The following is a 56,935-nucleotide window of genomic DNA, read 5'->3' on the forward strand; positions in this document are numbered from 1 at the left end:
TCCATAAAATACGAAGTCACTATCAGCACGCCAGGCACGGAGAAAGATGCTTTCTCTACAGAAGGAGCATTAGCGGGCATTCCCACCAATATTCCGACCCAGGAAGCTAAACTGAGCCTTTCAGCTCCGCCAGGATTCGCGTTTACATTTCTGGATCCGATTATCGTTGTTGATGGCAGCGGACATCGGGATGTGCAGGCGGAACAACAGACCAAAGGGCCCGGACTAAACCCGCAGCGAACCTTAGTGACCTGGGAACTTCACTCGCCAAAAACGGGAAAGCGGTATTTATTCCGCTATCGCTTGGAACGCATTTAAGGAAGCTACCGTGAATCCTCCAGAATTCATCTGCAACGGCTGTGGGAAATGTTGCACGGGCGGCACCGACGATCTTGGCGTCCTTCTGCTACCCGACGATATTAGTCGAATTGCTGATTATTTGAGTTTGAATCCCGATGAATTCGTCGAGAAGTGCTGCGATGGTCGACCCTTTCCCGTATCGTCAAAGCTGGAGATGCGGCAGCTGCGCACGGAAGGCGGCCGCTGTATCTTTTTGCGAACAGATAATCTTTGTGCGATACATGATGTAAAGCCGCTTCAGTGTGAGACCGGCCCCTTCGGCATGTTCTGGGACGGTGAGCTTCGATACGAATGCATGCGCCAGCTTCCAAAAGAGTCTATTCAGCGAGCAAAGGCAGAAACAGTCCGAGAGTTTTCTATTCACTTCTCCCGATTCCGGGTCAATCAGAAGCCATCCTAGGAGGGCGCCATGTCCTATAACTCCATCAGTGCGACGCTGCGCAAGCTGAACGAGTTGATCGAAAATAGCCATGAGGCTAGCCAGCACGAGGCCAACTGGCGCAAAGACGAAGAGGCGATCGACGCCAGGGCAGCACAAGACGCGGCTGAAATGTCGCGTGCCGATACTGTCCGCCGCAACCGCGGTCCTGTCGATAACCGGTCGACGAAGGCGACAACCTGAAGAGCGTGCCGCGTAACGTCAGGCTGCAGTGTTCCGGTCGCGAGATACAGAGTAATCAGGTGTCGAGGCGCGTGTACCGCGATTCGAGATTGATGGAATGTAGCCGCCGATCGCGTTGAAGGGATGCAAAGTGGGCGGGTCCGGTCGACACGTCGTTAGAGCGAACTGGAGAGTCCAACTGAGCCCTTCACCGCCCCGCGTGCGGCTTGCACGTCCGAATTGCATTTGCATATTGCGCCGACCATACTCGTCAAGTCGGGCACTTTCCGGGGCAACTCTCATGAATGGTAACGATCCCCATGGCCACGAGCCGCAGCATCCGCATGCTGACGATCACGATCACGCGGGCAGCGCACTGTCCGAGATGGACTTGCGCGTCCGTGCGCTGGAATCCCTGCTGGTCGAGAAGGGGTACGTCGATCCCGACGCGCTGGACGTACTGATCGAGACCTACGAGCACAAGGTCGGTCCGCGCAACGGCGCCCGCGTGATCGCGAAAGCGTGGCACGATCCCACTTTCAAACGATGGTTGCTCGACGACGCGACCGCGGCGATCGCCTCGCTCGGCTATCAAGGCAGGCAAGGCGAGCATATGATCGTGTTGGAGAACACGCCCGCCGTGCACAACATGGTGGTCTGCACATTGTGTTCATGCTATCCGTGGCCGGTACTTGGGCTTCCGCCGGTCTGGTACAAGTCGGCGCCATACCGGTCCCGTGCGATTATCGATCCGCGAGGTGTACTGAAGGAATTCGGCTTTGAATTGGACGCCGAAGTCGAGTTTCGCGTGTGGGACTCGACCTCCGAGGTCCGTTATCTGGTGTTGCCGATGCAGCCTCCCGGAACCGCTGGTTTCTCCGAGGAAGCGTTGGCTGAACTGGTGACACGTGACTCGATGATCGGCACGGGTCTGCCGAAGACACCGGAACCTGCCCGGGAGTCCACATGAACGGTGCGCAAGATCTCGGTGGCATGCAGTCGTTCGGCCCGATACGGCCGGAAGCCGATGCGTTGATTTTTCACGCGGACTGGGAGCGCCACGCGCTGGCGATTACGTTGGCGATGGGCGCGGCGGGCAAGTGGAACATCGACATGTCTCGTGCCGCGCGGGAGAGCTTGCCGCCTGCGCAATATCTCGCCAGCAGCTACTTCGAGATCTGGTTCGAAGGTCTGAAAAAGCTGCTGCTGGACACGGGGTTGGTGACGGCCGAGGAAATCGCTAGCGGCGTGTCGCGCAGTGCAGGGATGCCGGTGCCTCGCGTATTGATGGCTAGCGAGGTGGCTGCGGCGCTACGCCGGGGCAGCCCTGTCGATCGTCCTGCGCTCACGGAAGCACGCTTCAAGGTTGACGACGAGGTCTTGACCCGTCAGTTGAACCCCTCCACGCATACGCGGTTGCCACGCTATTGCCGAGGCCGACGGGGTCGCGTCATCGCCGTGCACGGTCCGCACGTATTTCCCGACACCAACGCAATCGGGCTCGGTGAACAGCCGCAATGGCTGTATACCGTTCGCTTCGATGCGTCCGAACTCTGGGGGAAGGATACGACCGCGGCATCCGTATGCGTCGATTGCTGGGAACCCTATCTGGACTATCCGGATGTCACGCCTGCCTGATATGACGCACACCCGGTCGAACTTTCCCGAACTGCGCGCCGCCTTGCCGGCATTGCCTTGTGACGACGCAGGGCCCGTTTTCAGTGCGCCATGGGAAGCCCGGGCGTTTGCCATGACGTTGAGTTTGCATGAGCATGGCCTGTTCACCTGGACCGAATGGGCGGAGGGTCTGAATCAGGCGATCGGCGATGCGCAGGCCGGTGGCGACTCAGACTATGGCGACACCTACTACAGCCACTGGTTGACGGCATTGGAGCGCATCAGCGCCCGCAAGGGATTGCTGACCATCGGCATCCTCGAACAACGCCGGAACGAATGGGACATCGCCGCACGACATACGCCCCATGGGCAGCCGATTGAGCTGAAGTGACAGTGCGCGCCCTATGCGCATCCAACGGGCCTATATCTGGGCTTATTCTCTACACGCATTCATCTCATGAAAATTTTTCCCGGACAGGAGGGGCCTTCGGCGGCATGACGTCCATATAAAGGCGAACATCAGCTTCTCGTCCGCAGACCGGCACGCCGATAGTCATCTTGTACCGGAGACTTTGTCTTGGCCTGCCGGGCGGCTCTTCACATGATCGATGAAGGCGCGTAGCTTCGGCATGATCTGCCGGCGGCTTGGATAATAGAGAAACACTCCCGGTATCACCGGCGCGAACGGCTCCAGCACGTGCACCAGTTTTCCCGCCCTCAACCCTTCAGCGACCATCGGCTCGGGTAGCTGGGCAAGGCCTATACCTTCGACTGCCGCACCCAGCATGGTGGGAAAATCATGGGCGATGAAAGGGCCGCTTACGGCGATCTCGATCGCGTTGCCGTCGTTGTTGAATGACCATAGCGCGAGCGCGCCGCTGGATCTCCGCCATCGCAAACATGCGTGTTGGCGCAGATCGTCCGTGTGCTCAGGCCGGCTGCGCCCTGCGAAGTAGGCCGGGCTGCCTACGACGACGAGACGAAACGGTCGCGTCAACGGTACCGCGACCATGTCGGCGGCGACGAACTGACCCAGCCGGATACCGGCGTCGAACCCTTCCGCCGCGAGATCGATCAGCTCCTTGCTTGCGGCGATCTCCACTTCGACCTCGGGATAAGCCTTGCAGAAGGACGCAATCAGTGGTTCCAGCAGGATTGGCACCACCGCGCGCGGCACGGAAAGACGCAGCAATCCGGCGGGCCGCTGGCCAAGTCCGCGCGCCACCTCACTAGCGGCGACAAGCTCCTCGAAGGCAGGCTTCGCGCGCGAAAGAAACCGTTCGCCAGCTTCGGTCAGACCGACGCTACGCGTGGTGCGTATGAAGAGCGCTGCGCCGATGCGCTCTTCAAGTACACGCACCGCCTGGCTCACGGCCGACGGCGTCACCCCGAGTTCGGCGGCTGCCCGGCGAAAACTGTGATGCTGGGCAACGCTCAGGAACACCTCCACGCCATCGAGCGCGCCCTGCCTCACTGTGAAGTTCTGCTTCATAGCCCGTCAACATTGCGATGAATAGTCGCTCGCGAGAGGCCATGGTACACCTACGCCTACGGATGAAGAGTTACGCCAATGTCGACTCGCAAGCCCTGGACAATCCCTAAGACTGTGGAGGAACTTTGCAATGACTGATGCACTTGATGGTGTGCGTGATCACTATCGCGCGACCGGCCTGACCGAGCGGCTGAAGATCGCGCTCGCGGTCTTTGGGCCGGAGGATCAGCGTCTCACGCCGCAGCAACTGGGCGCCCTCGACCAGTTTCACACCCGTGGACTTGCTGCCACCGCCGAGCTTGCCAAACTGGCTGGGATCACCGCCGACATGTCGGTGCTGGACGTCGGTTCGGGCGTTGGCGGGCCGGCCCGTTTTCTGGCTGCAAGCTATGGCTGCCGGGTGACGGGTGTCGACCTCAGCGAGCCATTCGTCGATGCCGCACGCTACCTCACGCAGCGCACAGGGCAGAGCAAACAGGTGTCGTTCCATACCGCCAGCGCGCTGGAACTTCCCTTCGACCACAGTTGTTTTGACGTCGTCTTGCTGCAGCATGTGGCGATGAACGTCGCCGATCGCGCACGACTTTACGGAGAGATCCGACGTGTACTGAAGCCAGGCGGCAAGTTTGCGACGTTCGACGTCGTCGCAAACGGCAGCGAACCGCACTATCCCGTTCCCTGGGCGCGAACCCCGGCCACCAGCTTTCTCCTGACCTCCGACGCAACACACGAGGCAATCGAAAAAGCAGGTTTCCGCACACTGGCATGGCAAGACGACACCGAGGCCGCAAAGGCCTGGATCACGCAACTGCGTGCGTCGGGGGCGCCGTCCTCGCCAAATCTTAGCGTGGTGATGGGCCCGGACTTCGCACAGCTTTCGACCAACCTGGGGCGAAATCTGCTGGAAGGCCGACTCGGTATTTTCAGTGCGGTGTTCGAGACCGCGCCCGCCAAGACCGGAATTCATACGGAGAACCGCTGATGACCGCCGCCTCCATTCCTGCCGGTATCGTCCCGCCGCGTCCCGCTTGGCGCAGCCTGCTTTGGCTCATCCCGTTGGCGGCGCTGTGGATTGCGTTGATCTACTGGAAGCCGATTATCCCGACCAGCGGCGTTCCGACCACGGCTCATCAGCTGATGGCTCATGGGTTTATCGCGGTCGGTTTGTGGCTCGGCCTCGAAAGCACGGACCTGACGCCGAGCCAACGCCGCACCACCTGGCTGGCGGTCATGATTCCAGACACGCTTTGGTTTGCTGTCGCGTGGAGCGCAGCGATCAATGGCGTATTCCGTACGGACGCTATACCTTTGCCGCTGTTGCCGTTGGCGATCTTCTTGCCGGTGATGATCGGCGCGCCACTGCTGCTGTTGTCGAAACGGGTGGGGCAGGTGCTCGATGCGATGCCGGCGACCTGGCTTGTCGCTCTTCAGCTCTATCGGGTATTCGGCGGCTGGGCACTCGCGGCCTGGCTGCATGGGGTGCTGCCCGGCGTGTTCGCGTTCCCGGCGGGAACTGGCGATGTATTGACCGGCCTGTTCGCCGTGCCGGCGGCAATTGCCGTGGCGAGCGGTACGGTTCAAGGACGGAAGGCGGCGATCGCCTGGAACATTTTCGGCCTCGCCGACTTCGCCGTCGCGATTACCTTGGGGATGATCACCTCGCCCGGGCGCTTCCAGTTGATCGCTCCGAGCATACCGAGCATCGGCGCCGGCTCTTACCCGGATGTGCTGACGCCTGCTTTCGTGGTGCCAAGCTCGATCCTGTTACACGCGCTGTCGCTGCGCCAGCTGATCCGACGACGCGCCGGCTGATCTCTTCCCTATCCTTCGATGCGTCAGACAACGCCTTACAGGAGGTAGCATGTCGACGGAACGTCTCTTCCAATTGCATCTCGTTCTGGGGTATGTCGCCTGGCTGCTTTGCTTCCGCGCATACGTCTGGCCCAGGCTCAAGTCGATGGACCCATTCGACGCGCAACGCGCCATCGCCACCCTGCACAGCTTCCGCTTCTTCGGACTGGTCTTCATCCTGCCGGGCATCGTCAGCCCTGATCTGCCAGCCAGCTTCGCTGTGTTCGCCGCATACGGTGATTTGGCAACGGGAGTTCTGGCGATGCTGGCTCTACTGACAGCACCAATACGCCCACTCTTCTGGTTGTTCGTCGTAGTCTTCAATCTCGTGGGCGCGACCGACCTCATTGTCGATTACTACCACGCTATCCAGTCCGATCTTCCCGCGCGCGCGGGAGAGCTGGGCGCTATGTACGCGATTCCGATCATCTACGTGCCCGTGCTGATGATTACGCATGTTGCGGCCTTCTATCTGCTGCTGCGCCCTCAGCAAAAGGCGGCCCGGAGCTATTTGTCCTTCCGTAAGTCATGACAGCCGTGACCATCCAGCGGCAGCGGTGATACTAGGTCCGGCTACCGATATGACCGACTAGCGGAAGGTGTAGGGCGTGAACGAATGGCGGATGGACTTTGATGCTGTTGCAAAAGTCGGTGATTAGACATGGGCGCCCATTGGTAGCCGCGAGCCCTCGCGCGGCTAGATCTGAGCTATGCAGTCCGATATCGAACCCGCAGATTATTTTCTATTTCGATGTCGATCCCGCGGCTTGTCGATCGTCGTTGCTTTGAAAATAACCGGTCATGAGCCTCGGATTTGCTGTTCGCCCCAGGCTCTAGCCGCCGTCGCAATCCGATTGAGGAGGAAACCCAGTGGACAAACTCGACAATCCGATCCTGCAGGTCCTGGATGACTACAAAGCTGCGGTATTCGCAAAAGACGTCGACTCGTTCGTCGCGCTGTACGACGCGGACGTATTGGTCTTCGACATGTGGCGCGTATGGTCGTACAAAGGCATTGCGGTCTGGCGGGAAATGGCGGCGGGCTGGTTCGGTTCGCTGGGTACGGAACGCGTTATCGTGGATTTCAGCGACGTGCAAAGGATCGTGGCCCAAGACCTCGCGGTTGTTCACGCCTTCGTGACATACAAAGCTGTTACTGCCGATGGCGTGGATCTGCGCTCGCTGGACAATCGCCTGACCGCGACGCTCAGGCAGAAGAGCGACGGGTGGAAGATCATCCACCAGCACACATCCTTGCCGATCGACCTCGAAACAGCGAAGGGTATTTTCAAGCGTTGATAAAGCGCGGTCGAGGGGCAGCGCCGGGATGAAACCGTGACGTCGGCATTTCTCCGGCGAGTTTCAAGATCACGCGGGTCAACGCCGCGACAATTGCGCAACAGCCGGCTCGAGCGAGTTAGGCTGTTCCTCGATTACTTCTAGCGCCCGTGAGCGGGTTTCGATACCGAAACCGAAAATGATCGGCGCCTGCAGCACAAGCAGCATCGCGACGCTGAATGCCACATAACGTATGCCGCCTGCCTGATGGACAACCAGCGTACTGGTCAGCACAGTGAAGCTGAAATAGACAAAATCATAGAATGAGATCGGCGTTCGACTCCCAAAGAGGGCGAACGATCCAGAATAGAAATGGGCAATCAGCGCGTACAGGAATGCCCAGAAGAAGCCGATGAGCAGATATGCGGACGCGGCGCCGAACAGCTTGTCGGCCGTCATGACCTCGCGCCGAAATACATAGCGCAGCAGGTAGGCAACTGTTGTGGCATACAGCAAGGCGCCGAATCCCCATGACACGGCGATGGCGTGCGGGTCAGAGCCGGTCACTGAGATCCACTGATACGTGAGCGCCGGGCCGGCGAGCAGTATTGCGACGGCAAATGAGACCGTCGTGCGGCCCACCGACGCCACAGCGGCAACGATAATGAATGTGTTGACGCAATTGGTCGCGAAACGGCCGAATGGGGTGGCCTCAATGAACGGTACCGCACCGAGAAAAAGCATCAGTACCAGGAAGAGGTAGAAACAGCGTTGAAAAAATATTTTTCCAACAAGCCTGCCCGCATTCCTGATCAGCATAGCCCAACCCACTGAGAGTAGATTTGCTCGTTCAGCACGCACGACGCAACCGCAATCGATTTGATCGACGGTGTAGTCAGGTTGTGCGCGCATGCTTCGAACAGGCGATGACTCTTACGCGCAATCTGACGATGCCGGCTTCACCGTCGTTCACAGCCTACCGTGCCATGCAGCATCATCAACGCGCCTGGAGATTTCATCGATCAGCTATATCGAGCAATACCTGCGATCCAACGTGAAGCCTATTTTTCCATGACTCGGACGAGGCGGGTCTCGCATTTTTCTCCAACAGTGTTTCGAGTTTCGTTCTGCGCGGCCCACGCCTGCCGAATGTGAGTTCAATTATTTGAACCAGCGTAACACGGCCGCCCGCTGCAAGCGGCCGGGGACCGCTCGCATATTGAAAGAGAAGTCAATTGAAAGCACGTCCCAAAGTTCGTAGAGGCGAGTCCACTCGTGCGCATGATTGCCGTGAGTGCGGCGGTGAGCGTAACCATGATGTCGATCGCGGCGACGGCTTTCGCGCGAGCCACTTCACCCACGAATAGCAGCGTGATCATTTACCGGTCTTCGATATCGGCAATAGCGCGGTTAATGAAAACTTTCAATACATCGCGCATCCGCCGATGCGGCCGGTGACGGCGAGCGAGCCCACTTCGGTACGCAGTTCGCCCGGAGGCCGTCGAGGGGAAACGGGAGCATCGGCAGCGGCAAGAACGACGCAGCAGGAGTTCCGCCGCCGCAGATGCCCTCGACGCGTCATTCAACGCGCCGGTTTTGCCATAACGCTCCTTCTCAGATTGGGCCAGGCGCCGTGGCCGGCCATCGACCGCGGGCTCGGGGTTGCGAGGCACCTGACAGGTTGGGTATCACCTGTTTCGTCCAGACTTCAGGCGCTTAACGGTTGTTTGAACGGCTGCGAGTCCGCTCGCCGACCAACCGTGAACTCCGTTTGTAGATCGAGAGACGCTTTGCGCTTTTCTTCAGCGGTTTTGATGAAGTCGGACAGTTCGCGCTCCATGGATGAATCTTTCGCCCCCGGTTTCCACCTCGCCGCTCCGTGCCGGCGGCGCGTGGCCCGAGCCAGTTCCAATGCACACCTCGCTGCCTTTGCACATTCGTATTCAACCTGACCGCAAAGGTCTATCGGCTCACCGAACTCCCGAAATGCCTCCACATACTCGCGGGCCGAGTGCACCGTAGCGGGGTACTCGCGCAGATCGGAGATAACTCTGCGGTTCAGGACGCGCCACTGCAGCTTGTCCGGATAGGCAAAGGCGGGGATGGACACGCCCTTGCTGGCTTCGCGGCTGATGGGGTCGACCGGCTCCGCTGCTGCCCAGGCGGCCTTGTGCATCATCGTCCGACAGGTTCGAGCGTAGCTTTCCAGCGACAGTGCGAGTTCCAACGCGGTATCGCGTCGCTGACGCCTGCGCTCCCTGGCATCCCTTGCCGAGATCCACACGAGCGTTATGACAGAGCCGATTGCCCCTGACGCTAGCGCCAGAGTCATCGGAGTATTCCAGCTAAGTCGCTGGAGATATTCAAGCCATTCCTGCGGCATACGAAGCGCCCCGAAGAAGAGGTGCATAGAGTATAAGCAATCGTTTGCGCGGAGTAGTCAGCGCAAAAAATGCAATGTGCGTTTTTGCCACAAGCGCTGCGATCGGGCGAGTTGCATCTTGACAGACCGGGCCGAACCGTGGCCAGGCGCCGACAGCGGGGCGTGAAAAGTTTGTAGCCGCCTTGCTTCCTGGCGGACGGGGCGGCGAAGTTGATCCGGGAGGCGCGATGCGTCCCCGTGCTGCTGACTATGGCAAGCATCGTTCGGTCGCTAGACGATCGGCAAGGTTGGGCCACGAAGAGACGGTCGCCCGGACCACGCCTTTGCGGGTGAACCGGGAAGCTTTAGCGCTTAGGGCTAGCTAGCGCTCATGGCCGTGCTCGACCTCACCCGGAAGAGGCATATCGTGTTTTCCGGAAAGCATGCAGTCAACGAAGGTGTGAGCTCGATTTTCCGCATATTTAAACGCTTCACGCTCGGAGAGGAATTTGAGGTGTTCTGGAAAATTTGCAATCTCCTGCCCAGGATGCCCAAGCGAACTAATAACCCAGGAAACTCTGTATCGACGTCCACCACCGTGGAAAGACAGCGTCGTGGCGGGGTCGACCTGCACATTGATGCTATATCCACGGTACGAAGCATAGGTCTGGAAAGACATTTACGCCTCCTCTCTCGCTTTTGCCCGCATCGGCAAAGAGTGACACGCAACCGCCATGCCGCAGCGGAATGTGGTCAGGGAAACTACGCGGGTATGGACCAGACACGCTCTGCCAAAGACGACAACGCGCTGATTGCAAAGTGGATGTCCCGGCCGCAAAAGGACCGGGACAGACGTTCATGTTCAGGGCGAGCACCTGCAGCGGCAGTTGCTCACGCACATCCGAATCGCCCTGACGCCACGTATGTCGCTGACTCGAGCTGGACGATATGCGCGACAGCCCACTTCCCCAGTTCTCGGCGCGAAGAAAGTGACGGAGAATAATTCTCGGGAGAACAAGTCGACCAATGACGTTGTTACAGTCGGTGCCTGGTTGTGTTGGCAAAAAAAAGCCGCAGGCAATGCTGCGGCTAACAAACACACACGCCAATCGTTGGGGACGCTGACGTGTTTCATCATGCTATCCAAGCTCGTTTCGGATGAAAACCCAGGTGTTCCGTATGATGATTTCCGTCTCCCCGCGAAGGCTTTCAGGATCTGCATGTTGCCCTGCGTCCCGTGCGAGGGCGGTCGCATAAAAACCACACCGGACCGCTCACGATGCTAAAAGATAAGCGTGGGGTCGGGTAGCCGATCATCGGACGATACGAAATGGTCGGCCGACCCGGCTGAACCGAGGCGCTTCTGCAGTCGCGCTACTGTTGTTCGTCGCAGCCCACCCAAACTGGCCTTTATGTCTCTCCCGCGAATGATGCGGGGTCCCGACACAACGACGAAGGACCGTTCCCGCTGTGGCGCTTGAAGGGGGCGACCAGTGGGTGTGGACTCTCGAAGCGTGGTCATTGCCTTTATGGCGTTTTCTATTGAGTTTAAGACTGACGTTCCCGCAGAATAACTGTGATGTGCCGGAGGCCATAGGCGATTCAAACAAACAAAAGCCAACGTAACCAAACAAAAGGCAACGTAACCGTGCAAGCATTCGTATTGCGCGCTCCGGGCAACATGTTCAAGGAAGCACTGGGCCTGACGACGAGCACCACGACAAGCAGCTCAGCGGGCGACAGCACACATGTGCAGCCGGTCGATGCCTGGCTTAGGCAGGCATTGGAACTGGCCAAAGTCGAAAGTTGCCGCAGACCGGGGCTTTGCCTTCGTCGCCGATCAGGTTCTCACGACTATTTTTACGTACGTCGCGCAGCAACTCGATGCAGCGTTGCGTCCTGAAACGATCTGGCTTTTCAGTTGTGACATGAGGGCTGCTGGCGCTGTGGCTGCAATCCGATGCGCGGCGCGCGTTCGGCTTTACACGTGAAAAGGGCTTTTTCGTGAAGGCGGGCGGCGACTGGAATCAGGATCTGCAGATAGCCGAGGTCTGTCCGAAGCATTGAGTGGTGATCTTGCACATCGAGCTGCATCCCGCTGCAATTCACGCATAGAGAACGCACCTTGCGCTCTTATGGTGTTTGACTGCGCGTCGCACAACCCAACGCTGAGTTTTTACGCAACGTTAACGCTGCATTGGCTAAGCTTAAGATACCAAGTGCCCGCCTGGAGTTTTCGATGATACGAATGCTGATCCCTGTTCTCGACCAGGCCGGCGCGATAGAGGCGGCGCGCTACGCGGCGTTCATGTTTCTGGAGCGCGGCATTTCCGAAGTCGAATTGCTGGAAGTACTCGAGCCCGTCGACCAGGGACGTGCGGCAGCATTCCACAGCCGGAGCGCACTGGTGCGCCAGGAAAAGCGGGCCATGCTAAAGGCTTTGATCGACGTCCGCACCATTCTCGACGAAGCCGGCGTGCCGTACCACTGGAAACGGGTATTCGGCTATCGCACAAAAGCAATTGCCGACTATGCGGCGGCCAGGCAGGCCGACGTGATCGTGATCGACTCCAGCCATATGGGATTCTTCCGCAGGCTAGCCATGCTCGCGCTGTTATCGAGGCGCACTGTGACCCCGGTGACGATGGTTCACTGAATCTCCAACGTTCACCGGCAGCAGTGCCATCTGTTTGTCCTGCTGATGCAGGCGCGTGTGGATTTCCAGCGGCATGCGATGGTGTAGCCACTGGGTCAGGATATTCACCTGTTTGAAAATCAGTTTGTCGGCGAAGCAAATGCAGACGACACCCGGTACACCGACTTTGTCGCGCCCCATGTGGTAGGTGTCGAGGCGATTCATAAAGACGCCTCTGTTGAATGTCGAGTGGTGGTCTCGTCGCGGTTTTCGCGTAAAGAAGACGAAGGTAAGTCACGCACAGCAAGCTGTTAGAAGCCGCATTGGGTATGAGCGATCCGTGGTTCGTGAGCGGCGTTGATTCCGGCGCGGCCGCCAAGCGGCTGACGATCCAGATCGACTTCACTGCCGGCAGCTGCATCCCCATCCCGAGGTGGCGGGCTGGCGTCCCGTGCATGACACCATTGTCAAGCGATACCGGCAACTGAACTTCTTCCAGCACGACTGCAAACTTGAGGTCCGCACGCCCGCGTGAAGCTGCCCGACGGCCGCGTGGCGCTCGTCGGCCCGACCGGGCCGGCAAGCTGAGCGGCTTCACGCAGCTGTTCGAGTGCTGGCGTTTACGCTTGCCCAGCAGATGCTTTTTGCCGCCGTAGCTGAGGCGTCCTACAAGCGCGGGGCACGACTATCGGACGCTTGCGGCTGACGCCGAAGGACGCAAAGTAGTGTTCATCACTGAAGGCCGGGACGCCGCTACTATCGAGCAGTTCGCCGGACACCTGAGCAAGCATCATGCCAAACCTCAGCAGCTCACCTCGGTCAGCATCGACATGTCGCCCGCCTTCAACTAAGGCGTAAGCCTTCACCTGCCCACCGCTGGCATCCCTTTCGACAAGCTTCGCATCGTCGCCTATGCGTCGTTTGCCTTGGACAAGACGCGTCGGCTCGAACAGAAGACCGACCCGGATCTCAAGGCTCTGCGCCGGGCGCTACTCAAGGACCACGACCGGTTGGTCCGTGGCGCAACGCGCCGACCTCACCACACAGCGTACCGCCCGCGCCTGACTGTATCGCGAGCAATTGCGCGACATCCTCAATCGCAAACAGATCAACGTCGTCTCCGCGATGCTCGAGCAGTGGTGCACCGCCGTGATGCGCTCGACAGTTGAACCCACGAAGGAGGTGGCTCGCATGATCCGCAAGCACTTCGATGGCATCGTTGCCTGGACACCGACGCGCCAGCCCAACGGCTTCATGGAAGCTCTCGACGGCCGGTTTCAGACCGCCAGGCGACGTGCGCGCGGCTATGCCAACTTCACCACCATGCGCACCGTACTGTTCCTGATCGCTGGCAAGCTCAACTTCGCTTCGATCAACCCGCATGCCGCATAACCCACTCAAAGTTTCATAGAGCCTGAGAATTTGACCAGTCTTATATATCTGACTGGTCGCAACTTTTATGATTCGCCCCGAAATCGAAATTACGTTAGGCATAATTTTCTCGACCAGTATCGGATTTGCCGCCCACTTGAGATTTGGGTATTCAATCTGAATGCCAGCGATTTCTCCGCATTGCTGTGTGGGTTGCCTGATCAGGAAGAGAGATTCCAGACTTAACCGGTTTCAGTGAGGGCGGGGCAGTTGTGCGTCCCAAATCCCTCAATTATTTAACGTGTGGCAAACGAAAAAATAGGAATACGTATGAAACTCAATCGCTCTGGAGTGATCGCCGCGGTAGTTGCAATGGTCGCGGCCTTGCCGATGGCCTCGCATGCTGCCGATGGCACGATCACCTTCAACGGCTCCATCACTGCCCAAACGTGCAGCATCAGCGGTAATGGGGCAGGCTCGTCGGACTTCAATGTGACGCTGCCGAACGTATCCGTATCGTCGCTGACCCTCGGAGGCCAGCCGGCTGGCCGCACGCCGTTCACCATCGCGCTTACGGGCTGCTCGCCGGATACAGGCAACGTTCACACGCTCTTTGAAGCAGGTCCGACGACCGACGTCACCACGGGCAACCTGAAGTTGAACGCGGGCGGCGCGAGCAACGTCGAGATCAGTCTGCTGAACGGCTCGGACCTCTCCCCGATCAAGGTCGGTTTTGCCGATGCTTCGCAGAACTCCCAGTCGGTCGCTATCACCGGTGGCACGGCAACCCTTCCGTACTACGCCGAGTACGTGGCAACCGGCGTACCGACTGCCGGCGCGGCCGATTCGAGCGTGATGTACACGCTCGTCTATCAGTAATCAGTTGTAGAGCTGTGCCGCGGAGCGAACCTCTGGTCGCTCCGCGTTTTTCCGCTTTTCCGCATTTAACGACCCGCCATTACATGAAACAAACGATCAAGACTCTTCTGGCTACTGGTGTGCTCGCGCTGGGATTGGCGAGTGCCCTGCAGGCCCAGGCTTCCGTTGTCATTGCCGGCACGCGGGTCATCTACAACGCCGGGGATACCGAGCAGACCATCAAGCTGACCAACGACGGCAAATCGCCGGCCTTGACTCAGGTTTGGCTGGACAAGGGCGATCCGAAGGCTGCGCCGTCCGCCATCGATCTACCCTTTACCATCACCCCGCCGTTTGCACGCGTCGATCCGGGCAAGGGACAGACCTTGCGCATTCTGTACACCGGCGAGCCGTTGCCGCAGGACAAGGAATCGGTATTCTGGCTCAACGTCCTTGAAATACCGCCCAAGCCGGCTGCCAGTGAAGCCGACGTCAACAAGCTGCAAATGGCATTCCGCTCCCGTATCAAGATGTTTTTCCGTCCTGCCGGCCTGAAAGGCAGCGCGGGCGAAGCGCCGGCGCAGATCATCTGGCGTGTGGTCAAGACCGACAAGGGCGCCGCACTCGAAGCCCACAATCCGACGCCTTACCACGTGTCGTTCGCGGCGCTGGACCTGACAGGCGACGGCAAGACCGCGAAGTTCGACGACGGCGGCATGGTCGGGCCGGGTGAAACCCAGGACTTCCCGCTCTCGGGCGAAGCGTTCCAGGGCGCCGACGCCAAGCTACGTTATCACGCCATCAACGACTACGGCGGTCCTGCCGACGGCGAGGCGGTGCTGAACGCCGCACCACCAGTGAAGTAATTCACTGGCAGTCGGCTTTGTCCGGCTGTCCACCTCTACAAGGCACTCTCCGATGAAAATGCTGCGCGAAGCGGCAGGGGAGGGATTTTTTCTGAAGCTCGGAGTCGGCGGCAGTGCAGCAAAAACAATATCGTCCCTTTCCTTCACAGTTGTCGCCTGTCAGTGCGGTGGTGGTGTTGCTCTTCACCAGTGCCGGCGCGTGGGGTGCTACTTCCGGTTCGGGGGCTTCCACCCAACTGGCCGAAGTCGAATTCAGCGACCAGTTCATTCAGCAGCCGCCAGGCGCCGCGCACGTCGACATCAGCCGCTTCAATAAGGGCAACGCGGCGCTGCCTGGCGACTACCGGGTCGATCTGTACGTGAACGGCGCCTGGCTTGGCCGCTCGGAGGTGCAGGTGCGCCAGGTGGGCACCGACAGCAACGACGTGCAGGCGTGCTTCGATCGCGCGCTGCTGGAGCACGTCGGCGCAGACCTGATGAAACTGCCGGCTGAGACGGCCGCGCGTCTGGAGACAGGCAGCGATGCGTGCCTGACGCTGCCTTCACTGATCCCGGACGCTACCGCAGCATTCGACAGCGGGGAACTGCGGCTCGATGTTTCCGTGCCACAGGTAGCGCTCGCCCGCACGGCGCGCGGCTATGTCGAACCGCGCTACTGGGACGATGGCGTGCCCGCCGCCATCCTGCAATACAACGCCAGCGCGTACCATTCCGATTCGTACGGGATGAGTTCCACCCAGAGCTATGTGGGACTGAATGCCGGCATCAACATCGGACCCTGGCGCTTTCGCCATAGTGGCAGCCTGACCTCAAGTACCCTGGGGGGCACCCATTACCAGAGCATACAGACTAACCTGCAGCGTTCGATCGCGCCGCTCAAAAGTCAACTGACCATCGGCGATGCGTTCACCGATGGCGCCGTGTTCGACAGTGTCGGCTTTCGGGGCGTGCAGCTGGCCAGCGACGATCGCATGTACCCGGAGTCGCAGCGCGGCTACGCACCCATCATCCGAGGCATCGCTAACAGCAATGCGCGCGTGGAGGTTCGCCAGAACGGCAACCTCCTCTATGAAACGACGGTGGCGCCCGGGGCGTTCGAGATCAACGACCTCTACCCCACCGGCTACGGTGGCGACCTCACCGTGGTGGTCACCGAGGCCGACGGCAGCGTCCGTACTTCCACGGTGCCGTATGCGGCCGCGGTGAACTCGCTGCGCCCCGGCATTACGCGCTTTGATGCAGCGGTCGGTCAGTACCGCAATCCGACGGTGCGCATCCATCCGATGCTGTTCCAGGGCACGGTCCAGCATGGCTTCACCAATCTGATCACAGGCTATGGCGGCTTCGTAGCGACAGACGGCTACATGGCCGCGCAGGTCGGCGCCGCACTGAATACGGATTTTGGCGCCTTTGGCTTCGACATCACCCAGGCCGCCACCCACCTGGACAATCAGCCCGACCACAACGGCCAGAGTTTTCGCCTGAGCTACAGCAAGCTGGTCGAGCCGACCAACACCAACCTGGCCGTGGCGGCTTACCGCTACTCGAGCCGCGGTTACCTGGGGCTCGCTGACGCCATGGCGTTGCGCGACCTCGATCAGCGCAACATGGGCTTTGCGGCTAACAGCATCCAGCGCGGTCGCCTGCAGATCACGGTGAACCAGGCCCTGCCCGCGGGCTATGGCTCGTTTTACCTGACCGGATCCACCCAGAACTACTGGAATCGCAGTGGCACGGACACGCAACTGCAGGCTGGCTACAACAACACCTACAAGCAGCTGAACTACAGCCTGGCGCTCTCGCGTCAGCTGGACGTTAGTACGCACACGTGGGACAACCGGGTGATGCTGACCGTTGGTATTCCACTTGGCACGGGTGCACACGCGCCGTACTCGTCCACCTCGCTGCAGGGCGGCGGGAACTCGGGTACCACCGTGCAGCAAGGCGTCACAGGCACGCTCGGCGCAGATAGCGCCTTTGCATATGGTCTGAACGCGGGTCACAGCAGCGGTGGCGACGCGAGCAGCAACACCACCGTGGGCGCTAACGTCTCCTACGCTTCGCCGGTCGCCACGTTCACCGGCAATACCAGCAAGAGCAGCAACTACACGCAGGCCGGCTTTGGCATGAGCGGCGGCATCGTCGCGTATTTGGGCGGAGTTGCCTTCACGCCACTGATGGGCGACACGGTGGCGATTGTCGAAGCCCGGGATGCGGCCGGCGCACGCGTGGCCAACAACAGTGGCCTGCGCGTCGACCCGTGGGGTCACGCCATCGTGTCGACTCTGAGTCCGTTCGCCAGTAACCAGATCGAGATCGATCCCAAGGGTCTGCCGATCAATGTGGAACTGAAGTCAACCCAGCAGTCGGTCGCGCCGACCGCAGGCGCCGTGGTGCGGCTCAAATTCGAGACGGAGAACACAGGGCGCGCCGCGATCCTGGGCATCAGGACTGCCGACGGCAAACCGGTGCCGTTCGGCGCGCAGTTGACCACCGAGCAAGGACAGAACATCGGCACCGTCGCGCAGGCAGGGCGGGGCATTGCGCGTGGGCTGAAGAGCGACACCGGCCGCCTGCTCGTGAACTGGGGCGGCGGTGCAGACGAGCGTTGCTGGGTCGATTACTCGTTGCCGAAGATGGACAAGAAAATGAGCGCTTCGTACATCGTGGTCGATGTCGTGTGTAAATAATCGCGCGCCGTGATTGATTTCAGTCGATATATGCCGATTTGTGTTTCACGGGATGGATATCCAGTCTGGCGTTTATCAACGATATCTGAAGAATGATTTCCAGGGCGGTGCGCTCTGGAAGAGGTCGGTACCACGTCACTCGGCGATTTCGCCTGACCACAACTTATCCCGCAGGACTGGTTTATGAAGAAATTGATTCAGCTATTTTTAGGCATTCTGATAGTTGCCTGTTCATCTGGCGTCCATGCACAGTGCAAGACGAATGGCGGAGTGCTAATAGGAGCGACCTATTCGCCGTCCCCTCCAGCTATTACCCCTGGCAATTCACAGCCCGGCACGGTTCTGTTTTCTACTGTTCTACGTAACAACGGCGACACGACTACTCTTGTCGGATGTAGTCAACTCATGGTCTCCTACCAAGGCACTTCAGGGCCGTATAACACCGTAAATACGGGAATCCCGGGGATCGGCGCGCGTTTTTCGTGGTCGGGCGGCCCATTCGGCCTGGGTGCAGGTTATCTTCCCCAGCTTACGACGTCATATGTGTCGAATCCAGCCAGTTTTAAATGGAACACGGGAACGATAACCTTTGAGTTGGTCCAGACCGGCCCGCTGCAGCCCGGAAACTATACCTTAGGCACAACCAGGATGGTACTCACCGACCCGTCGTACTCGAGCGTGTTGGTTCAGGAGCCCGTTTATATTAATGGCACTACTACCCCTCTGCCTGTCGTGATCGTACAGCATCCGACCTGCAACGTGTCCTCTCCCTCGATCCAGGTGCCTTTAGGCAGCGTCCCGCTCAAGAGCTTCTCCGGCGTGGGGAGTACATCACCGGTACAGCCTTCGTTCAATATCTCTCTGTCTTGCTCAGGTGGCGATACGGGTGTCATGACCAGCGTCTATACCACGTTGACCGACCAGACCAATCCCGCCAATCAGTCGAACACACTTCATTGAGCGCCGGCTCGACGGCACGGGGCATCGGTATCCAGGTGCTGAACGGTAATACTGTCATCAGCTACGGGCCGGATTCAGCCGTAGTAGGGAACCCTAACCAGTGGTTGGCGGGGAGCGCCGGAAACGGGACTTTCAATATTCCGTTGACGGCGCGCTATGTGCAGACCGCTCCTACCGTGACAGCCGGAACGGCAAACGGGCTGGCCACCTTCACAATGAGCTATCAGTAACATGTGCGCCTGTTTTGCCATGTTGCGCTGCCGGCCGGCGTGACCGGTTTAGAGCGGAAGGTGGAAGGTGGAAGCCGGAGCGGGCGTCGGATGCATCATAGGTGACATGGGCACATCACCCCGGTGATTCCACGTTGTCCGCCGCGCTCCGGTGCCGGCTCGGTATGTCTTTGCTCACGCACCGGTTGCTGGTAACTCCAGAGAGCGCGCCATTCCAGCGGCTGGATCGCGGCGCGATAGATCGTCCACAGCCCCAGCGTGTTGTTATCGAACGGATGCAATTGCGGTTGCGTCAAATGCGGATAAAGCTTCAGCGAACGGCCGAGCGCCGTTTGGTTGGGGAACTGCTCGCAGCTGCGGTGCCACATGACGTGCAACGCTTGCGAGACGCCGTCCGCGATCGGTGCGGGACGGAACATCGGTGACTGTTCGCAGCGTCCGCGCATGCCGGCGCGCAGCGCGGCAAGCGCCGGGATATCAGCGGCCAGCGCGACGCCGCGGCACACGAAATCGTCCTGCTCCTCCGCGATGAACATCGCAAGTCCGACGTGCGACAGCGCGGTCGGGCTGCTGCGGCCCCGGCACCGTTTTTCGCGGTGGCGCCAGGGTCGGCACACCTATCCACAGCGAGTGAAGCGCGGTGGTGAGACCGGAAAACGGGAAGGTGTCGAGGCAGATATCCACGTGGTAATGCTGCAGCAGATAGACGGACACGCTCGCGCGCGGCCGGAAGTCGAACCGTTTGCGCGCGATGCCTTCCTGCGCGAACCATTCGACCAGCTCGCCGAGGCTACCGTCACGCCGCCCCCCGGGCGAGCATGACGCCCAACCCCAGCACATCACCTCGGTCAGCATTGACATGTCGCCCGCCTTCATCAAAGGCGGAAGCGTTCACCTGCCCAACGCTCGCCTCACTTTCGACAGGTTCCACGTCGTCGCCCAAGCGTCGTTTGCCCCGGGCACGAACGTGGCGGCTCGAACAGAAGACCGACCCGGATCTCAAGGCTGTGCGCCGGGCGCTGCTCAAGGACCGCGACCGGCTGTCCGTGGCGCAGCGCGCCCGACCTCGATGCGCTGGTCGCCAACGTAACGACAAAGCGTACCCCCCGCGCCTGGCAGTATCGCGAGGAATTGCGCTACGTCCTCAATCGCAAACAGATCAACGTCGTCTCCGCGATGCTCGAGTGTGGTGCACCGCCGTGATGCGCTCGACAGTTGAACCCACGAAGGAGGTGGCTCGCATGATCCGCAAGCACTTCGATGGCATCGTTGCCTGGACACCGACGCGCCAGCCCAACGGCTTCATGGAAGCTCTCGACGGCCTGTTTCAGACCGCCAGGCGACGCGCGCGGCTATGCCAACTTCACCACCATGCGCACTGTGCTGTTCCTGATCGCTGGCAAGCTCAACCAAGACTACCTCGAAAGCTCTCTCTGCTGCCGGGCTATGCTCGACGACCGATTTCTACGACTCTCGTTAGACCACAATATTTTCAAGGCCATCCCCAACGAAGAATGCCGCTTACGGTGGGTCGCGCGAGACCTCGCGCTGAAGTTGTCCCGTGCGCCAGCTTCAACGAGTAGCTGTGTAGTCCATGCTCGTAGGCTCGACGCTCATCATCCCGTGCTCGTATGCGAGACGTGCGTCCTCGTCGTCGTGGAATCGTTGGTCGAACCTGATGCGCGCATCCTCGCTGCCCATACCGACCTCCCGGCCAAGGTAATAGGCGGCCTGAATCGCTGTATCGCGGTTGGGATATGCGACGTACTGGTAACCCGCGATACCGGTTGTCAGTGTTGCGGTAATCAGTAGGATTAAAATCATTTTCGTTCCCTCAATGTGACCTCAACGCAGCACACGTGAAGCAATCGAACGTAGAACGCTGAATTTTCAAGTTATTTGGTTGATGTGTCAACTAAACAAAATAGGGGTCGTACTCGGAGTGCCACAGTGAGAGCAACGGAAATTCGGGCGATTCGTTGCCGCGTCAGGCGACGCCTTTGTAGGCAAGGGCGTAGCTGATGGCCTTTTCGTGGATCATCGTGCCCAGATCCAGGATGCTCGTCCCAACGGGGCGCGGGGCGGATGGCGCTGACGCGGCGGTTTGCGCGGCCGCGCTTACCACGTGGTCGAGGCAATCACGTAAGGCGCTTGCACCCTCGTTGCCCATGCAGGTGTTGTGCGCCTTTACGCCAATCTCCAGGGCTGTGGCGGTGACCCATCGTTCGCGCAACTCGGCAGACTGAACCACCGACGTCGAGGCCACCGTCACGACGAAAAGTGCCGCGAGAAGCTTGATCATGCGTTAGGTTTCCGTGCGGATGCCGGGTTGGGCCGACCAGTCGTCGTGGCCGTCCATCCAGCGGTACGGTGCGAAGCCGGATGAGATGCGGCAAATTCGACGACCGTCTTGCGCCACCGTTTGCCGGATGCAAACACCGCACCGACACTTGCGCCCGTTGGTGACACCAGCCTGCGCTTGAGCAGGCGGCCGCTCACAGTAAAGCACATAGCGTCGAACAGGGTCTTGGCGTGCTTGTCCAGTGCAAGCGGGTTAAACCACGACAAGGTGCCGGCGCTGTCGGCGAGGAACATGTAGCCCTGAACGTCGACGACCTTTAATCCGGCGCGGTCGCTCGCCTGGCGAATCAAGGTGACGTCACCGTCGCGGTCACGATCAACACGCATGCCGTCGGCAGTCTGAAGGGTCGATTGGAGGTCAAACAGTTGGGTAAGCATATTCGGTCTACCAGAGTGCATCACGCCCTTCATAGCGGCGCGCTGCGTCGGATCATCCACGCGCGAATGCGTCAACCTGACGCAGCCGTAGGGTCGGGGCTCCAAGAATCATAAGATCAGCCGATAGAAGATATCACAAATAGTAAGTTGTTAAATCAACCATGTACGCATACTATTTCCGATTGACCGAATCATGTCCCAGGGTTTGCCCGGACATCTTTGACGAAAGGAAATTCCCGGATGGACCACGGCGCTCGCCAGCAAGACGAAAAACTCGAAGTCAAAACAACGACCTGTTATATGTGTGCGTGCCGGTGTGGTATTCGTGTCCATATGCGCGAAGGGGAGGTGCGCTACATCGACGGCAATCCGGACCACCCCCTTAATCAGGGCGTGATCTGCGCTAAGGGTTCGTCCGGGATCATGAAGCAGTATTCTCCCGCGCGCCTGACGCAACCGCTGATGCGAAAGCCCGGCGCGGAGCGGGGCACGGCGCAGTTCGAGCCGGTTTCCTGGGAGGTGGCGCTCGACATGATCGAGAAGCGCCTCGCGCATCTGCGCGCGACGGACCCCAGGAAGTTCGCGCTTTTTACCGGCCGTGACCAGATGCAGGCGCTCACGGGCCTTTTCGCGAAGCAGTTCGGCACGCCCAACTACGCAGCGCACGGCGGGTTCTGCTCGGCCAACATGGCGGCGGGCATGATCTACACGATCGGTGGATCGTTCTGGGAGTTTGGCGGCCCGGACCTGGATCGCGCGAAGCTGTTCATCATGATTGGCACGGCCGAGGATCATCACTCGAATCCGCTCAAGATTGCCCTTTCTAAATTCAAGCGGGCAGGCGGCCGCTTCATCGCGATCAACCCGATTCGCACTGGCTACGCGGCGATCGCGGACGAGTGGGTGCCGATTCGCCCGGGTACGGATGGGGCGCTGTTCATGGCGCTGATCCACGAGATGATCCGGACCGACTCGTTCGACCACGAGTTTGTGAAGCGGTACACGAACGCTGGCGAGTTGCTGGATATGCGGGCCGACAGCGATTCGTTTGGTCTGTTTGTCAAGGATGGGTCGGCACCTGAAGTCAACCCGCTGTACCCCCAGAACCACATGTGGTGGGACGTTCAGACCCAGACGGCAGTGCCACACCATGCCCCCGGTGCTGAGCCCGCGCTTGACGGTCACTACGTTTTGCCCGACGGCAGTCCGGTCTCGCCGTCCTTCTCGTTGCTGCGCAAGCGTGTTGCGTACACGACACCTGAGTGGGCAGAGAGCATTACCGGTATTGCGGCGGACACGATCCGGCGCATCGCGGCCGAGATGGCACAGACCGCGCGCGATCACAAGATCACGCTGCCCATTCCGTGGACCGATTCGTGGGGCGTCAAGCATGAGACCGTGACGGGCAATCCTGTGGCATTCCATGCAATGCGGGGGCTCGCTGCGCATTCGAATGGCTTTCAGTCGATCCGCGCGCTCGCCGTGCTGATGTCGCTGCTGGGCACCATCGATCGCCCGGGTGGCTTCCGTCACAAGTCGCCGTATCCGCGCGCGGTGCCGCCGTCGGCGAAACCGCCTAACAGCCCGCATGACGTCAAACCGAATACGCCGCTTCCGGCTGGGCCGCTCGGCTGGCCTGCAGCACCCGGAGACCTCTTCATTGATGAAGCGGGCGAGCCGGTACGCATTGACAAGGCCTTCTCGTGGGAATACCCGCTGGCCGTGCACGGAACGTCATCACGAACGCGTGGCGCGGCGATCCGTACCCGATCGACACACTGCTGATCTTCATGGCCAACATGGCCTGGAACTTGTCGATGAACACCAGCGAGGTCCGCAAGATGCTGACCGAGCGCAGGCCTGACGGGCAATACAAGATTCCGTTTCTCGTCGTGTGCGACGCGTTCCAGTCCGAGATGACGGCGTTCGCCGATCTGATTTTGCCGGATACGACCTACCTCGAGCGCCATGACGCCATGTCGATGCTCGACCGGCCGATATCGGAGTTCGATGGGCCCGTGGACTCCGTACGCGTACCGGTGCTGCCGCCAACGGGCGATTGCCGTCCATTCCAGGAGGTGCTCGTCGAACTGGCGGGCCGGCTGAAACTGCCCGCGTTCACCAAGGCAGATGGTGGGCGCAAGTTCAAGGACTACCCTGACTTCATCGTCAACTTTCAGACCGCGCCGGATTCCGGCGTCGGCTTCCTGATTGGCTGGCGCGGCAAGGATGGTGACAAGGCAATGGTGGGTGAGCCGAATCCCCGGCAGTGGGAGGAGGACGCGAAGAACAACTGCGTCTTCCACTACACGCTGCCCGAGGAAATGCAGTACATGCGCAACGTCAACGGCCCGTACATGAAGTTCGCGGTCGAAAAGGGTTTCCGCAAGTTCGGCGAGCCGGTCATCATCCAGCTCTACTCGGATGTGATGCAGAAATTCCGGCTCGCGGCGCAAGGCAGGACGGCGGGCCGGCAGCCGCCCGAGCATCCGCGCAAGCGCGTCGAAAACTATTTCGATCCGCTGCCGTTCTGGTATCCGCCGCTCGAGCTGGGCTCGACCGACCTGGAGCGCTTCCCGCTGGCTGCTGTCACGCAGCGGCCGATGGCAATGTGCCACTCGTGGGACTCACAGAATGCATGGCTGCGCCAGATCCACGGCGAGAACTACCTGTACATGAGCCCACGCACGGCGCAGGAAAACGGTATCGAGGACGCCGGCTGGATCTATGTCGAGTCGCAGTGGGGCAAGGTGCGCTGTACGGCGCGCTATAGCGAGGCCGTTGAGCCGGGAACCGTATGGACGTGGAACGCGATCGGCAAGGCCGCGGGCGCGTGGAATCTCGGCGCGGATGCCAACGAGTCGCAACGGGGATCAGTGCCTGCGCTTTCTGCAGGAGTGGGCAACACCGCTCACCATGGTCAATTTCGTTCTGCTCGGTTGTGCATCGGGCTTTACGATCGCGACGGCTTGCGCGGCGCGACTGGCACCGGACCTCGTGCCGCCATTGGCAACCGCGGCTTGCGTCCTGACAGTGGTGGGTTGCGTGAGCCGCGTCGCCGCACTCGCGCACAATGAGCGGTTGCGCTCTCGTTCGACGCTGCAAAGTGCGACGGGCATCAAGTCTGGCAATGTCAGGCAGATTTCGCGCGGCTTTACGGCGAGCGCCTTCAACCTGCGGGAGTTCTTTCACGGACAGTCCGATGCAACGATGCGCTGGGTGAAGTGGGGGTTCCTCGTCGGTGCGTTCCTCGCACCCCTTGGGCTGCTCGCACAAGCGCTGCATCCCATGTCCGCAAAACTACTCATCGAGGCATGCGTGATCCAGTACGCGGGCCTGCTCGCCGAGCGCTGGTTTTTCTTCGCTCAGGCTCACCATCCGCAAAACCTGTACTACCAGCGCGCGGCTTGAAATTACATCGAACAGCCAGAATCGGAGGAGTAGATAGATCATGTCCACCAGACTTTTGGGCGGTACCGCCGCAGCGTCGAACAGCCAGGCCAGCGCGCAGCATGGCCAACGGACCCCACAGCGTATGGCGAAGGTGACTGAATCGCCACTGATCGCCGCTCGCGTGCGCGCCGACCGCGCGTGCGCGGCGGTCAACTGGATCCTGCTGGCGGCTTCGCTCGGTACCGGTTTGTACTTTGGTAATGGGCTGCGGGTGCTCGTGGCCGGGCTGCCGCTTGCGATTGTGTCGACCATCATGGCGTTTGCGATGCCTGGGCATCTGACGACCCGGCTTGTCTCAGCGATTACATTCATGGGCAGTGCCGCGCTGATGATCGACATCGGGCACGGCCAGGACAAGTTTCACTTCGTGGTGTTCATTCTGCTGTCGCTGCTTCTGGCTTACCGCGACGTTCGGGTCATTGTGTTGGCCACTGCGGTCGCGTCGCTTCAGCAACTGGCCTTCAACTATTTCCAGGAGTGGGGCTGGGGCGTAACCGCATTCACCCAGACCGGACTTGACGTGGTGGCACAGCATTGGGCATTTCTGTGGCTGCAGGCGTTGTTTCTCGCGGTAATCTCAATTCGTCAGGAGCGTGACGCGCGCGAGGCGGGCGAGCTGGCTGCAATGGCTCACGGCATCGGTCGGGAGTCTGGGTACATTACATTGAGCGACAAGACAGCACGGCCGGACGGCGAGGTGGCGGGGTCTTTCCACGCCACGCTCGGGGCCGTGCGCAAAACGCTCCTGCAGGTGCGCGACAGCGTGGGGGAAGTCGCGGGGTCCGTCGCCGGCATCAGCGAGCGCAACCTCGTTCTGTCGGATCGCACCGAGCAGCAGCGACGGTCCCTCGAGGGCGTCGTGGCGGCGATGGAGCAGCTCAAGCAGAGCGTGCACGAAAACGCGGATCACGCGACGGCGGCCAGCACGCTGGCGGCTTCGGCGAGTGACATTGCCACGCAGGGGCGTGCGGCGATCAATGCGGTGATCGATACGATGGGTGACATCTACAGTTCGTGCGAGCGCGTTACAGACATCATCGGGGTAATCGACAGCATTGCCTTCCAGACCAACATTCTCGCGCTGAATGCGTCCGTCGAGGCAGCAAGGGCAGGCGACCGGGGGCGTGGGTTCGCGGTAGTGGCTGCGGAAGTGCGTACCCTTGCCCAGCGCAGCGCGACGGCGTCCAAAGAGATCCGGGCTCTTATCGGTGAGTCGGTCGATCGCGCTCGCACCGGCAATGGGCTGGTTGAACGCGCAGGCAATACCATGAGCGAAGTGCTGGAGAGCGTCACGCGGCTATCTGCCATCGTTCATGAAATGGCGACGGCCACGGGAGCCCAGCGCAAGGGCATCGATCAGGTGGGGGACAACATCGCCGGCATCGACGAGGCGATCCGGGAAAATGCAGCTCATGTGGCTGACACCGTGGAACAGGTCAAGCACCAACACGGGCAGACCGACCTGCTGGCTCGCGCGGTTAAAGTTTTCCGGCTGGATTAGGCGCGAACGCGCTGGTCACAAGTGCGTCGCCAATGTCGGCGTTTAGCCGATCGGTCGGTTTTGTTGGCTCAGGCCCCGGGCGTCAGGATGGGGCCTGTGGCGTTATGTTGCCCTGTTGGCTAGAACGTCCAGTGCACGGCGCTTGCGGGGCAGCCAGGCTTGCAGGAATGGCGCGTCGACGTCCGCGTCAGCACAGCCTGGTGGGTTGCGGGATCGACCGGCTCATTGGTGCGGCATTTGCGGGGCCGCATGAGCATTTTTCTGTAAGTGGGTGTGAGTCGTCCTGGACGCGCCGTCACTGAGCTTTGTTTTCACGATATTCGGTAGGGGAGCAGCCGAACTTCGACCGAAACCATCGCGTGAAGGCACTCGGCTCGGAAAAGCCAAGCAGGCTCGATATCTCCGAAAGCTGGCGTTCCCGACGCTCCAGATATCGCGGCACGAGTTCGCCGCGGACCGCGTCGAGAATCGACATGTAGCTCAAACCTTCCTTGGCCAGATGGCGGTGCATTGTTCGACGGCTCATGCCGAGTTGTCCCGCGATGGTGTCGTTCGAGCTGCGGCCGGATGGCAGTAGCAGGAACACCAGTTTGCGCACCTCGTCCGACAGTGGGGCATCAGCCGCCGCGGTATCGACACTGCCGAGAAGTCGCCGGACGTATCCGCTCATCACCGGGTCGGCCGCGGGAAAGGGCAGGTCGAGATCGCGGACGTCGCACACGATGCCCGAAAACGACTGGCCAAACTTGAGGCTACTGCGTAAAACGCGGACATGGATGGCGCGATCGCGCGGTGCGTCGTGCGTAAAGCAGATGGTCCTCGGTTTCCAATCATCGCCGAGAAAGAAGCGCAGAAGGCGGACCATCACGGCCACGGCCAGTTCTGTCACCTGCCTGACCGGGACGACGCTGCCGCCTAGCAACTCCTCGCGGATGATTGCGACGTCGCCTTCTTCCTCGAGCGCGAGAAACAGCGCCTCGTTATGAAGATGACGAAAGCGCGCGGCAGCGTTGAGTGCGCGGCGCAGTGTGGGCTCGTCGCGTACGTAGAGCGCAAGCAGGCCCAGATTGGACGCGCGCCGCGACTCAGCCATGGTCAGCCCGAACGCCTCGACACCGCTTCGCTGAGCCGACATTTCGAGCAGCAGCGCGACCTTGTCGGCGGGAATCTTCAGATCGGACTCGGCAAGGCTGGCAGCAGGCAATCCCACTTCGGCAATCAGGCGATACGGGTCAAGGCCTGCCGCCCGAGCGGTTTCAGCGTAGTGAGTCAGGCTGGCACTGCGGACGAGTCTCGGCATCAGGGTGTTTCCGGGTGTGGCCAATAAGGATAAGCAACTGTCCCAATATGTCAAGCGTAGAAGCGGGCGGCTTTCTACACTGAGGCCATAGCGTCGCACGACGCCTGCGCAAAGGCCGGCGGCGTGCGACACATGTTGATTCCGTACTGGAGGCACGCAAATGACAATCAAAAACGCAACTGCCACACCTGTTTGTGACGCGCTACGCGCAACCGGCAACTGGAACTCGCAATGGCAGCCTTTTGCGGAACTTGATCCTGCCTGGACTGAAAAATTCATGGCCATGGCGACGGCGCCGATGACTTCGGGTGTGCTGGACCCGAAAACGGTCGAATTCCTCGCCATCGCCGTCGACGCTTCCTGCACGCATATGTATGGGCCCGGCGTGCGACGGCATATACGGAAGGCACTCGAATTGGGCGCGACCCGGGAGGAGATCACAGCGGTACTGCAGTGCGTTTCTGTGCTCGGCATTCATGCGATGAGTCTTGCGGCTCCCATCCTGCTTGAAGAGGCGGCAGTGCTTGAGCGAAACCTGGTGGAGAAATCAACAATACCGGTCGGTGCTGCTACCTGAATTTTGTGCAGCGCAAGCGCGAAACGCCGCGGGTGCCATTCGACCTCCTTTTTTCCGGCGCACAGCCCATTACGCGGAGCCAGTGTTAACGCGTAGTGGCGCCAATTCATAAAACAATGTCACCGAAAACGTAAACCGCATTGTCGGATTGCCGTATCGTCGCTGCAGTGATTCATCGTCCGTTGCGTCTACGTCTTCCTTACGCGCAGGGGACACCACGTGGTTGTCGTCCACCGCGGGGGCGCGATGGTCGTCCCGCAGGCGCATTCCACTTTTTTGTAGATTGAGAAACAACCTGGAAAACGAATCATGGCGAAGCGACGCTCTGAGCGCGCCGGAATTTTCGACGACAAGCGCTGAGCGCCGGATTCATCAGAACCATCCCTCGATTTCCTTCGCTCCCCCTAACCTGCTTCTGGAGACTTACCATGAACTTTCTCGACGGCTCGCTTTACACCGAGAACCAGCAACCCCTCATCATCACGGCCGCTCCCTATGCGCCGTCGTGGGTTCCCTCCGACTTTCCCGAAGACATCCCGGTCACGATGGAGCAGCAGATCCAGAAGGCGGTGGATTGCTACAACGCCGGCGCTACCGTGCTGCACCTGCACGTGCGCGAACTCGACGGCAAGGGCAGCAAGCGCCTGTCGAAGTTCAACGAACTGATTGCCGGCGTGCGCAATGCGGTGCCCGAGATGATCATCCAGGTGGGCGGCTCGATCAGCTTCGCGCCTGAGACCGAAGGCGCCGCGGCCAAATGGCTGAGCGACGATACGCGCCACATGCTGGCCGAGCTCGATCCCAAGCCCGACCAGGTCACTGTGACGATCAACACCTCGCAGATGAACGTCGTAGAGCACTGGGAGGATGATGATGTGAAGGGCACCTCGATGGCGGACCCCGAGGTCTACAACGCCTACAAAGAGATGACGGTGCCAGCGCAGCCAGGTTGGGCCGAGGAGCACATCCGCCGCCTGAACGAAGCTGGCATCCAGAGCGCGTTCCAGTGCTACAACATCAACAGCTTCGAATCGGTTGAGCGCCTGATTCGACGCGGCGTCTACAAAGGCCCGCTGGTCATGAACTGGGTGGCCATCGGTGGCGGCATGGACGCACCGAATATCTACAACCTGGCCAACTTCGTGCGCGCCACGCCGGACGGCGCCGTGCTGACGGTGGAGAGCTCGATGCGCAATGTGCTGCCGGTCAACATGATGGGCATTGCGATGGGCCTGCATGTGCGCTGCGGCATCGAGGATAACCTCTGGAACCAGGCACGCACGAAGAAGATGAGCACAGTCGAGCAGATCGAACAACTGGTGCGCATCTCGCGCGAGTTCGGCCGCAAGGTTGCCACCGCCCAGGAGGCACGCGAGATCAGCAAGATCGGCGTGTTCTACGACACGGTGGAAGAGACTCTGCTGGCAAACGGTTTCGCGCCGAACCGCAAGGGGGCTACCCAAGGCTTCCTGCGCAAGGCCGTCTAAACGACATCGGCAGCGATCGCGGCAACGGCTCTATTTCTGTGTCGGCTGTCCGTCGAGGGAAGCGCCGGCGAGGCAATTTGAGTGTGCCGACCCGGTTGTTGCAGTGCTGATCGAGACGCATCGGTGGTTGTTGGCCGCACCTATGCTGGGGGCTGATCGGGCAGGAAGACCCGATCAGCATCCCCTGTGCCGCCGAATACGCAGAGCGGCGCCGCTCGCGATAGTTGTTAATACTGTGCCATTTGCAATGCGCGCTGGGAAATAGCCGCCATACGGCCAAAAACCGGGTTGAAGAATGAGAAAAATTACGGCCGCGACCATGCTCGCCGTTCTGGTTTCGGGCTGTACCACCCAGCTCGAGCGCGAGGCCCAGGAAGATCGCGTTACGTTCCTTCAGTGCAAGGCTGCCAATCCGACCACGTGGGGCGAAAAATGCACGGCGGAAATGAACATGTATTTTCAGACCTCCGCTGCCGCGCAGGCTGATTCCGCACATCGCGCGCAACAGGCAAATGCTATTGCCTCAGGTATGCTCGCCGGGGCTGCAGTTGCCGCCGCCGGTGCTGCCGCCGCCGAGGCCAGTCGGCCCGTCTATTACGTGCAGCCTGTCGTGGTATGCAACCGCTGGGGTCGCTGTTACTAGGGACGGCGAGAACTTGTCGGAACGTGGCGCACCGTCCGGTTGGACGCCTTCCTGCAATGCGCATTCGATACCAGCGCCATTCCATTTACCTTTGCGTATTCCGACATCCGGAGTGATTTGGCCGCTTGTACCGAACAGCGCAGTCACTCAAAGCTCTGTCAACCGCCGGCAGACCTCTGGTCAACGATAAGAACTCGGCGTGGCACCGAAACCGATATTCATAGTCTTGCGGCTTCCGGGCAAAACCAAAACTGAACTCCCGAATTCAGTTTTGAAACGCACTGTTCGTTCCTACGCTTGGAAAACGTTGAATAATCAACGACATAGTTGCTTGAACCAAACTTGGTCCAATCCTTGCACATACCAAGGATTCTCGCTCGCATAGTGACGCGCGTTTGTATTTTTGCGCCACAGCCCGTTTATGGAGATGACCCGGCGGGCAGCGCATCATCTTAAACAGGACAGACCAAAATGACCGCTGGAACAAACGATAGATCAACCGCAACACGCCCCTCACGATCTGAAGAGCATTTGAAAGAAGACCCATCGGGCGGCGAGAGTCGCAACGAGGCGACACATGCCGTGTCCCAATGGGCTTGGGCGAGTGCACGTGATCACTACGACTGGATGGATTCGCACGCGCCGTTTTCCCATCTTGACTAGCATCTGATCCCGGCAACGAATCGTTGCTGGAAAGCGCCCTCTGCGTCGGAGTTCACATCAATCGCTCGCACGCCGCAGGTCGGGCTCTCAATGAGTACCGCCAGGCGGTTTACGTCAGCGCGTCTGAACTTACGAGCTTCTGTCGATTTGCGATGTCCTGGTTTGCCAGCGCGTCGCGCCCACGTTCGAGTCCCTGCCTATCATGAACACTGCCCCGATCAGATCCCTGCTGATTGCTAACCGCTCCGAGATCGCGATTCGCGTGATGCGCGCTGCCGCCGAACTGGATGTTCGCACCGTGGCTATCTATTCAAACGAAGACCGGCTCGCGCTGCATCGCTTCAAGGCTGATGAGAGCTACCTGGTGGGCGAGGGCAAGAAGCCTCTCGCCGCCTACCTCGACATCGACGACATTCTCCGGATCGCCCGGCAGGCGAAGGTCGACGCCATCCATCCCGGTTACGGTTTTCTCTCCGAGAATCCCGACTTCGCGCAGGCTGTGATCGACGCGGGCATACGCTGGGTCGGTCCCTCGCCGGAAGTCATGCGCATGCTCGGCAACAAGGTTGCGGCGCGCAACGCGGCAATCGCCGCCGGTGTGCCGGTGATGCCTGCCACAGACCCGTTGCCGCGCGAGATCGACGAATGCAAACGTGCTGCGGCGGGAGTCGGCTATCCACTGATGCTCAAGGCAAGCTGGGGCGGTGGCGGGCGAGGCATGCGGGTGCTCGAAAGCGAGCAGGACCTCGAAGGCGCGCTGGCCGCGGCCCGGCGGGAAGCGCTTGCTGCGTTTGGCAACGACGAAGTCTATGTTGAGAAACTGGTGCGCAACGCGCGCCACGTCGAAGTACAGGTGCTCGGTGACGCGCACGGCAACCTCGTGCATCTCTACGAACGCGACTGTACGGTGCAGCGGCGCAATCAGAAGGTCGTGGAACGCGCCCCCGCGCCGTATCTCGATCATGCGGGCCGCGCTGCGCTCTGCGAATCGGCACTTCGGCTGATGCGGGCAGTCGGCTATACGCATGCCGGCACCGTGGAGTTTCTGATGGATGCGGACTCGGGGAAGTTCTACTTCATCGAGGTCAACCCACGCATCCAGGTCGAGCACACGGTCACCGAGATGATCACCGGGGTCGACATCGTCAAGGCGCAGATCCGCGTTACCGAAGGCGGCAGAATCGGCCTCACCGAAGACGGGTTGGATCAGGACGGCGTCGTCAGCAACCGCGCCGCCGGGGTGCCGGCGCAGGCGGAGATTCCGCTGAACGGGCATGCGCTTCAATGCCGGATCACGACCGAGGATCCCGACAATGGCTTCCTGCCCGACTACGGGCGGCTTACCGCTTACCGCAGCGCGGCCGGATTCGGTGTGCGGCTCGACGCGGGAACGGCTTACGGCGGCGCCGTGATCACCCCGTACTACGATTCGCTTCTGGTCAAGGTGACCACCTGGGCACCGACGGCCGCGGAATCGATCCGGCGGATGGACCGCGCGCTGCGCGAATTCCGCATTCGCGGGGTCGCGTCGAACCTGCAGTTCCTCGAGAACGTCATCAATCATCCCGCCTTTGGAACCGGCGACGTCACCACGCGCTTCATCGATCTGACGCCCGAACTGCTCGCCTTCACGAAACGCCGTGATCGAGCGACGAAGCTGCTGCGCTACCTCGGGGAGGTGAGCGTCAACGGGCATCCGGAGATGACGGGCCGTTCGATGCCCGCGTTGCCCCTGCCGGGGCCCGTGATGCCCGCAGTAGACACTGCGGACTCGATGCCTATGGGTACACGAGATCGCCTGCGTGAGCTGGGCGCCGAAAAATTCGCACGCTGGATGCTGGACCAGAAGCAGGTACTGTTGACTGACACGACGATGCGCGATGCGCACCAGTCCCTGTTCGCCACGCGCATGCGTACCGCCGACATGCTGCCCATCGCGCCGTTCTACGCGCGCGAGCTTTCGCAGCTTTTTTCAATGGAGTGCTGGGGCGGCGCGACCTTCGACGTGGCGCTGCGTTTTCTCAAGGAAGACCCGTGGGAACGTCTTGCGCAGCTGCGCGAAAGGGTGCCTAACATCCTTTTTCAGATGCTCCTGCGCGGCTCGAATGCAGTGGGTTATACGAACTACGCGGACAATGTGGTGCGCTTTTTCGTGCAGCAGGCGGCTGGCAACGGCGTCGACCTGTTTCGCGTGTTCGACTCGCTGAACTGGGTGCGCAACATGCGGGTCGCGATCGACGCGGTACGCGAAAGCGGCGCGTTGTGCGAAGGCGCAATCTGCTACACGGGCGATCTGTTCGACTCTTCCCGCTCCAAGTATGACCTCAAGTATTACGTCGGAATCGCACGCGAACTGCAGCGTGCCGGCGTGCACATTCTGGCCATCAAGGACATGGCGGGCATCTGCCGTCCAAACGCCGCCGCGGCGCTCGTGAAGGCGATCAAGGAAGAGACGGGCTTACCCATTCACTTCCATACGCACGACACCAGCGGTATTTCGGCCGCTTCGGCACTCGCCGCGATCAATGCCGGCTGCGATGCCGTCGACGGTGCGCTCGATGCGATGAGCGGCCTTACGTCGCAGCCGAACCTGTCGAGCATTGCCGCTGCGCTGGCGGGCAGCGAGCGCGATCCCGGGCTCAATCTGGAACGCTTGCACGAGGCGTCGATGTACTGGGAAGGAGTGCGCCGCCACTATGCACCGTTCGAATCGGAGATCCGGGCCGGCACGGCCGACGTCTACCGTCACGAAATGCCCGGTGGCCAGTACACGAATCTGCGGGAGCAGGCACGCGCGCTCGGAATCGAACATCGCTGGACGGAAGTATCGCGCGCGTACGCGGACGTCAACCGGATGTTCGGCGACATCGTCAAGGTAACGCCCACCTCGAAGGTGGTCGGCGACATGGCATTGATGATGGTGGCCAACGATCTGAGCGCGGCTGATGTGTGCAACCCGGCGAGGGATATCGCTTTTCCTGAATCGGTCGTGTCGTTGTTCAAAGGTGAACTTGGCTTCCCGCCTGACGGGTTTCCAGCGGAGCTGTCGCGCAAGGTCTTGCGGGCAGAGCCGCCTGCGCCATACCGGCCCGGTGATCAGGTTCCTGCCGTCGATCTGGGCGCGGCGCGCGCGCAGGGCGAGGCGGCCTGCGAACACCCGCTCGATGACAGGCAACTCGCGTCGTACCTGATGTATCCGAAGCAGACGGCCGAGTACCATGCGCACTTGCGTGCATACAGCGACACCTCGGTGTTGCCCACGTCTGCTTTCCTGTATGGCCTGCAGCCGCAGGAAGAAGTCGCTGTCGATATCGATGCAGGCAAGACACTTCTCGTGTCGCTGCAGGGGCGGCACGCCGATGTCGACGAGTGCATGGTGAAGGTCCAGTTCGAACTGAACGGGCAGTCGCGCACTGTTGTCATCGAGCAGCGCAGTACCATGCTGGCGGGGCCGGCACGCAAAAGCCGAGCGGTTGCGGACCCGGAAAATCCACTGCATGTCGCCGCGCCGATGCCGGGCTCGATCGTGACGGTCCAGGTTCAACCCGGACAGTGCGTGCCGGCAGGTAGCACGCTGGTCGCGTTGGAAGCGATGAAGATGGAGACACACATCGCGGCCGAGCGAGATTGTGAGATCGCTGCGGTGCATGTGCAACCGGGTGACCGCGTGGCAGCGAAGGATCTGCTCATCGAGTTGAAAGCGCTAGCCGATTGAGACTAATGTCGAGAGACGTCACTGCATCCTCATGACCCTCGTGAGGATGCGTTGCACTTGGGCTACGCAGTCGCTAACGGTCGAAATCCTGGCCTCAGACGTTCGCCGTCAAAGCAAAATCCATGACGAATCTAAGCCACAAGCTTTCTTTTTCCGTTGGTAGTGTGGGCGGGTAGTAATGCGGCGAGAACACGCGGCTGTGACGCGCTCAACGGAATGGTGTTGGCGGGAAAGTTTCCGCCGGCACGCGGACAACTGACAGCGGCGGCGCGAATTACAGTCTTACCGTGGACCCGGCTGTTTCGAACGGAACTGCGAATTTGTTGCGAATGCAAGGATCGCGCCGTGGTGCGGCGTAGCCATAATGAAAAAGGGAATGGGCCGGTCGCGCCGGCCCATAACTCGATGTCACTTCCGCACTCCGCCGTCGAGCAGGAGCGGGCGCGGAAACCGGTGATGATTCGCCGTGGTTGCTTATGCGTAGCTATAGACGCCGTGACCCGTCTTGCGGCCGAGGTGGCCGGCCGCTACCAGCTCGCGCAACAGCGGACAGGGCCGGTACTTCGGGTCACCCAAATCCTTCTGAAACACTTCCAGTACTGACAGGACGACATCGAGGCCAACGAGGTCGGCCAGTGCGAGCGGGCCGATCGGGTGATTGGCCCCAAGCTTCATGCCGGCGTCGATTTCGTCGGCGGTGGCGATGCCTTCGGCCAGCACGAAGAAGGCTTCATTGATCATCGGCACGAGGATGCGGTTGACCACGAATCCCGGCGAATTCTTCACGCCGATGGGCGACTTGTCGAAGCGCGTCGTTAACTCGTGGATCGCGTCTACCGTCTCCGGGCTCGTGCGCACGCCGCGGATGATCTCGACAAGCGGCATCATCGGCACCGGATTGAAGAAGTGCATGCCGATAAAGCGTGACGGATCGGCGAGTGCCGCGCCCAACGCGGTGATGGAGATCGACGAAGTATTCGATGCGATGATGGCGTCGGGGCGTGCCACGGACTCGATCTGTTTGAGAATTCGGACCTTCAGGTCGTTGTTCTCGGTAGCGGCCTCGATCACGATGTTGGCGTCACGCAGCCGCTGGTAATCGGTCGAAGTTTCGATCCGGGCGAGGGCGGCCGCGCGAGCGTCGACGTCCAGCTTGCCCTTCGAGACCAAACGTTCGAGGCTGCTGCTCAGGGCTGCCAAGCCCTTGGACAGGGCAGCATCCGTAACGTCGATCATGACGACCTTCAGGCCGGCCACAGCAGCGGTCTGGGCGATGCCGTTGCCCATCGTGCCCGCGCCGACAATACCTACAGTTTCAATGTGCATTTGCGTGCGAATCCCCTTACTGGAGGTTTTCGAAGATGGCCGCGATGCCCTGACCGCCGCCAATGCACATCGTGACAAGCGCGTAACGGCCACCCGTGCGCGCCAGTTCATACAGAGCCTTGACGGTGATCAGCGCGCCCGTCGCACCGATTGGGTGGCCGAGGGAGATCCCTGAGCCATTGGGGTTGACCTTGGCGGGGTCGAGTTGCAGCTCTTGCGCGACGGCGCACGCTTGCGCGGCAAATGCCTCGTTTGCCTCGATGACGTCAATGTCGCCAATGCTCAAACCCGCACGTTCGAGCGCGATTCGGGTAGCCGGCACCGGACCGATACCCATATAGCGCGGATCGACACCAGCGTGTGCGTATGACACCAGGCGAGCCATCGGCTTGATGCCGTGACGCTCGGCGGCTTGCCGGTCCATCATCAGGACTGCGGCTGCGGCGTCGTTGATGCCAGATGCGTTGCCCGCGGTAACCGTTCCGTTTTCCTTTTTGAAAACCGGACGCATGGCGGCGAGTTCAGCGGCATCGACTTCCGTGCGCACGTGCTCATCGGTGTCAAACACCACTTCCTTGCCCTTGACCTTGCGCTTGATCGGGAGGATCTGTTCCTTGAACCGGCCCTCGGCAATCGCCCGCGCCGCCCGGCGATGGGATTCCACTGCCAGTTCGTCTTGCTGCTCGCGCGTGATGCCAAATTTCTGCGCGACGTTTTCGGCAGTGACGCCCATCGGGACCGTTTCGAATGGATCGTTCAGTGCGCCAAGCATCATGTCGATCAGCCGGCTGTCACCCATACGGGAGCCAAAGCGTGCGTCCGTTGATATATAGGGTGCGCGGCTCATGTTCTCGGCGCCGCCGCCGATGGCGACTTCAGCATCGCCGAGCAGGATGGTTTGTGCTGCGGAGATGATTGCCTGCAGGCCGGAGCCGCACAGGCGATTGACGGTGAAGGCAGGGGCCGATTCGGCGATGCCGCCGTTCATGGCTGCGACGCGCGAGAGATAGAGATCCTTGGGTTCGGATGGGATCACATTGCCGAACACAACGTGGCCAACCTGGTCGCCGGCAACACCTGCGCGCGCGAGCACCTCTCGCACGACGAGCGCGCCGAGTTCAGTCGTCGGAACGTCCTTCAGGCTGCCGCCAAACTTACCGATCGCGGTGCGCACACCGCTGACAACCACTACTTCTCTTTGCATTTACGAAAACTCCTTAGCTCGGTGCCCACGGAACCTTAACGGGATCGGCTGACCGATGGGTATGTCGTCCACTGTTTGGTCCAGACAGACGGGATTCCAGAATAAAAAACCCGGTGACCGGATTTGCAGGCCGGTTGATGTAGCAACTATATAAAAAAACTATCGTTGATATCTCCGCCACTGCGGCGTCGCGCTCATCCGAATAGGGCGTGGCGGCAACGCAAGTGAGAGTGGCCTCCAACCGGCGGGCTTGGGATGATTATGCAACAGCTTAGTCGTCGTGTCAGGTCAATGAATGCCTAAAAAGGTAAAGTGGGGTGTCTGTCATGAATTTCGCTGGAATTATTGTTATGAAGTTGCAAATGCAACGAATAAGGTTGTGACAGAAATTTGAAAGAAAGTGTCCTGAAGTCGATTGTCCTCCAGATTTTCGGAAAATCTGCCGCCGGGCAGGGAAATGCTGCGAGCGGGAGATTCGCTGCGTTTTTTGGGTATGGGGCGCTGGCCGGGCTGGTCAGGAAGTCCTAAATTGGCAGGGCCGCGCCGGTTGTATGCCGCGGGGCTCGCCACCTACCGTGGGAATTTCGCGGCGCTGGAAATATCGCTGCAATACCGCGCAAACGACACTGCGCGCCCACGACGGGCGATCCAGTGGCTACCTCGTTGAGTCCTCATACGCCCCTATACCCGCGTTGCCTGGAGCCCGCACCTCGCGGAACTCACGCAAGGCTCTGCGATTGGAGCGTCGCCCGTCCGTCGGGCACCTGAGGCATATAATTCGGCCACATAAAACCAACGTGGAGTGGTGTGATGGCAAGGTCTTATGATGTGATTCAGGCGGAGATCCTGAAACTGCAGCGGGAAGCAGAAGAGGCTCTGACTGATGCGCGCAATGAAGCCATTAAGAGGATTCGCGCCGAGATGGCAAAATTTGGCATTAGTGCCGACGAGTTGAGAGAATTGGCGCCAGTTGGGCACGGCGGTGCGCGGGCAAAGAATCGTGCCGCGGCAACGGCCCCAGAGCGGAATACGGCAGTCATCGGTGAGTCCGACGAGTCTCCGGCCGTCAGACTGCTCGAGGACGCCGGCATCGATTTCCGGCGCAAGGCCCCGGCACCCGCAGCCTCGCCAGCACAGGCAAAGCTGGCGCCTAAGTACCGTGATCCCAAGACCGGTGCCACCTGGAGCGGCCATGCGCGCCCTCCGGCCTGGATCAGGGACGCCAGGGACCGCTCGGTATTTCTGATCGACAGGAGCGCGGCCCCTGTAACCAGGCCCGCGAAGAAGGCCGCGACCAAGATCGCTCGCACGGCTCTCAAAAAGGCCCCGTTGCCAAAGGTTGCTGCCAGGGGCAGCAACAAGCCAAAGGATTCGGTTTCCCGCTAGGCCGCCACGCATTCTCGCGCCGCAACTGCTCCTTGGGCGGCAACGCTCGGCGGGTCGAATCGCTCGACATCCAGGACAACGGCGAGGCAGTACCGCTCACCGAGTCGATCGGCGTGGCGCCTTGCGCTCTGACATCGGGTCCGCCCGACAGCGCCATTGCGGCGCAGGCGCTGCTTGATCCGACCTCGGTGTTCCCGGGTCAGCCCATTCGCCTGACGCCGCCGCAGACCAACAGGCATCGATCAAGCAGGCTTAAGCCGTGCAACAGGCACCCTTCATTTCAATCTGGCGTTACGCCAATCACGCGGCGTCATGCCAAACCGCGCGGTGAACCAGTTCGTAAAGGAGCCCTGCTGGTTATAGCCGAGCAGTATCGCGACTCTACCAATCGGATAACGCGGGTTGCTCATATAGCGCACGGCGAGTTCGCGCCGGACTTCTTCGATCAGTGCCGAAAAGCTGGTGTCGGCCGATCCGAGTTGCCGCTGCATGGTGCGTACGCTCAGACGTAAATGACGGGCAACCAGATCGACTGTAGCCTGCTCGACGGGTAGCAACAGGTAGATCGCCTTGCGCACTTCCAGCGCGATCGAATCTGCACCGGTTACGTTGAGCGGAGTGGCGAGGCTTTCGGCATATCGGACCAGTTCTGGATCGGCGGCCGGATTCGGGTAGTCGAGGTCGGCAGCTGCGCAAACGACCCCGTTGAAGTCGCTGCCGAACTCCAGCGGACAGCCGAAGAAGCGACGATGAAACGTCTGGTCAGCCGGCCCAGGGTGAGCGAAATGGACGGCGCGCGGTTTCCAGTGGTTGCCGAGCAGTGCACTGGAGTGGCGCGCGAGGACACCAATTGCAAGCTCGATCGCCTGCCTGGTCGGTGTGCCCGGATCGAGGACGAGTTCCTCCCGGATGGTGACCGTTTCTCCTGCGTCCTCGACGTAGACGGCCAAGGCCTCGTTAAGCAGATGCCGGAATTCGGCTGCGGCCAGCAAAACTTCGCGTAACGTGCGTTTGTGCGCGAGCAGGACATTGACCACGCCGGTCCCGAATTTCTGGCGGGTTTCAGCCATCTGCAGCGCGAAAGTCGGACACGACGCTTTTTCAGCCGTGAGTTCCAGTAACCGGCAGCAGGCGGCGGCCGAAATGCGCTCATCCGGATTCGCCAGCGCCGCCGGGTCGATTCCGGCCTGCTGCGCGAATTCGACAGGATTCAGTCCCAGCCGCCGCGTCACATCGAAGTACCCGCTCATGGCAACCGAGCGTAGCATCGTCTCCATCTCTGTCTCTCCGCAGGCTCCATACGGGCTGCGCCAGCATTGCAGCAATGAAGTGCCTGCTGACCCGCATACCGGTGTTTACGCGCACTGGCATCAATCGCTAAAAGGATGGCGTCTATACATAAAAGTGTAACGCGCGATTGCCCTATTGTGCGAGCACTGCGGTTCTATTCCCGCAAGATGGCGTCGAGCTGCCAAGGCAGGCGTCAGGAGCCTGCCGCTGCGCTCGGCATAAAGGACGCAGCCCGCCCGACGCGTTAATCCATGTCGGGTTTCAAGGGTAGGACACCCCGGCGTACGCCGGGGGGCGGTGGTAACGAATATCCATAATCGGCCGTGTTTGTCCTGAATGGCAAATACTGTCGCAAACAAGCTAGACACGAAGGAGACAAACCATGCTCATGCAGCACGCTGAGCCCACCACGGGCGATGTTTCGACAACAAGAACGGACGTGCGAACCTACGCCTGGGTGGTATTTGCCTTGACGGTTGGATTGCTGCTCTCCGACTACATGTCGCGGCAGGTGTTGAACGCAGTGTTTCCGCTGCTCAAGGCCACCTGGAACCTTTCCGACACGCAGCTGGGTTCGCTTAGCAGTGTGGTCGCATTGATGGTTGGCGTACTTACCTTTCCGCTGTCGGTGCTCGCCGACCGGTGGGGCCGCGTGAAGAGCATCGTCCTGATGGCGGCGATGTGGAGCCTCGCGACGCTGGGCTGCGCGATCTCGACGACCTATGGCGAAATGCTGATCGCACGAGCCTTCGTCGGCATCGGCGAGGCCGCCTACGGCAGCGTGGGCATTGCGGTTGTTCTGAGCATCTTTCCGGCGCGCCTGCGCGCCACGCTCACCGGCACGTTCATGGCGGGCGGCGCGTTTGGCTCGGTGCTGGGAATGGCGCTCGGCGGTGCGGTGGCAGCTCATATGGGCTGGCGCCCGGCGTTCGGCGCGATGGCGGCCGTGGGCATCGTGCTGGTCATCATCTACCGGTTTGTCGTCACAGAAAAACGTCTCGCACCGCTGCAGTCGGCAAGCTTGAACCGGCAGGTGGAAGGGCTCGGCGTGCGCATGAGCTTCCGCGCGCTGATGAAGGGTCTCTTCTCGACGAAGTCCGTCGTGTGTGCCTATGTCGGTAGCGGCATCCATCTGATGGTTCCCGCCGCCGTCTGGGCGTGGATGCCGAGCTTCCTGAACCGCTACTACGGGATGGATACCGGCAAGGCTGCAATGAGTGCGGCGGTGTTCGTGCTGGTGACCGGCCTTGGCATGGTGGTGTGCGGCAATCTGGCTGACCGGCTCAGCAAGAATGTACGCGAAAGGAAGTTGGTCGCCGCGATCGCGTTCTGCCTGATTTGCTTCACGCTGCTCGCGATCGGCTTCCGCATGCCTGCGGGTCCGTTGCAGCTTGTCGTGATCGGCGTGGGGATGTTCTTCTGCGCAGGCGCGAGCGGCCCTTCGGGTGCGATGGTGGCGAACCTCACCCCGCCGTCCATTCATTCATCGGCGTTTGCAACACTGACGCTGGCGAACAATCTGCTGGGCCTGGCACCCGCTGCCGTACTCACCGGTTTGGTCGCGGACCGCATCGGTCTGCTCGGCGCGTTGCAACTGGTTCCGCTCGCGGCACTCATCGGGGCGATCGCATTCTTCATTGGCAAGCGCAACTACGCCGACGATCTGAACCGCCTGGACGCCCTGCGCGAGGATGCTGATCGCTGAGCGGGGGGGGGCGGTGCCGTCGCCTGGTCACGACGCGGCGGCATCGGCCGGGCCGGGCATCGAGCGGGACATTGCGTGAGGGACTTCCGCAGCTTCCCGCAGGCGACTAGAGTAGACGTTCGACCTGCGACGACGCGTAGCATGTGGCGGCCGTTCATTGATATATGATTGAATTAGCAACCGTTTTAGATTACATAGCAACTGACGAAAGCGCCTGAATGCTTTTTTCACTAAATCCTCGCGGTATGCGCGAGCTTCGCGGCACTCACCGCCGCAACACAACACTGATCTGACAATAGACGGCTTGGGTAAGACGAGCAGTTCCGCCGCAGGCAGAAGTCTATTTGCAGATTGAGTAACGGATAGGAGATTGAACATGGCGAAAGCAATCCGCTTTCATGAAACCGGTGGTCCCGAAGTCTTGCGCTACGAGGACGTTGAAGTGGGCGAACCGGGCCCCGGGCAGGTCCGCCTGCGCCATGAGGCTGTCGGTCTGAATTTCGCTGACACATACTTTCGCAGCGGTCTGTACCCGGTTCCGATGCCTGCTGGTATGGGCGTCGAGGCCGCGGGCGTGGTCGAGGCCGTCGGCGCCGATGTGACCAACGTCGCGGTCGGCGATCGTGTGACCTACACCGGTTTTATCAACACGCTCGGTGCCTACAGCACCGAACGGCTGATCCCGGCCGCGCCGCTCATCAAGCTGCCAGATGCGATTAGCTGCGAAACGGCTGCCGGTATGACCATGCGCGGCCTGACCTCGTCCTACCTGATGCGCCGCATTCACGACTTCAAGGCCGGTGACACCATCCTGCTGCACGCGGCCGCCGGCGGTGTCGGCCTGATCGTGTCGCAATGGGCGAAGCTGCTGGGTCTTAACGTGATCGGCACGGTTTCGACGGAGGCCAAGGGCGAGGTGGCCCGCGCCCATGGTTGCGACCACATCATCTACTACGGCCGGGAAGACGTTGCGAAGCGTGTGCGCGAACTGACCAACGGCGTCGGCGTAAACGTGGTGTTCGACAGCGTCGGCAAGGATACCTTCGAGGCGTCGCTCGATTCGCTCAAGCGCCGCGGCCTGATGGTCTGCGTCGGCACGGCCTCCGGCCCGATCCCGCCGTTCAACCCGCAGATTCTCGCGATGAAGGGCTCGCTCTACCTGACCCGCCCGGCGCTTGCCGACTATATCGCCGACCCCGCCGAGAAGAACGAACTTGCCGGCGAAATCTTCGGGCATATCGCCGCGGGCCGCATCAAGATCGAACTGAACCAGCGTTACGCGCTTGAGGATGCCGCTCAAGCTCATCGGGACCTGGAATCGCGCAAGACGACCGGCTCGTCGGTCTTTGTTATCTGAGGGACAAGCCATGCGAATCGAACAACTTACCAACGCCATTGGCGCCGAAATGGTGGGCGTCCAGCTCGCCGACGCGATCCGCGACGATGGCCTTTTTGCCGAGATCCGGGCGAACCTGCTCAAGCACCGGGTGCTGTTCCTGCGCGATCAGGAGATCACCTGCTCCGAGCATGTTGCTTTCGCGCGCCGCTTCGGCGAGCTGGAAGACCACCCGGTCGCGGGCAGCGATCCCGAGCATCCCGGCCTTGTGCGGATTTACAAGACGCCGGACCGGCCCAACGACCGCTACGAAAATTCGTGGCATTCGGATGCCACCTGGCGTGAAGCGCCCCCGTTCGGCGCCGTGCTGCGGTGCCTGGAATGCCCGCCCGTCGGCGGCGACACGATGTGGGCAAACATGGTGCTCGCCTACGAAAATCTGCCCCCTCATGTGAAGGAGCAGATCGCCGACCTGCGCGCCCGCCACAGCATCGAGGCGAGCTTCGGTGCGGCGATGCCGATCGAGAAGCGCCATGCTTTGAAAGCCCAATATCCTGACGCGGAGCATCCGGTCGTGCGCACACACCCCGAGACGGGCGAGAAAGTGCTGTTTGTCAATGCGTTCACGACGCACTTCTCGAACTACCACACGCCGGCGCGCGTGCGCTTCGGGCAGGACGCCAATCCGGGCGCGGGCGACCTGCTGCGCTATCTCATCAGCCAGGCCTACATCCCGGAGTATCAGGTGCGCTGGCGCTGGAAGCCGAACAGCATCGCGATCTGGGACAACCGCAGCACGCAGCACTATGCGGTGATGGACTACGCGCCGTGCCATCGGAAGATGGAACGCGCCGGGATTATCGGCGACAGGCCGTACTAACCTGAAGGAATCAGCATAGTGACTCTCGATATAGCACCTACGATACTTATCGTGCCCGGCCTGCGTGATCATGTGGCCGAACACTGGCAGACGCTGCTGCAGGCTCGCCTACCCAAAGCGGCTTCGGTGCCGCCGCTGGAGCACGACAAGCTCAGCTGCGCGGCGCGCGTCGCGGCGCTGGACGAGGCCATCGCCAGGATCGATGGTCCGATCGTACTGGTGGCTCACAGCGCCGGCGTCATGATTACCGTGCACTGGGCGCAGCGCCACCATCGGCCGATTCAGGGCGCGCTGCTTGCCACGCCGGCGGATCTGGAGACACCTATGCCCGCAGGTTATCCAACGCGCGATGCGCTCGAGGAGAATGGATGGCTGCCGTGCCCGCGTAAGCCGTTGCCGTTCCCGAGCATTCTCGGCGCCAGCCGCAACGATCCGCTGGCAACGTTCGATCGCGCTGCGGCAATGGCTGCGGACTGGGGCAGTCGTCTCGTCGATCTCGGCGAAGTTGGACACCTGAACCCGGCGGCCGGCTATGGCGAGTGGCCGCAGGCGGAGACCTTGATCCGTGAGCTTCTCTGACATGATCGGCGCGACGAAGCAGGGCACTGCGGTAGAAATGGCGTCCGTGACGATCGATGTCCACTTCGACTTTGTCTGCCCGTGGTGCCTGATTGGCAAGCGCAATCTCGATGCGGCCGTCAATCGCTTCGCCACCCTGGTTCCGGACGTCAGCGTCAAGGTGCGGTGGCACTCGCATCAGTTGTTGCCCGACATTCCCGTTGGTGGCGTGCCTTACCAGGCGTTCTACGTGGCCCGTTTGGGCAGTGCAAACGCGGTCGCTGCACGGCGCGCACAGGTTCAGGAGGCCGCTCGCGCAGCCGGCGTCCAACTGGCGTTCGACAGGATCGAGGTGATGCCGAACACGCGGGCAGCGCACCGCCTTGTTTCATGGGCCGGCACCACAAGTGCGGGATTCCAGCCTGCGACGCTGATCGACCGGTTGTTCACCGCTTATTTCATGGACGGCGAAGACATTGGCGACCCGGACACGCTCCAGCGAATTGGCCTCGCGTGCGGTCTTGACGCGACGGGCCTCGCTGAACATCTGGGGGCGCCGCGGCGCGATGACGACGTATGTCTCCCGCTTTCGTCTCAGGCCGAGGACGTCAGAGGCGTGCCGCATTTTGTGTTCAATTCGGCCCTATCGCTGTCTGGTGCGTATTCGGCCGGTGCAATCGTAGAGGCCATGCTGCGATCGATTGGTGAAAAAAGATAATGTCTCGCCAGATTCCGGCCGGGTCGGCCGATGAACTCACGCCGGGACAGCGCAAGCTCGTTTTCATCGACGGCCGCAGCATCGTGCTCTTCAATATCGAGGGCGAGCTTTACGCCATCGAGAACTCCTGCCCGCACAACGGCGCATCACTGGCAGGTGGCGAGCTCGACGGGCGGCTGCTTCGTTGTCCCGCCCACGGCCTTCGTTTTGACGTCGCAACCGGCCACATGCCGGGAAAGACTGGTTTGAATCTGACAACGATTCCCGTCCGGAACGTCGCGGGCGGGATTGAACTCACCGTCGACGACGCCGCGCCAGATCAATGTCACGCGCAGCAATGCGGAATTTAGATAATTCAGGAAGGTATCCATGCAAGGTTTGATGATGCAGCAACCGCTGCTGGTCGCTTCGCTGCTCGTGCACGCTGAACGCCACCACGGTGAACAGGAAATCGTGTCGAGGCGGGTCGAAGGGGACATTCACCGCTATTCGTACCGGGATCTCGCGCAACGCGCCCGCCGCATGGCAAACGCCCTGGCGGGCCTCGGCATCAAGCCGGGCGAGCGGGTGGGCACGCTCGCATGGAACGGCTACCGCCACATGGAGATGTACTTTGCTGCGTCGGGCTCCGGGGCCGTGTTGCATACGCTCAACCCGCGGCTTCACGTCGACCAGCTGGCGTACATCATTGAGCACGCGCAGGATCGCGTCGTGTTCTTTGACCTGACGTTTCTGCCGCTGATCGAAAGCGTCGCGCCGCGCGTAAAAAGCCCGAAGGTCTTCGTGGCGATGACCGATCGCGCGCACATGCCGCAAGCGCATGGCCTGTCCAGCATGCTGATGTGCTACGAGGACCTCATCGATCTTCACAGCGACGCGTTCGAGTGGCCGCTGCTGGACGAGAACAGTGCATCGTCGCTGTGTTACACGTCGGGCACCACGGGCAATCCGAAGGGCGTACTGTACAGCCACCGCTCGACCCTGCTGCACACCTACGCGGCGGCGCTGCCGGATTCGCTGAACTGCTCGGCGCGCGATGTGATCCTGCCCGTCGTGCCGATGTTCCATGTCAACGCGTGGGGCCTGCCGTATATCGCCTGCATGGTCGGTGCGAAGCTGGTGTTTCCGGGGCCGGCACTCGACGGCAAGTCGCTCTACGAGCTGATCGAGGCAGAACAGGTCACGCTGTCGGCCGGTGTGCCGACTGTCTGGCAGGGACTGCTGACGCATGCCGATGCGATCGAGGGTTCGTTCTCGACAATGAGGCGCACGATTATCGGCGGCGCTCCCTGTCCGACCGCGATGACGGCCGCGTTCCAGAATCGCCATTGCGTCGACGTACTGCATGCCTGGGGCATGACGGAACTGAGCCCGGTCGGCACGGTATGCAGTTTCAAGCCGCGTCAGCTTTCTCTGCCGGTCGACGAGCGTTATGCGGTTCAGGCGAAGCAGGGGCGGTCCGTATTCGGCATCGACATGAAGATCGTTGGCCCCGACGGCGAAGAGTTGCCGTGGGACGGGAACGCTTCGGGCGACCTGCTTGTGCGGGGGGCGTGGGTCACGCGGCAATACTTTGGCAATGACGACGCATCACCGTTGCGCGACGGCTGGTTCCCGACCGGCGACGTGGCAAAGATCGATCCCGACGGCTTCATGCAGATTACGGATCGCAGCAAGGACGTCATCAAGTCCGGAGGCGAGTGGATCAGTTCGACCGACATCGAAAACGTCGCGTACCTGCACCCCGAAGTCGCGAGTGCGGTCTGCATCGCTGCGCGACACCCGAAGTGGGACGAACGGCCGCTACTGCTGATCGTGAAAAAACCGGGCAGCGCGCTCACCGCGGACGAACTGCTCGCCTTCTTTGACGGCCGGGTTGCGAAGTGGTGGAAGCCGGAGGCTGTGGTATTTGTCGAATCGGTTCCGCTCGGCGCGACAGGCAAGGTGCTCAAGCACCGGTTGCGGGAACAGTACGGAGATTACTATTTGTCGACCTGATACGCCCAAGCGGCTGCATCGCAGGTCTATTTGATCAACAACAAAAAAGCCGCCGGGTCCGCCCGGCGCCCCCCAAATGGAGGAGACACAATGAAATTAAAACTGAGCAGCGCTGCGGCACTGGTGGTGTTCGCCACTGCCGCCCATGCGCAATCGTCGGTCACGCTCTACGGCGTACTCGACACTGGACTGCTGTATCAAAGCACCTCGGCGGCAACGTTCCAGCCGCACGCGCCCAACCTCGGGCATCTTTATCAGCTCAAGGACGGCGGGATCTATGCCAGCTACTGGGGCCTGAAGGGAAGCGAAGACATCGGCGGTGGCTACAAGATCAACTTCAAGCTGCAGGGTACGTTCAATACTGCGAACGGCAGGTTTGGCCTGGCCGACACGCCGGGCACGACCGCGATCTTCAACCAGTTCGCGACGATCGGCGCATCCACTCCGTTTGGCACGTTCGACGCCGGTCGGCAGATCATCCCGATGATCTACGCGATGGCGGAAACCGACGTCCGCGGCGCGCAGTATTTCGGCAGTATCCTGACTGCGTGGCTGGGCGTGAATCAGGCGGCCGGTTGGCCGGGCACCAGCACGAACGCCCCGATCGGCGCCCTGTATGACAGTAACGCGCTGGTCTACAATTCGCCGAAATTCTATGGTGCGTCGCTCGCGCTCGAGTACGCGCCGGGCGGTGTTGCCGGCCATTTCCAGGGCGGCACGCGCGAGTCGGCGGTGCTCAAGTATTCGAATTACGGTCTGAATCTGTCCGCCGTCTACTACAACGGACACGACACCAATCCGTTCCCGCTGACCTATCCGGCAGCTCCGGCTGTGCCCGCGACGGGGCTGGCGAACAACCGCTTCTACTATTTCGGTGCGATGTACACGATCGCCGGATTTTCGATCTCCGGCTCGTATGGCGTCGGCAAGAACCCCGCGAACACCAACACGGCGGACTTCGAAATGGCATCAGGTGGCCTCGGCTACCAGTTCAATCCGCGCTTCAAGATCACGTCGGGGTACTACTACCTGAGGGACCGGAACCATTCAGCAAATCACTCGAGCGAAGTCGCAGTGGGTGCTGAATACAACCTGTCCCAGAGGACCAAGGCGTACGCGCAAGTCGGGTATGTCGATAACAAGGGGACCATGAACCAGACGATCATCTATGGGGCCCCGGTTGCGCCGGGAGTGTCCACCACGGCGGCAATGATCGGCATCCGTCATACGTTCTGATTTCGCAACGCCTTAAATGGCAATTGGAGTATTCAATGAAGAACATCGGAACATTCAGGCTGGCTGTCGGGGCCGTAATCGTTGCAACTTCCGTGACCGCATGGTCGCAGACACGCGAAGCGGCCAGTGCACCGGGCGCATCCGCTATGGCGGCGTCGGGTTCAGCGGCACCGGCCACAGGAAGAAAGGCGAATCGTGCCTTGCGCCGACAGGTCTATAACGCCATCGCGAAGCACAAGGAGATTAGTGCCGGAAATATCAGCGTCGTCGCAAAGGACGGCGCGGTAACGCTCAATGGCACCGTCACGGACAGCTCCCAGGTGGGCACGGTCGCGGAAATCGCGAAGGGCGTTCCGGGAGTAACGTCGGTCACCAACAAGCTAACCGTAGAAAAACCGTTTGGCGGCATGTAAGGCGCCGTACCCGGTACGGAAGTGCGGCGGGGCCGACCGATGTATCGGTCCCGTCAGCCTCCGCCCGCAGTATCGACTTGCCCGGGGCAGCAGGCCGTCCGAGGCCTGCTCCTTGAAGTCGCGCATCTGTTTGCGGCCCGCGCTTGGATCCCTGCCGGTCCTCGAGTTCCTGCGCGCGGATCCGGGTGAGCGGGGTGGCCACCGAGCCTGGCAGCAGTTTCTGTTGGGAGCGGTAGAAAAGCAGCAACTGATGGTTGATCGAATAGACCAGCGAGTCATTGTCACGCGGCGAAACCCAACCACTGCGCTGCATTTCGACCCTGCAGGCGAACTCGAACGCGAACGCATGAGGCGCGAGCCACTATTGCATTTGCTCTGCTCTCATGGACCGAGGGATCTGAAGGTTCTTGAGCCACGTGGCAGCGCTCGTTGAAGAGCCGGATACCGACTCTATCTGAGCGTGGACGCAGGAAGCGCGGGGCGCGCCAGCGAATTCATTCGCGTTTGCCTTGCCCAGCCCGGATCAGATCGCCGGGGTCAGTGATTTGTTCATTGGTAAAGCACACGCGAGCGAGCGCGCACCAACGGTGCGCCGTTCAAAGCTCAGGTGGCCTCCCAACCGTGGGACGCGAGAATCTTGTCCAGCAGGTAACGAAGAGCTTCGCTTTCCGGCTCACTGAGACACTCGTAAAGCTCCCTGTCTCGTCGGTCCATCGTTGGGCCGACCTTCCTGAAAATCTTTCGTCCTTCGGCTGACAGCGAAATGATCACGCTGCGTCCGTCCTGCTCATTGCCCGTGCGCCCGAGGATCCCCTTGGCGAGTAAGGCATCCACAGTGCGACTTGCCTGACTCTTGTCGAGATTGGCGCGGCGGGAAATGTCCATGATGGTTTGCGGTCCGAAAGTGCCAACTACTCCAATAATGCTTGCTTCCGGATAAGGCAACCCAAGTTTCTCTCGGGATAGCTCGGCGCTCATGCGGTCAGCGATTTTGGTCAACGCCTTCAGCCGATAGGTCAGCGATTCGTCAGGTCTGGACTCGATGGTCGACATAGTGTCACTCGGAAATGCAATTCAAAATTACGGATATAACCCGCATATGTTGCCCCGGCCAGAGTGGGGTGGTCAACTTTTCCGAGTAAGGATACTCACCTTGACTGCACAAGCAAACTGTGAATTGTTTGCGATTTCGCGCGGTGGGCGCGATGTTGGGCGTTTTTATCCGCGGTAATTCGCAGGCCCGTGCAGTTGCGTGTTCAATTAGCGACACGTCGAGTCACGTGCGTCGGCTTTGCATTGCGACCGGCGAGGGCAAGAAAACCGGGAGGGCCGGACCCGCCCCGGCGGCAAACGCGGACGGTCCGGAAAGAAGAAAGCCGCCTCGAGTGAAACGGGCGGCTTCCGATTGAAGCGAGAAACTGCGCCGACGTTAGCCAGCTGCGCTGGTTAACCCGGTTCCGATATCAGAATGAGTGGCGGATGCCCACCATGCCTGCGGCGGTATTCTTGCCCACCGCGACCGGCTGGCCGTACACCAGTGTCTGGTTCATCGTGCCACGGTTCGACACGTACCCGCCCTGAGCATACAACGTTGTGGCCTTGGACAGGTTGTAATCGGCACCCAGCACATAGGAGGTCGACTGGTTCTGATTGTGCTTCTCGTCCTTCACGTAGTAGACGCCCGACGTGACTTCGAACGCCGGCGTGAAGCGATAGCCGAGGCCACCCGTCCACATGTCGAAATCACCTGAGGCGATGCCCGCGGCGAGGTTCCCGTTCGGGTTCGCCGGGTTGCGTCCGTTGCTGAACGAACCGGATACCGAGAGACCGCGCCACGTGTATTTGCCGCCGAAGTAGACGAAACGGTTGTTGTTCAGACCGGTCGCCGGAATGGGCGTCGCACCCGGGTTTGCTGCGGTAGGGTACGGGTACGGGCTCGCGTCGTGCCCGTTGTAGTAGACGGCTGCGGCATTCAGGCCATAGTTCGAATACTTGAGCACCGCCGACTCGCGCGTGCCGCCCTGGAAGTGACCGGCAACGCCACCCGGTGCAAACTCCAGCGCGACCGATACGCCATAGAAGGACGGTGAGTTGTAGACCAGCGCATTGCTGTCATACAGGGCACCGATGCTGCCGTTCGTGCTGCTGCCCGTCCAGCCCGATTGCTGGTTCATCGTGAGCCATGCGGTCAGCACACTGCCGAAGAACCACGCGTTGCGCACGTCCGTGTCTGCAAGTGCGTAGGCCATCGGCGCAAGCTGGCGACCGGCGTCGAACTTGCCGAACGCTCCCGACACGCCAACCGTCGCGATCTGGTTGAACATGGCCGGTGTATTCGCCGTGTCGCTCAGCGCGAACTTGCCCGTGCCGGTGTCGAACGAGCCCTGGAGCCGGAAGTTGATCTTGTAGCCGCCGCCGATGTCCTCGGTGCCCTTCATCCCGAAAAGGCTCGAGTAGACGCCGCCGTCCTTGAAGCGGACGACGTGTCCGAGATTTGGGTTCTTCGATGCGATCGGCAGGAAATTCGCGGCTGCGGTGTTTTGCCACAGCAGGCCCGAATCCACCGCGCCATAAAGGGTTACCGACGACTGCGCGTGTGCGGATACTGCGAATGCGAGAAGCACTGCGGCTCCTGTAGTCCTCAACTTCATGTGGTCTCCAGCGTTACGATTGTTTAACACTTGGGTGCAGAGTCCTCATGCTCCGAAGGGGCTCTGTATCCTTTGCTGGAGAATACTTATAGTTGGCTCCATCTACTCCCCCCCACTCGCGGGGGGAGGGTTATCCGTAATATCAGCCCGGGACGAATGCCATCCAGCCTTACACAGCAAGGCTTTCAAGCGAAGATCAATGCAACGTCACGCTCATCTGGAGGCGCGACAATGCCTAATTTTGTTGCAAAGTGATAACAAACTGCCGCGCAGCGTCTGCGATAGTTGCTCTGTCACCTATATGGATAGTTGCTTTCGCATCGACACAAATCAAAGAGGTGGATGACGTGACTCGTCGCCAGCATCGTCCCGATCGGGTCAAGCGCATTGCCGGTGCTGAACTAGCTTTTTTCTCGGGGCAGACGGGGACCGGAGCAACCTCGGCATATTCGTAAATCGTCGATCGCTTCACCGCGCCGGCGTGGCTCGCGTGGATCCAGTCGACCTTCATCGGCACATCGCTAAAGACCGGCAGGCGAGGCATCGCGCAACCATCCACATTGCTCGTAACGTTCGAACTCTTCAGGCGTCAATTTCCAGCTCACCGCCCACGTTCAGGCCGGTTCCTGCAGCAGGCCCATGAGCTGCGCCCGACGCACGATCTGCCGGCGCGAAGTCGCGTCAAGTTTGATGAACAGGTTTTTCATATGCCATTTCACCGTCTCCTGGCCAACGCCCATCGCGAGCGCGATTTCCTTGTTAGTGAGGTTCCGACTCGCCAGCTCCAGTACGAAGCGCTCCTTCGGCGTCAGCACCGCACTGGAGATCACACGCGGACCGGCATCCGGGCCGGACGCTGGTGAATCGGCACCGGTTGCCGGCGGCTGCCTGGCGATGGCGGCGACGCGTGGCGCGCCGTCCCCCCCGCGCTCATGCAACCATTCTGCGAACGCAGGATGAAGGTCGGACGTCGTGAGACTCATCCCGTATGTCGTGCCCAGATCCATCGCCTCGCGAAGCAGAGCGGTGCTGCTTTCGCCGAGGCGGTCCTGCACGAACGCGCGCAACGCCATCAGATCGACGCCCACAGCGCCGAGCTTCATCACCTCGCTGCCTTCCTGGGCGAACGCGAGGGCATGGTTGGCCGCACGCCAGTCCTGCTCGGCAATTGCCGCGAACGCCTGCGCGATGTGCTGGTGCAGGAGCAGCGCCCGACGCTTGAGGGGAGAATTTGGCGTCGCGTGCTCAGCGACAATCTGATCCAGTCGGCGGCCGAGCGTGCGGCAGGACGCCGAACGGAAGCGGCCACTGTGAAGCCTGATCTGCTCGGTCAGGCTCGCCACGCACAACCTCGGCATGCGACGCGCGGCGCCGATCGCATGGAGATTCTCGAGCAAGTCGAAAGCCCGGTGCTCCGCGCCGGAGGCGGCTGCGACTCGCGCGGCCGTACGATAGGCGAAAACCACCGCGTCGGGTGTCCCGTTGCGTTCAAGCACATCCAGCCGGTTTGCCAGCAACGCGGCCGCTTCGTCGAAATCGCCGCGTTTGAACCGGGTCGTGGCAAGCAGCGCGGCGAGCATGCAGGAAAACGGGTGTCGGCGGCCCAGACTGTCATCTGCCTGCACCAGCGCCGGGCGCAGCGTGCGCTCGGCCAGCAACATTTGCCCCTGAAGCAGGTAGCTGAGACCGATCATGTAGGCGCGCCAGCGAACCACGTACGTATAGGCAGCACTGGCGACCCCGCGCGGCATGTGCCGCCCGAACTGGCGGGCCGTCGCGTACTCGCCATCCATGAGAGCGCGCGCGGCGAGCCGGTTGGCATGCACCTGCTGAAGCCACGATTCGCTGACCGGTGGCGTATCGCCCCAGCGATCGATCAAACGCGCAGCACGATCAGGCTCATCCGCGAAATAGGCCGCGGCGCTCATAATCAGATCGATCTCGTAGCGCATCGCCTCGTCGGGCTCGGCAGTGCGCAAAATCGCGTCCGCCTGCACCTCGGCGAGCTGCTGGCGCTCGCTCAGCGCAAGCGCCCAGGCCATGGCGAGCCGCAAGCGCGGATGGCGGTCCAGCACGGCTTCCGGTAGCCATTCGAGCCATTCCAGCACAGTGACGAGGTGGCCTTGCGTTACGGCTTCGTGCAAAGACTTCTGCGCGAGCGTGTAGGCGGTTTCCTCCTGCCCGCAGGCCAGCGCGTGGCGCGCGGCGAGCTCGGTCATGTCATGGTCGGCCAGCCAGTGCATTGCGCGGTTGTGCAACTCCCCCTGCGCAGATGCCGGCATAAGCGCCAGACGCTCCCGAAGTGCGTCGCGTGCCATCGAGTGCATGCGGAACCACTTCCCTCGTCCCTGGGCACCGAAAAAGAGGGGTGTTTCGCGCGCGAGGCGCATGAGCCGCTGTTTCGCATCGTGGGCGCCGGTGAGCGCTTCGCACAGATCTTCGTGCAGCAGGTCGACAATCGAAATACGGGTAAGGTACTCAGTGTCCTCGCTGCTTAGCCGTTCAAGCAGCGCCGTAACGAACTGCTCACGAATGCCGGCGGTGCTGCTGGCAAAAGCGTCGATGCTCGCGGCCGGATCATCGCTGTCCGCGACCGCAGCCAGTGCAACCTGCAAGCCGAGCGGCCAGCCTTCCGTGATGTCGTGCAATCGGGCGCTCGCATCAGCATCGACCTGGGCGTCCAAACGGCTGCCAATCAATCCGATTGTCTCGTCCAGGCGAAAGCGAAGCGCCGCAGCATCTACCGTTGCGCACTGGCCATACGAGCCCAGGCGCGCGATGACCTTGTCGAATCCGGCGCGCGAGGCAATCACGATGCGCAGGTTGGACGGGGGGTTCTCAAGCAGATAGATGAGCGCTTCCAGACTTGCCTGAGGCAACTGCTCCGCCTCGTCGAATATCACCACGACATCGAGCGCTGTGCGAGCGACTTCAGCCAGCCATGCCGTGACCCCGTCAAGTGGTGAGTCTGGGAAGGCTCCCCCCTCCAGCAGGCGTTTGCCGAATGTTGCCCGCCCGGACCCGGCACGGACCGCGAGCGTCAGGCCCGTGAGCAGGCGCCGCGGGTCGTCGTGTCCGTCAAGGGTAAGCCATGCGACCGCGCTTCCGCGCATCAGGTATTCCTGGCGCCACTGGATCAAAAGAGATGTTTTGCCGAACCCCGACGGCGCCTGCACTATGGTCACGACACGATCGCGGAAACGCTCGCAATCCGAACTCAGGCGCGCGCGGGCAAGCATATGCCGCGGCGCGCGGGGCGGACTGATCTTCAGCGTAGTTTCCGGGTGCGAGACAGATTGTTGATTTGTCATCGGATTGGGGACGACTGGCTGTGTCGCGTCTGCCGTGCACAGGGCCGCGCTGGAAGAGATATTCGAAGTATAACGGACACTGTTCTTCATTTTTTGACACTTCGACTGGCAACCGCGTTGCGCCCCCCTAAAGATGGGGGGAGCTTTGACAAGCGTTTGTTCTTACCATGGTGGCCTGCTCGGCAACCACCAATCTCATGTTTCGTCACCTCGGTGTATCCATTGATTCGAGCGACCACTGCTCGGATGCGGCCATACGGGCACTTGAATTTGCCGTAGAACATGGCGCGCGCGTCAGCCTCTGGTATGGGCAACCCGTGCCGGACGATCCGCTCGTCAAGGCGCATTGCGATCACAGGGCGAGCGAAGCGCTAACCCGGGCCGAGGCTGCCGCGCAGGCAATGGGGGTACCGTGCAGGACGGCGGCACTCTTTGGCGAGCGGCCTGCGCAGGAAATACTGGATGCTGCAAAGCTCTGCGGGTGCGACGTCGTTGTGATGGCTCATGACCCGGGCGAGCTTGCTAAAAGCGGATCCGTAGCCAGCAATCTGCTCTCGCTCGCACAAGTTCCGGTGTTGACTCCCGGGCGCCCGGCACGCATCGCCGCTCTCGACCTGCTACGCGGCGAATATCGGCGACTCGCGGACCTTTTACAACAATGGCTGTCTCTGAGCAGTTCGCGTGCGCGAGGAGAACCAAACCTGAGGCCACATCGCGCGAGCATGCTGGCGGCAGTCGAACATATTCGCCGCACCGTACATCCGCTGCAACGCTGCAAGGAGGCCTCGCTGTGCGGCCCGCTTCGCCGTCGCGTAGGCAGTCTGCGCGCCGAAATCGATGAATTGCTCCTGCTGGGTCAACGCGAACGCGAACTGCTGGTCGAGATCGAGTTGACGTTGGCCCAGCCGCTGGATAACGAATCCGCTGTGGTCGATCTCTCGTCTGCGCTAACGCGTTACGCGCACCTTGTCTGGACCGCCCGCGGGCGGGAAGAAGGGATCGTCCTGCCAGCGGCGCGTCGCCATCTGAGGACGCTCGACTGGGATCGGCTGCATGCCAGATTCATCATTGCGCTGCACACAGGTGACGGCGCGACGCGAGGAATGTAAATGTCAACGAGCAACCCGACAGCAGAGTCGGGAGAGCAGGTCTTCAACACACCGACGATCGTCGTACTCGTGGCTGGGCTATCCATGCTTGGACAGTTCGCGATCGCCACGTACCTGCCCGCATTTACGGTTATGACGCAGGCGCTGCATGCCAGCCCAACGCAAGTCCAGCAGTCGTTATCAGCCTACCTGCTCCCATTCGCATTGATGATCCCGTGGCATGGGGCGATCTCCGACGCAATCGGCCGCCGCCGGATGATCCTCGTCGGCAATGCGCTATTCACGGTCGGATCGCTGATGTGCGCCGTGGCGCCCAGCATGACGCTGTTCTACGCCGGGCGGGCGATACAAGGCATGAGCGCCGGGGCTGGCGTCATTATCGGTCGGGCGATGGTGCGCGACGTTTTTCATGGCTCGGACGCACAGAAAATCATGGCGCTGGTAGCGATGATCTTTGCGCTGGCGCCCGCACTTGCGCCCGTCTGTGGCGGCTGGCTGCTTCTGTGGACCGGATGGCGCAGCATCTTCATCTTCCTCGCGGTCCTTTCAGCTTCGCTGGTGGTGA

The 56,935-nt window shown here is 60.9% G+C and carries 53 protein-coding genes and 3 pseudogenes (1 of these 56 cut by a window edge); 38 read left to right on the forward strand and 18 right to left on the reverse strand.

All coding sequences use genetic code 11. The features are described 5' to 3' along the window. The 6 genes from P0D89_RS23595 to P0D89_RS23620 form a co-directional block, all read left to right on the forward strand. The coding region (locus P0D89_RS23595) for a hypothetical protein (RefSeq protein ID WP_408377348.1) at positions 1–318 on the forward strand (318 nt) is incomplete at its 5' end. A gap of 10 nt (positions 319–328) precedes the next feature. Next, entirely contained in the window at positions 329–760 is a 432-nt protein-coding gene (locus P0D89_RS23600) for a YkgJ family cysteine cluster protein (RefSeq protein WP_408360091.1), read from the forward strand. Between the two features lie 9 nt (positions 761–769). After that, on the forward strand, positions 770–982 hold the full coding sequence (locus tag P0D89_RS23605; RefSeq protein ID WP_408360089.1) for a hypothetical protein: 213 nt from the start codon (positions 770–772) through the stop codon (positions 980–982). Positions 983–1,262: 280 nt separating this feature from the next. Further along, entirely contained in the window at positions 1,263–1,931 is a 669-nt protein-coding gene (gene nthA, locus P0D89_RS23610) for a nitrile hydratase subunit alpha (protein WP_408360087.1), read from the forward strand. Then, positions 1,928–2,599, forward strand: coding sequence for a nitrile hydratase subunit beta (gene nthB / locus P0D89_RS23615; RefSeq protein WP_408360085.1), 672 nt, complete (start codon positions 1,928–1,930; stop codon positions 2,597–2,599). The genes nthA and nthB overlap by 4 nt, the downstream gene beginning before the upstream one ends. Continuing rightward, entirely contained in the window at positions 2,583–2,969 is a 387-nt protein-coding gene (locus P0D89_RS23620; RefSeq protein ID WP_408360083.1) for a nitrile hydratase accessory protein, read from the forward strand. The genes nthB and P0D89_RS23620 overlap by 17 nt, the downstream gene beginning before the upstream one ends. Before the next feature lie 162 nt (positions 2,970–3,131). Here P0D89_RS23620 and P0D89_RS23625 read toward each other — a convergent pair whose 3' ends face one another. Next, a complete protein-coding gene (locus P0D89_RS23625) occupies positions 3,132–4,070 on the reverse strand; it encodes a LysR family transcriptional regulator (RefSeq protein ID WP_408360081.1) in 939 nt (312 codons plus the stop codon). 130 nt (positions 4,071–4,200) lie between these two features. On the opposite strand from P0D89_RS23625, the gene P0D89_RS23630 reads away from it, so the two are divergent. From P0D89_RS23630 to P0D89_RS23645, 4 genes are all read left to right on the forward strand, one after another. Then, entirely contained in the window at positions 4,201–5,052 is an 852-nt protein-coding gene (locus tag P0D89_RS23630) for a class I SAM-dependent methyltransferase (protein ID WP_408360079.1), read from the forward strand. Further along, the gene (locus tag P0D89_RS23635; RefSeq protein ID WP_408360077.1) at positions 5,052–5,882 is read left to right on the forward strand and encodes a DUF8737 domain-containing protein; all 831 of its coding nucleotides are present in this window, start codon (positions 5,052–5,054) and stop codon (positions 5,880–5,882) included. Before P0D89_RS23630 ends, P0D89_RS23635 begins: the two co-directional genes overlap by 1 nt. 49 nt (positions 5,883–5,931) lie before the next feature. After that, the gene (locus P0D89_RS23640; protein WP_408360075.1) at positions 5,932–6,453 is read left to right on the forward strand and encodes a DUF8737 domain-containing protein; all 522 of its coding nucleotides are present in this window, start codon (positions 5,932–5,934) and stop codon (positions 6,451–6,453) included. Between the two features lie 338 nt (positions 6,454–6,791). Then, a complete protein-coding gene (locus P0D89_RS23645) occupies positions 6,792–7,220 on the forward strand; it encodes a YybH family protein (RefSeq protein WP_408360073.1) in 429 nt (142 codons plus the stop codon). Positions 7,221–7,298: 78 nt separating this feature from the next. Here P0D89_RS23645 and P0D89_RS23650 read toward each other — a convergent pair whose 3' ends face one another. The 3 genes from P0D89_RS23650 to P0D89_RS23660 form a co-directional block, all read right to left on the reverse strand. Beyond that, complete coding sequence (locus tag P0D89_RS23650) at positions 7,299–8,018, reverse strand: voltage-gated potassium channel (RefSeq protein WP_408360063.1); 720 nt, start codon at positions 8,016–8,018, stop codon at positions 7,299–7,301. Between the two features lie 889 nt (positions 8,019–8,907). Beyond that, positions 8,908–9,426 carry a hypothetical protein gene (locus tag P0D89_RS23655; protein WP_408360061.1) on the reverse strand — a complete coding sequence of 173 codons (519 nt, stop codon included), beginning with the start codon at positions 9,424–9,426 and terminating at the stop codon, positions 8,908–8,910. Positions 9,427–9,943: 517 nt separating this feature from the next. Continuing rightward, positions 9,944–10,240: a hypothetical protein gene (locus P0D89_RS23660; protein WP_408360059.1), complete on the reverse strand. Its 297-nt coding sequence runs from the start codon at positions 10,238–10,240 to the stop codon at positions 9,944–9,946. Between the two features lie 1,560 nt (positions 10,241–11,800). On the opposite strand from P0D89_RS23660, the gene P0D89_RS23665 reads away from it, so the two are divergent. After that, complete coding sequence (locus P0D89_RS23665; RefSeq protein ID WP_408360057.1) at positions 11,801–12,217, forward strand: universal stress protein; 417 nt, start codon at positions 11,801–11,803, stop codon at positions 12,215–12,217. Here the strand turns inward: P0D89_RS23665 and P0D89_RS23670 are convergent. Further along, positions 12,176–12,421 (reverse strand): hypothetical protein, encoded by a 246-nt coding sequence (locus P0D89_RS23670; RefSeq protein WP_408360055.1) that lies wholly within the window; start codon positions 12,419–12,421, stop codon positions 12,176–12,178. The two genes, P0D89_RS23665 and P0D89_RS23670, sit on opposite strands and share 42 nt — an antisense overlap. Positions 12,422–12,525: 104 nt before the next feature. Here P0D89_RS23670 and P0D89_RS23675 point away from each other — a divergent pair. From P0D89_RS23675 to P0D89_RS23700, 6 genes and pseudogenes are all read left to right on the forward strand, one after another. Continuing rightward, a pseudogene (locus P0D89_RS23675) lies at positions 12,526–13,588 on the forward strand (transposase). Between the two features lie 309 nt (positions 13,589–13,897). Next, the gene (locus P0D89_RS23680; protein WP_408360053.1) at positions 13,898–14,446 is read left to right on the forward strand and encodes a fimbrial protein; all 549 of its coding nucleotides are present in this window, start codon (positions 13,898–13,900) and stop codon (positions 14,444–14,446) included. Between the two features lie 83 nt (positions 14,447–14,529). Next, positions 14,530–15,291, forward strand: a complete 762-nt coding sequence (locus tag P0D89_RS23685) for a fimbria/pilus periplasmic chaperone (RefSeq protein WP_408360051.1) — start codon at positions 14,530–14,532, stop codon at positions 15,289–15,291. Positions 15,292–15,404: 113 nt separating this feature from the next. Further along, complete coding sequence (locus P0D89_RS23690; RefSeq protein WP_408377350.1) at positions 15,405–17,981, forward strand: fimbria/pilus outer membrane usher protein; 2,577 nt, start codon at positions 15,405–15,407, stop codon at positions 17,979–17,981. A 183-nt stretch (positions 17,982–18,164) separates the two neighbouring features. After that, positions 18,165–18,941, forward strand: a complete 777-nt coding sequence (locus P0D89_RS23695) for a fimbrial protein (protein WP_408367420.1) — start codon at positions 18,165–18,167, stop codon at positions 18,939–18,941. 35 nt (positions 18,942–18,976) lie between these two features. Next, a complete protein-coding gene (locus P0D89_RS23700; RefSeq protein WP_408367426.1) occupies positions 18,977–19,171 on the forward strand; it encodes a fimbrial protein in 195 nt (64 codons plus the stop codon). A gap of 95 nt (positions 19,172–19,266) precedes the next feature. Here the strand turns inward: P0D89_RS23700 and P0D89_RS23705 are convergent, their stop codons facing one another. Together P0D89_RS23705 and P0D89_RS23710 are read right to left on the reverse strand one after the other, a co-directional pair. Then, complete coding sequence (locus tag P0D89_RS23705; RefSeq protein WP_408367418.1) at positions 19,267–19,707, reverse strand: hypothetical protein; 441 nt, start codon at positions 19,705–19,707, stop codon at positions 19,267–19,269. Next, a complete protein-coding gene (locus tag P0D89_RS23710; protein WP_408367428.1) occupies positions 19,649–20,032 on the reverse strand; it encodes a hypothetical protein in 384 nt (127 codons plus the stop codon). Before P0D89_RS23710 ends, P0D89_RS23705 begins: the two co-directional genes overlap by 59 nt. On the opposite strand from P0D89_RS23710, the gene P0D89_RS23715 reads away from it, so the two are divergent. Continuing rightward, the gene (locus P0D89_RS23715; protein ID WP_408377352.1) at positions 20,031–20,261 is read left to right on the forward strand and encodes a transposase; all 231 of its coding nucleotides are present in this window, start codon (positions 20,031–20,033) and stop codon (positions 20,259–20,261) included. The genes P0D89_RS23710 and P0D89_RS23715 overlap by 2 nt on opposite strands. Further along, the gene (locus P0D89_RS23720; RefSeq protein WP_408367416.1) at positions 20,179–20,754 is read left to right on the forward strand and encodes a transposase; all 576 of its coding nucleotides are present in this window, start codon (positions 20,179–20,181) and stop codon (positions 20,752–20,754) included. The genes P0D89_RS23715 and P0D89_RS23720 overlap by 83 nt, the downstream gene beginning before the upstream one ends. Here P0D89_RS23720 and P0D89_RS23725 read toward each other — a convergent pair. From P0D89_RS23725 to P0D89_RS23735, 3 genes are all read right to left on the reverse strand, one after another. Further along, the gene (locus P0D89_RS23725; protein WP_408367414.1) at positions 20,744–20,995 is read right to left on the reverse strand and encodes a hypothetical protein; all 252 of its coding nucleotides are present in this window, start codon (positions 20,993–20,995) and stop codon (positions 20,744–20,746) included. The two genes, P0D89_RS23720 and P0D89_RS23725, sit on opposite strands and share 11 nt — an antisense overlap. A gap of 163 nt (positions 20,996–21,158) precedes the next feature. Next, the gene (locus P0D89_RS23730; protein ID WP_408367412.1) at positions 21,159–21,473 is read right to left on the reverse strand and encodes a hypothetical protein; all 315 of its coding nucleotides are present in this window, start codon (positions 21,471–21,473) and stop codon (positions 21,159–21,161) included. Next, entirely contained in the window at positions 21,470–21,910 is a 441-nt protein-coding gene (locus tag P0D89_RS23735) for a hypothetical protein (RefSeq protein ID WP_408367410.1), read from the reverse strand. The genes P0D89_RS23730 and P0D89_RS23735 overlap by 4 nt, the downstream gene beginning before the upstream one ends. Before the next feature lie 240 nt (positions 21,911–22,150). Here P0D89_RS23735 and P0D89_RS23740 point away from each other — a divergent pair. The 3 genes and pseudogenes from P0D89_RS23740 to P0D89_RS23750 all read left to right on the forward strand — a co-directional run. Next, positions 22,151–24,780 (forward strand): annotated as a pseudogene (locus tag P0D89_RS23740) (molybdopterin-dependent oxidoreductase); the annotation flags it as partial. Between the two features lie 7 nt (positions 24,781–24,787). Beyond that, positions 24,788–25,321: pseudogene (locus P0D89_RS23745) on the forward strand (DMSO reductase); the annotation flags it as partial. A 55-nt stretch (positions 25,322–25,376) separates the two neighbouring features. Continuing rightward, on the forward strand, positions 25,377–26,864 hold the full coding sequence (locus P0D89_RS23750; protein ID WP_408377354.1) for a methyl-accepting chemotaxis protein: 1,488 nt from the start codon (positions 25,377–25,379) through the stop codon (positions 26,862–26,864). Between the two features lie 295 nt (positions 26,865–27,159). Here P0D89_RS23750 and P0D89_RS23755 read toward each other — a convergent pair whose 3' ends face one another. Then, on the reverse strand, positions 27,160–28,296 hold the full coding sequence (locus tag P0D89_RS23755; protein ID WP_408367406.1) for an AraC family transcriptional regulator: 1,137 nt from the start codon (positions 28,294–28,296) through the stop codon (positions 27,160–27,162). Positions 28,297–28,324: 28 nt separating this feature from the next. Between P0D89_RS23755 and P0D89_RS23760 the strand changes: the two genes are divergently transcribed. From P0D89_RS23760 to P0D89_RS23775, 4 genes are all read left to right on the forward strand, one after another. Beyond that, positions 28,325–28,741, forward strand: a complete 417-nt coding sequence (locus P0D89_RS23760; RefSeq protein WP_408367404.1) for a carboxymuconolactone decarboxylase family protein — start codon at positions 28,325–28,327, stop codon at positions 28,739–28,741. 428 nt (positions 28,742–29,169) lie between these two features. Beyond that, a complete protein-coding gene (locus tag P0D89_RS23765; protein ID WP_408367402.1) occupies positions 29,170–30,228 on the forward strand; it encodes a beta-keto acid cleavage family enzyme in 1,059 nt (352 codons plus the stop codon). Positions 30,229–30,547: 319 nt separating this feature from the next. After that, entirely contained in the window at positions 30,548–30,871 is a 324-nt protein-coding gene (locus tag P0D89_RS23770; RefSeq protein WP_408367400.1) for a hypothetical protein, read from the forward strand. Positions 30,872–31,736: 865 nt separating this feature from the next. Continuing rightward, entirely contained in the window at positions 31,737–35,249 is a 3,513-nt protein-coding gene (locus tag P0D89_RS23775) for a pyruvate carboxylase (protein WP_408367398.1), read from the forward strand. A 474-nt stretch (positions 35,250–35,723) separates the two neighbouring features. Here P0D89_RS23775 and P0D89_RS23780 read toward each other — a convergent pair whose 3' ends face one another. Then, the gene (locus P0D89_RS23780; protein ID WP_408377356.1) at positions 35,724–36,575 is read right to left on the reverse strand and encodes a 3-hydroxybutyryl-CoA dehydrogenase; all 852 of its coding nucleotides are present in this window, start codon (positions 36,573–36,575) and stop codon (positions 35,724–35,726) included. Positions 36,576–36,591: 16 nt separating this feature from the next. Further along, on the reverse strand, positions 36,592–37,779 hold the full coding sequence (gene bktB, locus P0D89_RS23785) for a beta-ketothiolase BktB (protein WP_408367394.1): 1,188 nt from the start codon (positions 37,777–37,779) through the stop codon (positions 36,592–36,594). Positions 37,780–38,589: 810 nt separating this feature from the next. On the opposite strand from bktB, the gene P0D89_RS23790 reads away from it, so the two are divergent. Then, positions 38,590–39,165: an H-NS family nucleoid-associated regulatory protein gene (locus tag P0D89_RS23790; RefSeq protein WP_408367392.1), complete on the forward strand. Its 576-nt coding sequence runs from the start codon at positions 38,590–38,592 to the stop codon at positions 39,163–39,165. A 275-nt stretch (positions 39,166–39,440) separates the two neighbouring features. Here P0D89_RS23790 and P0D89_RS23795 read toward each other — a convergent pair whose 3' ends face one another. After that, positions 39,441–40,442, reverse strand: a complete 1,002-nt coding sequence (locus P0D89_RS23795; RefSeq protein WP_408367390.1) for an AraC family transcriptional regulator — start codon at positions 40,440–40,442, stop codon at positions 39,441–39,443. A gap of 395 nt (positions 40,443–40,837) precedes the next feature. On the opposite strand from P0D89_RS23795, the gene P0D89_RS23800 reads away from it, so the two are divergent. The 9 genes from P0D89_RS23800 (at position 40,838) to P0D89_RS23840 (ending at position 49,299) form a co-directional block, all read left to right on the forward strand. Then, positions 40,838–42,160 (forward strand): MFS transporter, encoded by a 1,323-nt coding sequence (locus P0D89_RS23800; RefSeq protein ID WP_408367388.1) that lies wholly within the window; start codon positions 40,838–40,840, stop codon positions 42,158–42,160. 376 nt (positions 42,161–42,536) lie between these two features. Continuing rightward, on the forward strand, positions 42,537–43,517 hold the full coding sequence (locus tag P0D89_RS23805) for a quinone oxidoreductase family protein (RefSeq protein WP_408377357.1): 981 nt from the start codon (positions 42,537–42,539) through the stop codon (positions 43,515–43,517). 10 nt (positions 43,518–43,527) lie between these two features. Next, positions 43,528–44,376 carry a TauD/TfdA dioxygenase family protein gene (locus P0D89_RS23810; RefSeq protein ID WP_408370861.1) on the forward strand — a complete coding sequence of 283 codons (849 nt, stop codon included), beginning with the start codon at positions 43,528–43,530 and terminating at the stop codon, positions 44,374–44,376. A gap of 18 nt (positions 44,377–44,394) precedes the next feature. After that, positions 44,395–44,955, forward strand: coding sequence for an RBBP9/YdeN family alpha/beta hydrolase (locus P0D89_RS23815; protein ID WP_408370863.1), 561 nt, complete (start codon positions 44,395–44,397; stop codon positions 44,953–44,955). A gap of 1 nt (position 44,956) precedes the next feature. Next, a complete protein-coding gene (locus tag P0D89_RS23820) occupies positions 44,957–45,652 on the forward strand; it encodes a DsbA family oxidoreductase (RefSeq protein WP_408370865.1) in 696 nt (231 codons plus the stop codon). Next, the gene (locus P0D89_RS23825) at positions 45,652–46,002 is read left to right on the forward strand and encodes a Rieske (2Fe-2S) protein (protein WP_408370867.1); all 351 of its coding nucleotides are present in this window, start codon (positions 45,652–45,654) and stop codon (positions 46,000–46,002) included. Before P0D89_RS23820 ends, P0D89_RS23825 begins: the two co-directional genes overlap by 1 nt. Before the next feature lie 19 nt (positions 46,003–46,021). Next, entirely contained in the window at positions 46,022–47,650 is a 1,629-nt protein-coding gene (locus tag P0D89_RS23830) for a 3-(methylthio)propionyl-CoA ligase (RefSeq protein ID WP_408377358.1), read from the forward strand. Positions 47,651–47,740: 90 nt separating this feature from the next. Continuing rightward, a complete protein-coding gene (locus P0D89_RS23835; RefSeq protein WP_408370806.1) occupies positions 47,741–48,886 on the forward strand; it encodes a porin in 1,146 nt (381 codons plus the stop codon). 35 nt (positions 48,887–48,921) lie between these two features. Then, entirely contained in the window at positions 48,922–49,299 is a 378-nt protein-coding gene (locus P0D89_RS23840) for a BON domain-containing protein (protein WP_408377360.1), read from the forward strand. Here P0D89_RS23840 and rdgC read toward each other — a convergent pair. From rdgC to P0D89_RS23860, 4 genes are all read right to left on the reverse strand, one after another. Next, on the reverse strand, positions 49,256–49,612 hold the full coding sequence (gene rdgC / locus P0D89_RS23845; RefSeq protein ID WP_408363520.1) for a recombination-associated protein RdgC: 357 nt from the start codon (positions 49,610–49,612) through the stop codon (positions 49,256–49,258). The genes P0D89_RS23840 and rdgC overlap by 44 nt on opposite strands. Before the next feature lie 290 nt (positions 49,613–49,902). Beyond that, on the reverse strand, positions 49,903–50,352 hold the full coding sequence (locus tag P0D89_RS23850; RefSeq protein WP_408363518.1) for a MarR family winged helix-turn-helix transcriptional regulator: 450 nt from the start codon (positions 50,350–50,352) through the stop codon (positions 49,903–49,905). Between the two features lie 410 nt (positions 50,353–50,762). Continuing rightward, complete coding sequence (locus tag P0D89_RS23855) at positions 50,763–51,950, reverse strand: porin (protein WP_408363516.1); 1,188 nt, start codon at positions 51,948–51,950, stop codon at positions 50,763–50,765. A gap of 614 nt (positions 51,951–52,564) precedes the next feature. Beyond that, positions 52,565–55,189, reverse strand: coding sequence for a winged helix-turn-helix domain-containing protein (locus P0D89_RS23860; RefSeq protein WP_408363514.1), 2,625 nt, complete (start codon positions 55,187–55,189; stop codon positions 52,565–52,567). 269 nt (positions 55,190–55,458) lie between these two features. Between P0D89_RS23860 and P0D89_RS23865 the strand changes: the two genes are divergently transcribed. Both P0D89_RS23865 and P0D89_RS23870 read left to right on the forward strand, forming a co-directional pair. After that, positions 55,459–56,370, forward strand: a complete 912-nt coding sequence (locus P0D89_RS23865; RefSeq protein WP_408363512.1) for a universal stress protein — start codon at positions 55,459–55,461, stop codon at positions 56,368–56,370. After that, positions 56,371–56,935 carry the 5' end (the start) of a multidrug effflux MFS transporter gene (locus P0D89_RS23870; RefSeq protein ID WP_408363510.1) on the forward strand. Its footprint extends 659 nt past the window's final position, so the window shows 565 of its 1,224 coding nt (coding positions 1–565); it begins with the start codon at positions 56,371–56,373; the stop codon falls past the right edge of the window.

Source organism: Paraburkholderia sp. RL18-085-BIA-A (assembly GCF_046027075.1).
Lineage (GTDB): Bacteria > Pseudomonadota > Gammaproteobacteria > Burkholderiales > Burkholderiaceae > Paraburkholderia.

Excerpts from the sequence above, each read along its gene's own strand:
- P0D89_RS23695 (WP_408367420.1), top strand. The coding sequence starts at position 18,165 with ATGAAGAAATTGATTCAGCTATTTTTAGGCATTCTGATAGTTGCCTGT.
- P0D89_RS23625 (WP_408360081.1), bottom strand. The coding sequence starts at position 4,070 with ATGAAGCAGAACTTCACAGTGAGGCAGGGCGCGCTCGATGGCGTGGAG.
- P0D89_RS23790 (WP_408367392.1), top strand. The coding sequence starts at position 38,590 with ATGGCAAGGTCTTATGATGTGATTCAGGCGGAGATCCTGAAACTGCAG.
- P0D89_RS23725 (WP_408367414.1), bottom strand. The coding sequence starts at position 20,995 with ATGATTTTAATCCTACTGATTACCGCAACACTGACAACCGGTATCGCG.
- P0D89_RS23795 (WP_408367390.1), bottom strand. The coding sequence starts at position 40,442 with ATGGAGACGATGCTACGCTCGGTTGCCATGAGCGGGTACTTCGATGTG.
- P0D89_RS23835 (WP_408370806.1), top strand. The coding sequence starts at position 47,741 with ATGAAATTAAAACTGAGCAGCGCTGCGGCACTGGTGGTGTTCGCCACT.
- P0D89_RS23705 (WP_408367418.1), bottom strand. The coding sequence starts at position 19,707 with ATGTTCATCGCGGAGGAGCAGGACGATTTCGTGTGCCGCGGCGTCGCG.
- P0D89_RS23805 (WP_408377357.1), top strand. The coding sequence starts at position 42,537 with ATGGCGAAAGCAATCCGCTTTCATGAAACCGGTGGTCCCGAAGTCTTG.
- P0D89_RS23850 (WP_408363518.1), bottom strand. The coding sequence starts at position 50,352 with ATGTCGACCATCGAGTCCAGACCTGACGAATCGCTGACCTATCGGCTG.
- nthA (WP_408360087.1), top strand. The coding sequence starts at position 1,263 with ATGAATGGTAACGATCCCCATGGCCACGAGCCGCAGCATCCGCATGCT.
- nthB (WP_408360085.1), top strand. The coding sequence starts at position 1,928 with ATGAACGGTGCGCAAGATCTCGGTGGCATGCAGTCGTTCGGCCCGATA.
- P0D89_RS23660 (WP_408360059.1), bottom strand. The coding sequence starts at position 10,240 with ATGTCTTTCCAGACCTATGCTTCGTACCGTGGATATAGCATCAATGTG.
- P0D89_RS23775 (WP_408367398.1), top strand. The coding sequence starts at position 31,737 with ATGAACACTGCCCCGATCAGATCCCTGCTGATTGCTAACCGCTCCGAG.
- P0D89_RS23770 (WP_408367400.1), top strand. The coding sequence starts at position 30,548 with ATGCTCGCCGTTCTGGTTTCGGGCTGTACCACCCAGCTCGAGCGCGAG.
- P0D89_RS23665 (WP_408360057.1), top strand. The coding sequence starts at position 11,801 with ATGATACGAATGCTGATCCCTGTTCTCGACCAGGCCGGCGCGATAGAG.
- P0D89_RS23640 (WP_408360075.1), top strand. The coding sequence starts at position 5,932 with ATGTCGACGGAACGTCTCTTCCAATTGCATCTCGTTCTGGGGTATGTC.
- P0D89_RS23780 (WP_408377356.1), bottom strand. The coding sequence starts at position 36,575 with ATGCACATTGAAACTGTAGGTATTGTCGGCGCGGGCACGATGGGCAAC.
- P0D89_RS23650 (WP_408360063.1), bottom strand. The coding sequence starts at position 8,018 with ATGCTGATCAGGAATGCGGGCAGGCTTGTTGGAAAAATATTTTTTCAA.
- P0D89_RS23830 (WP_408377358.1), top strand. The coding sequence starts at position 46,022 with ATGCAAGGTTTGATGATGCAGCAACCGCTGCTGGTCGCTTCGCTGCTC.
- P0D89_RS23730 (WP_408367412.1), bottom strand. The coding sequence starts at position 21,473 with ATGATCAAGCTTCTCGCGGCACTTTTCGTCGTGACGGTGGCCTCGACG.
- bktB (WP_408367394.1), bottom strand. The coding sequence starts at position 37,779 with ATGCAAAGAGAAGTAGTGGTTGTCAGCGGTGTGCGCACCGCGATCGGT.
- P0D89_RS23865 (WP_408363512.1), top strand. The coding sequence starts at position 55,459 with ATGTTTCGTCACCTCGGTGTATCCATTGATTCGAGCGACCACTGCTCG.
- P0D89_RS23635 (WP_408360077.1), top strand. The coding sequence starts at position 5,052 with ATGACCGCCGCCTCCATTCCTGCCGGTATCGTCCCGCCGCGTCCCGCT.
- P0D89_RS23630 (WP_408360079.1), top strand. The coding sequence starts at position 4,201 with ATGACTGATGCACTTGATGGTGTGCGTGATCACTATCGCGCGACCGGC.
- P0D89_RS23685 (WP_408360051.1), top strand. The coding sequence starts at position 14,530 with ATGAAACAAACGATCAAGACTCTTCTGGCTACTGGTGTGCTCGCGCTG.
- P0D89_RS23760 (WP_408367404.1), top strand. The coding sequence starts at position 28,325 with ATGACAATCAAAAACGCAACTGCCACACCTGTTTGTGACGCGCTACGC.
- P0D89_RS23710 (WP_408367428.1), bottom strand. The coding sequence starts at position 20,032 with ATGTCAATGCTGACCGAGGTGATGTGCTGGGGTTGGGCGTCATGCTCG.
- P0D89_RS23680 (WP_408360053.1), top strand. The coding sequence starts at position 13,898 with ATGAAACTCAATCGCTCTGGAGTGATCGCCGCGGTAGTTGCAATGGTC.
- P0D89_RS23735 (WP_408367410.1), bottom strand. The coding sequence starts at position 21,910 with ATGCTTACCCAACTGTTTGACCTCCAATCGACCCTTCAGACTGCCGAC.
- P0D89_RS23620 (WP_408360083.1), top strand. The coding sequence starts at position 2,583 with ATGTCACGCCTGCCTGATATGACGCACACCCGGTCGAACTTTCCCGAA.
- P0D89_RS23825 (WP_408370867.1), top strand. The coding sequence starts at position 45,652 with ATGTCTCGCCAGATTCCGGCCGGGTCGGCCGATGAACTCACGCCGGGA.
- P0D89_RS23605 (WP_408360089.1), top strand. The coding sequence starts at position 770 with ATGTCCTATAACTCCATCAGTGCGACGCTGCGCAAGCTGAACGAGTTG.
- P0D89_RS23810 (WP_408370861.1), top strand. The coding sequence starts at position 43,528 with ATGCGAATCGAACAACTTACCAACGCCATTGGCGCCGAAATGGTGGGC.
- P0D89_RS23670 (WP_408360055.1), bottom strand. The coding sequence starts at position 12,421 with ATGAATCGCCTCGACACCTACCACATGGGGCGCGACAAAGTCGGTGTA.
- P0D89_RS23860 (WP_408363514.1), bottom strand. The coding sequence starts at position 55,189 with ATGCTTGCCCGCGCGCGCCTGAGTTCGGATTGCGAGCGTTTCCGCGAT.
- P0D89_RS23765 (WP_408367402.1), top strand. The coding sequence starts at position 29,170 with ATGAACTTTCTCGACGGCTCGCTTTACACCGAGAACCAGCAACCCCTC.
- P0D89_RS23800 (WP_408367388.1), top strand. The coding sequence starts at position 40,838 with ATGCTCATGCAGCACGCTGAGCCCACCACGGGCGATGTTTCGACAACA.
- P0D89_RS23855 (WP_408363516.1), bottom strand. The coding sequence starts at position 51,950 with ATGAAGTTGAGGACTACAGGAGCCGCAGTGCTTCTCGCATTCGCAGTA.
- P0D89_RS23840 (WP_408377360.1), top strand. The coding sequence starts at position 48,922 with ATGAAGAACATCGGAACATTCAGGCTGGCTGTCGGGGCCGTAATCGTT.
- P0D89_RS23715 (WP_408377352.1), top strand. The coding sequence starts at position 20,031 with ATGTCGCCCGCCTTCATCAAAGGCGGAAGCGTTCACCTGCCCAACGCT.
- rdgC (WP_408363520.1), bottom strand. The coding sequence starts at position 49,612 with ATGCAGCGCAGTGGTTGGGTTTCGCCGCGTGACAATGACTCGCTGGTC.
- P0D89_RS23820 (WP_408370865.1), top strand. The coding sequence starts at position 44,957 with ATGATCGGCGCGACGAAGCAGGGCACTGCGGTAGAAATGGCGTCCGTG.